At 61.4% G+C, this 57494-nt stretch carries 52 protein-coding genes and 1 tRNA gene (1 of these 53 running past the window's edge); 28 read left to right on the forward strand and 25 right to left on the reverse strand.

Annotation, left to right across the window (positions count from 1 at the left end):
• A partial coding sequence (locus FJW08_RS32695) for a hypothetical protein (protein ID WP_210241201.1) occupies window positions 1-259 on the forward strand: 259 nt, incomplete at its 5' end.
• Here FJW08_RS32695 and FJW08_RS20290 read toward each other — a convergent pair.
• The 4 genes from FJW08_RS20290 to FJW08_RS20305 all read right to left on the reverse strand — a co-directional run bounded on the left by FJW08_RS20290 (window position 234) and on the right by FJW08_RS20305 (window position 4755).
• Window positions 234-1256 (reverse strand): zinc-dependent alcohol dehydrogenase family protein, encoded by a 1023-nt coding sequence (locus tag FJW08_RS20290; protein WP_140812020.1) that lies wholly within the window; start codon window positions 1254-1256, stop codon window positions 234-236. The two genes, FJW08_RS32695 and FJW08_RS20290, sit on opposite strands and share 26 nt — an antisense overlap.
• 19 nt (window positions 1257-1275) lie before the next feature.
• Window positions 1276-3063 carry a TRAP transporter large permease subunit gene (locus tag FJW08_RS20295; protein WP_140812103.1) on the reverse strand — a complete coding sequence of 596 codons (1788 nt, stop codon included), beginning with the start codon at window positions 3061-3063 and terminating at the stop codon, window positions 1276-1278.
• Window positions 3063-3668, reverse strand: coding sequence for a TRAP transporter small permease subunit (locus FJW08_RS20300; RefSeq protein WP_140812021.1), 606 nt, complete (start codon window positions 3666-3668; stop codon window positions 3063-3065). Before FJW08_RS20300 ends, FJW08_RS20295 begins: the two co-directional genes overlap by 1 nt.
• A gap of 181 nt (window positions 3669-3849) precedes the next feature.
• Window positions 3850-4755: a branched-chain amino acid ABC transporter permease gene (locus FJW08_RS20305; RefSeq protein WP_140812104.1), complete on the reverse strand. Its 906-nt coding sequence runs from the start codon at window positions 4753-4755 to the stop codon at window positions 3850-3852.
• A 142-nt stretch (window positions 4756-4897) separates the two neighbouring features.
• On the opposite strand from FJW08_RS20305, the gene FJW08_RS20310 reads away from it, so the two are divergent.
• The 10 genes from FJW08_RS20310 to FJW08_RS20355 all read left to right on the forward strand — a co-directional run bounded on the left by FJW08_RS20310 (window position 4898) and on the right by FJW08_RS20355 (window position 17131).
• Entirely contained in the window at window positions 4898-5506 is a 609-nt protein-coding gene (locus FJW08_RS20310; RefSeq protein ID WP_140812022.1) for a CGNR zinc finger domain-containing protein, read from the forward strand.
• Window positions 5487-6032, forward strand: a complete 546-nt coding sequence (locus FJW08_RS20315; RefSeq protein ID WP_140812023.1) for a hypothetical protein — start codon at window positions 5487-5489, stop codon at window positions 6030-6032. Before FJW08_RS20310 ends, FJW08_RS20315 begins: the two co-directional genes overlap by 20 nt.
• 207 nt (window positions 6033-6239) lie before the next feature.
• Window positions 6240-9734: an indolepyruvate ferredoxin oxidoreductase family protein gene (locus FJW08_RS20320; RefSeq protein ID WP_140812024.1), complete on the forward strand. Its 3495-nt coding sequence runs from the start codon at window positions 6240-6242 to the stop codon at window positions 9732-9734.
• Window positions 9735-9871: 137 nt separating this feature from the next.
• Complete coding sequence (locus FJW08_RS20325) at window positions 9872-12187, forward strand: EAL domain-containing protein (RefSeq protein ID WP_140757091.1); 2316 nt, start codon at window positions 9872-9874, stop codon at window positions 12185-12187.
• 256 nt (window positions 12188-12443) lie between these two features.
• Window positions 12444-13259, forward strand: coding sequence for an acyl-homoserine-lactone synthase (locus tag FJW08_RS20330; RefSeq protein WP_246682451.1), 816 nt, complete (start codon window positions 12444-12446; stop codon window positions 13257-13259).
• 145 nt (window positions 13260-13404) lie between these two features.
• Window positions 13405-13554, forward strand: a complete 150-nt coding sequence (locus FJW08_RS20335) for a DUF3096 domain-containing protein (protein WP_140757087.1) — start codon at window positions 13405-13407, stop codon at window positions 13552-13554.
• Between the two features lie 163 nt (window positions 13555-13717).
• A complete protein-coding gene (locus FJW08_RS20340) occupies window positions 13718-13942 on the forward strand; it encodes an aa3-type cytochrome c oxidase subunit IV (protein ID WP_140812025.1) in 225 nt (74 codons plus the stop codon).
• A gap of 88 nt (window positions 13943-14030) precedes the next feature.
• On the forward strand, window positions 14031-15305 hold the full coding sequence (locus tag FJW08_RS20345) for a Re/Si-specific NAD(P)(+) transhydrogenase subunit alpha (RefSeq protein ID WP_140812026.1): 1275 nt from the start codon (window positions 14031-14033) through the stop codon (window positions 15303-15305).
• On the forward strand, window positions 15302-15727 hold the full coding sequence (locus tag FJW08_RS20350; protein ID WP_181182983.1) for an NAD(P) transhydrogenase subunit alpha: 426 nt from the start codon (window positions 15302-15304) through the stop codon (window positions 15725-15727). Before FJW08_RS20345 ends, FJW08_RS20350 begins: the two co-directional genes overlap by 4 nt.
• Before the next feature lie 6 nt (window positions 15728-15733).
• Entirely contained in the window at window positions 15734-17131 is a 1398-nt protein-coding gene (locus FJW08_RS20355; protein ID WP_140812028.1) for an NAD(P)(+) transhydrogenase (Re/Si-specific) subunit beta, read from the forward strand.
• Window positions 17132-17204: 73 nt separating this feature from the next.
• Here FJW08_RS20355 and FJW08_RS20360 read toward each other — a convergent pair whose 3' ends face one another.
• The 3 genes from FJW08_RS20360 to FJW08_RS20370 all read right to left on the reverse strand — a co-directional run bounded on the left by FJW08_RS20360 (window position 17205) and on the right by FJW08_RS20370 (window position 21694).
• Entirely contained in the window at window positions 17205-18125 is a 921-nt protein-coding gene (locus FJW08_RS20360; RefSeq protein ID WP_140812029.1) for a hypothetical protein, read from the reverse strand.
• Window positions 18126-18339: 214 nt separating this feature from the next.
• Entirely contained in the window at window positions 18340-20811 is a 2472-nt protein-coding gene (gyrB, locus tag FJW08_RS20365; protein WP_140762806.1) for a DNA topoisomerase (ATP-hydrolyzing) subunit B, read from the reverse strand.
• Between the two features lie 313 nt (window positions 20812-21124).
• Window positions 21125-21694 carry an NADPH-dependent FMN reductase gene (locus tag FJW08_RS20370; RefSeq protein WP_140812030.1) on the reverse strand — a complete coding sequence of 190 codons (570 nt, stop codon included), beginning with the start codon at window positions 21692-21694 and terminating at the stop codon, window positions 21125-21127.
• A 211-nt stretch (window positions 21695-21905) separates the two neighbouring features.
• Between FJW08_RS20370 and FJW08_RS20375 the strand changes: the two genes are divergently transcribed.
• A complete protein-coding gene (locus tag FJW08_RS20375) occupies window positions 21906-23273 on the forward strand; it encodes a cytochrome P450 (protein WP_140812031.1) in 1368 nt (455 codons plus the stop codon).
• Between the two features lie 241 nt (window positions 23274-23514).
• On the opposite strand, the gene FJW08_RS20380 is transcribed toward FJW08_RS20375, so the two are convergent.
• The 6 genes from FJW08_RS20380 to FJW08_RS20405 all read right to left on the reverse strand — a co-directional run bounded on the left by FJW08_RS20380 (window position 23515) and on the right by FJW08_RS20405 (window position 29366).
• Complete coding sequence (locus tag FJW08_RS20380; RefSeq protein WP_140762797.1) at window positions 23515-24492, reverse strand: complex I NDUFA9 subunit family protein; 978 nt, start codon at window positions 24490-24492, stop codon at window positions 23515-23517.
• A gap of 422 nt (window positions 24493-24914) precedes the next feature.
• Window positions 24915-25916, reverse strand: a complete 1002-nt coding sequence (locus tag FJW08_RS20385) for an Ldh family oxidoreductase (RefSeq protein WP_140812032.1) — start codon at window positions 25914-25916, stop codon at window positions 24915-24917.
• A 100-nt stretch (window positions 25917-26016) separates the two neighbouring features.
• Complete coding sequence (locus FJW08_RS20390; protein ID WP_140812033.1) at window positions 26017-26826, reverse strand: ABC transporter permease; 810 nt, start codon at window positions 26824-26826, stop codon at window positions 26017-26019.
• Window positions 26826-27491 (reverse strand): ABC transporter permease, encoded by a 666-nt coding sequence (locus FJW08_RS20395; protein ID WP_140506889.1) that lies wholly within the window; start codon window positions 27489-27491, stop codon window positions 26826-26828. Before FJW08_RS20395 ends, FJW08_RS20390 begins: the two co-directional genes overlap by 1 nt.
• A gap of 205 nt (window positions 27492-27696) precedes the next feature.
• Window positions 27697-28494 carry a transporter substrate-binding domain-containing protein gene (locus FJW08_RS20400; protein WP_140812034.1) on the reverse strand — a complete coding sequence of 266 codons (798 nt, stop codon included), beginning with the start codon at window positions 28492-28494 and terminating at the stop codon, window positions 27697-27699.
• A gap of 56 nt (window positions 28495-28550) precedes the next feature.
• On the reverse strand, window positions 28551-29366 hold the full coding sequence (locus FJW08_RS20405; protein ID WP_140812035.1) for an ABC transporter ATP-binding protein: 816 nt from the start codon (window positions 29364-29366) through the stop codon (window positions 28551-28553).
• 214 nt (window positions 29367-29580) lie between these two features.
• Here FJW08_RS20405 and FJW08_RS20410 point away from each other — a divergent pair, with 214 nt between their 5' ends.
• From FJW08_RS20410 to FJW08_RS20425, 4 genes are all read left to right on the forward strand, one after another.
• Complete coding sequence (locus tag FJW08_RS20410; protein ID WP_140812036.1) at window positions 29581-30453, forward strand: dimethylarginine dimethylaminohydrolase family protein; 873 nt, start codon at window positions 29581-29583, stop codon at window positions 30451-30453.
• Window positions 30423-31094 (forward strand): TetR family transcriptional regulator C-terminal domain-containing protein, encoded by a 672-nt coding sequence (locus tag FJW08_RS20415; protein ID WP_140812037.1) that lies wholly within the window; start codon window positions 30423-30425, stop codon window positions 31092-31094. Before FJW08_RS20410 ends, FJW08_RS20415 begins: the two co-directional genes overlap by 31 nt.
• Before the next feature lie 82 nt (window positions 31095-31176).
• The gene (locus FJW08_RS20420) at window positions 31177-32757 is read left to right on the forward strand and encodes a 5-guanidino-2-oxopentanoate decarboxylase (RefSeq protein ID WP_140812038.1); all 1581 of its coding nucleotides are present in this window, start codon (window positions 31177-31179) and stop codon (window positions 32755-32757) included.
• A 238-nt stretch (window positions 32758-32995) separates the two neighbouring features.
• The gene (locus FJW08_RS20425) at window positions 32996-33703 is read left to right on the forward strand and encodes an SDR family NAD(P)-dependent oxidoreductase (RefSeq protein ID WP_140762773.1); all 708 of its coding nucleotides are present in this window, start codon (window positions 32996-32998) and stop codon (window positions 33701-33703) included.
• Between the two features lie 76 nt (window positions 33704-33779).
• Here the strand turns inward: FJW08_RS20425 and rpsA are convergent, their stop codons facing one another.
• From rpsA to aroA, 4 genes are all read right to left on the reverse strand, one after another.
• Window positions 33780-35477, reverse strand: a complete 1698-nt coding sequence (gene rpsA, locus FJW08_RS20430) for a 30S ribosomal protein S1 (protein WP_140762771.1) — start codon at window positions 35475-35477, stop codon at window positions 33780-33782.
• A gap of 205 nt (window positions 35478-35682) precedes the next feature.
• Window positions 35683-36333 (reverse strand): (d)CMP kinase, encoded by a 651-nt coding sequence (gene cmk, locus FJW08_RS20435; protein WP_140812105.1) that lies wholly within the window; start codon window positions 36331-36333, stop codon window positions 35683-35685.
• Between the two features lie 65 nt (window positions 36334-36398).
• Entirely contained in the window at window positions 36399-36752 is a 354-nt protein-coding gene (locus tag FJW08_RS20440) for a hypothetical protein (RefSeq protein WP_140812039.1), read from the reverse strand.
• 86 nt (window positions 36753-36838) lie between these two features.
• A complete protein-coding gene (gene aroA, locus FJW08_RS20445; RefSeq protein WP_140812040.1) occupies window positions 36839-38197 on the reverse strand; it encodes a 3-phosphoshikimate 1-carboxyvinyltransferase in 1359 nt (452 codons plus the stop codon).
• A gap of 206 nt (window positions 38198-38403) precedes the next feature.
• On the opposite strand from aroA, the gene FJW08_RS20450 reads away from it, so the two are divergent.
• The 8 genes from FJW08_RS20450 (at window position 38404) to FJW08_RS20490 (ending at window position 45833) form a co-directional block, all read left to right on the forward strand.
• A complete protein-coding gene (locus FJW08_RS20450; protein ID WP_140762759.1) occupies window positions 38404-38793 on the forward strand; it encodes a TIGR02300 family protein in 390 nt (129 codons plus the stop codon).
• Between the two features lie 172 nt (window positions 38794-38965).
• Window positions 38966-39041 (forward strand) — tRNA-Ala (locus FJW08_RS20455).
• A 93-nt stretch (window positions 39042-39134) separates the two neighbouring features.
• The gene (locus FJW08_RS20460; protein WP_140812041.1) at window positions 39135-40877 is read left to right on the forward strand and encodes a site-specific integrase; all 1743 of its coding nucleotides are present in this window, start codon (window positions 39135-39137) and stop codon (window positions 40875-40877) included.
• A gap of 168 nt (window positions 40878-41045) precedes the next feature.
• Window positions 41046-41222, forward strand: a complete 177-nt coding sequence (locus FJW08_RS32440) for a helix-turn-helix domain-containing protein (protein WP_181182984.1) — start codon at window positions 41046-41048, stop codon at window positions 41220-41222.
• A 318-nt stretch (window positions 41223-41540) separates the two neighbouring features.
• Window positions 41541-42554, forward strand: coding sequence for a hypothetical protein (locus FJW08_RS20475; RefSeq protein WP_140812044.1), 1014 nt, complete (start codon window positions 41541-41543; stop codon window positions 42552-42554).
• Window positions 42555-43134: 580 nt separating this feature from the next.
• Entirely contained in the window at window positions 43135-43635 is a 501-nt protein-coding gene (locus FJW08_RS20480; protein WP_246682453.1) for a hypothetical protein, read from the forward strand.
• 97 nt (window positions 43636-43732) lie between these two features.
• Window positions 43733-44815 carry a hypothetical protein gene (locus FJW08_RS20485; RefSeq protein WP_140812046.1) on the forward strand — a complete coding sequence of 361 codons (1083 nt, stop codon included), beginning with the start codon at window positions 43733-43735 and terminating at the stop codon, window positions 44813-44815.
• Window positions 44808-45833, forward strand: coding sequence for a site-specific integrase (locus FJW08_RS20490; protein ID WP_140812047.1), 1026 nt, complete (start codon window positions 44808-44810; stop codon window positions 45831-45833). The genes FJW08_RS20485 and FJW08_RS20490 overlap by 8 nt, the downstream gene beginning before the upstream one ends.
• Here FJW08_RS20490 and FJW08_RS20495 read toward each other — a convergent pair whose 3' ends face one another.
• The 3 genes from FJW08_RS20495 to FJW08_RS20505 all read right to left on the reverse strand — a co-directional run bounded on the left by FJW08_RS20495 (window position 45834) and on the right by FJW08_RS20505 (window position 47973).
• The gene (locus FJW08_RS20495) at window positions 45834-46565 is read right to left on the reverse strand and encodes a hypothetical protein (protein ID WP_140812048.1); all 732 of its coding nucleotides are present in this window, start codon (window positions 46563-46565) and stop codon (window positions 45834-45836) included.
• Window positions 46566-46699: 134 nt separating this feature from the next.
• On the reverse strand, window positions 46700-47377 hold the full coding sequence (locus tag FJW08_RS20500) for a hypothetical protein (protein WP_140812049.1): 678 nt from the start codon (window positions 47375-47377) through the stop codon (window positions 46700-46702).
• A 233-nt stretch (window positions 47378-47610) separates the two neighbouring features.
• On the reverse strand, window positions 47611-47973 hold the full coding sequence (locus tag FJW08_RS20505; protein ID WP_140812050.1) for a hypothetical protein: 363 nt from the start codon (window positions 47971-47973) through the stop codon (window positions 47611-47613).
• A gap of 512 nt (window positions 47974-48485) precedes the next feature.
• On the opposite strand from FJW08_RS20505, the gene FJW08_RS20510 reads away from it, so the two are divergent.
• Both FJW08_RS20510 and FJW08_RS20515 read left to right on the forward strand, forming a co-directional pair.
• The gene (locus FJW08_RS20510; RefSeq protein ID WP_140812051.1) at window positions 48486-49844 is read left to right on the forward strand and encodes a DNA methyltransferase; all 1359 of its coding nucleotides are present in this window, start codon (window positions 48486-48488) and stop codon (window positions 49842-49844) included.
• Between the two features lie 5 nt (window positions 49845-49849).
• Complete coding sequence (locus tag FJW08_RS20515; protein WP_140812052.1) at window positions 49850-51445, forward strand: hypothetical protein; 1596 nt, start codon at window positions 49850-49852, stop codon at window positions 51443-51445.
• Here the strand turns inward: FJW08_RS20515 and FJW08_RS20520 are convergent.
• Window positions 51439-52662: a phospholipase D family protein gene (locus tag FJW08_RS20520; protein WP_140812053.1), complete on the reverse strand. Its 1224-nt coding sequence runs from the start codon at window positions 52660-52662 to the stop codon at window positions 51439-51441. The two genes, FJW08_RS20515 and FJW08_RS20520, sit on opposite strands and share 7 nt — an antisense overlap.
• 431 nt (window positions 52663-53093) lie before the next feature.
• On the opposite strand from FJW08_RS20520, the gene FJW08_RS20525 reads away from it, so the two are divergent.
• On the forward strand, window positions 53094-53558 hold the full coding sequence (locus FJW08_RS20525) for a hypothetical protein (protein WP_140812054.1): 465 nt from the start codon (window positions 53094-53096) through the stop codon (window positions 53556-53558).
• 119 nt (window positions 53559-53677) lie between these two features.
• On the opposite strand, the gene FJW08_RS20530 is transcribed toward FJW08_RS20525, so the two are convergent.
• The 3 genes from FJW08_RS20530 to FJW08_RS20545 form a co-directional block, all read right to left on the reverse strand.
• Window positions 53678-54454 (reverse strand): hypothetical protein, encoded by a 777-nt coding sequence (locus FJW08_RS20530; RefSeq protein WP_140812055.1) that lies wholly within the window; start codon window positions 54452-54454, stop codon window positions 53678-53680.
• A gap of 859 nt (window positions 54455-55313) precedes the next feature.
• The gene (locus FJW08_RS20540; protein WP_246682455.1) at window positions 55314-55607 is read right to left on the reverse strand and encodes a hypothetical protein; all 294 of its coding nucleotides are present in this window, start codon (window positions 55605-55607) and stop codon (window positions 55314-55316) included.
• Between the two features lie 36 nt (window positions 55608-55643).
• A complete protein-coding gene (locus FJW08_RS20545) occupies window positions 55644-56345 on the reverse strand; it encodes a Crp/Fnr family transcriptional regulator (RefSeq protein WP_140812056.1) in 702 nt (233 codons plus the stop codon).
• Between the two features lie 297 nt (window positions 56346-56642).
• Here FJW08_RS20545 and FJW08_RS20550 point away from each other — a divergent pair, with 297 nt between their 5' ends.
• Entirely contained in the window at window positions 56643-57128 is a 486-nt protein-coding gene (locus tag FJW08_RS20550; protein ID WP_140812057.1) for a hypothetical protein, read from the forward strand.
• 126 nt (window positions 57129-57254) lie between these two features.
• On the opposite strand, the gene FJW08_RS20555 is transcribed toward FJW08_RS20550, so the two are convergent.
• A protein-coding gene (locus FJW08_RS20555; RefSeq protein ID WP_140812058.1) for a TetR/AcrR family transcriptional regulator crosses the window boundary here: on the reverse strand, window positions 57255-57494 show its end. Its footprint extends 420 nt past the window's final position; only the last 240 of its 660 coding nucleotides appear in the window; its start codon lies off the right edge, out of view; the stop codon is at window positions 57255-57257.

Consider the following 57494-nt stretch of genomic DNA (forward strand, 5'->3'; position numbering starts at 1 on the left):
CAACCGCATCTTAGGGGGAGAAAACTGTTACCTATGTATCCGGTTCATTCTGTTACCCATCTATCCGCTGGACACTGGCCGCAACGCCGATGCCTTTCTTGCAAAGAAAGCGATTGGCGAAACCGTCGATGACAGCGCCCCTCTCCCCGTCACTATACGGGGAGAGGATGCCGGCAGGGCAGGTGAGGGGCGGCGCCAACATACGCACGGTTTCGAAGACCAACCGCCTACCTTCACTCCGGCACCACCACCACCTTGACCTCGCCCGGCGCCGGCGGATTGGCGATCACGCCAGGCGCCTCTTCCAGCGACACTTGCCTGGAGATCAGCCGATCGATCTCGATCGCGCCGGACGCGATGAGCGCGGCGGCGCGGCGGTGTGTGTAGGGGTTGAGGAACGAGCCCAGCACTTTCAGCTCCCGGAACAACAAGTCGAAGGGCTCGAATTCCGCCTTCATGCCTTGCGGCGTCACGCCGACGATGACGACGATGCCGCCGGCCCTTGCCAGCCGCATCGACTGCTCGACGGTCTCACGCACACCGGCGCATTCGAACACCACGTCGGCGCCACCGGGCGCCAGGCCGGCCGGACCGGCGATCGCATCGATCACATCGGCGGCTGTGGGATCGACCGTCGCCGTCGCGCCGAGTTCCCTGGCAAGCGCGCGTCGCGAGGCTTGCCTTGTCGACAGGATGATGGTGGTGGCCCCGGCAAGCCGCGCCAGTTGAACGGTGAGCAGGCCGATGACGCCGCCGCCGAGCACGACCACCGAACTGCCTGGCTTGATCCCGGCAAGGTCGACGCCGTGCAGGCAGCAGCCGAGCGGCTCGCAGAAAGCGCCATGCGTCGGTTTCAGATCCGCGGGAAGGACAAAAGCCTGTTTCTGCGGCATCACCAGATAGTCGGCAAAGCCGCCGTCGCGGTGGATGCCGATGGCGGTGAGATTGCTGCACAGATTGACGCGGCCGGCATGGCAATGGCCGCAGCGTCCGCAGGCGATGTTGGGATCGCCAGTGACCCGGTCGCCGACGGCAAAGCCGGAGACGGCGGTGCCGATTGCCTCGACGATGCCGGAGAATTCGTGCCCGGGCGTCACTGGCGGCCTGCAGGGGAACTCGCCGTGGAAAAGATGCCGGTCGGTACCGCAGACACCGCAGGCCTCGATCCGCACCAGGAGCTCGTCCGGGCCGGGAACAGGCTTGGCAACCTCGCGCAGCGCGATGCTGCCCACTTTCTCCAGCCGGACGGCTTTCATGGCGTCTTCCCCTCCGACCTCAGTTGAAATTCGGCGGCTGCGACAGGTCCGGCGCCGGTGCCGCCGGTTTGGCCGGCGGCGCATCGCCGAAATTCGGCGGTTGCGACAGGTCGGGCGTGCCGGGCGCCGCCGGCGCGCCACCGCCATTGGCAGGCGCGCCGCCGCCTTCCGGCGTGCCAAGCGGCGACAGGCTGGGCATTTCCGGCACCTTGTAGTCGATCGTGCCGGAATCGACGACCGCGCCCTTGTAGCGCATCACCATTTGCGGGAAGGCGATGGTCAGGGCGATCATGATCACCTGGATGCAGACGAACGGCACCGCGCCCCAATAGATCTGGCCCGTCGTCACCGGCGCGATCTGCTTGCCGGTCAGGCGGTCGAGGTAGGGCACGCGCGAGGCGACCGAGCGCAGGTAGAACAACGCGAAACCGAACGGCGGATGCATGAAGCTGGTCTGCATGTTGACGCCCAGAAGCACGCCGAACCAGATCAGGTCGATGCCGAGCTTGTCGGCGGCCGGCGCCAGCAGCGGCACGATGATGAAGGCCAGTTCGAAGAAATCGAGGAAAAAGGCGAGGAAGAAGACGAGCAAGTTGACGCCGATCAGGAAGCCGACTTCGCCGCCCGGCAGCGAGGTCAAGAGATGCTCGACCCAGATCTGGCCGTTGACGCCGTAGAAGGTCAGCGAGAACACCCGAGCGCCGATCAGGATGAACAGCACGAAGGATGACAGCCGCGTCGTCGAGGCCAGCGCCTGCTTGATCACGTCCATCGACAGCCGGCCCTTCATCGCCGCCATCGCCAGCGCGCCGACCGCGCCCATGGCGCCGCCCTCGGTTGGCGTGGCGATGCCGAGAAAGATGGTGCCGAGCACCAGGAAGATCAGGGCCAGCGGCGGGATCAGCACGATCACGACCTGCTGCGCCAGCCGCGACATCATGTTGATTTTCAGACCGCGGTCGAGGATCGCGACGACGTAGATGAAAACAACGCCGACGGCCGCGCCGAGAATGTCGGCATTGTCGCCATGAGCGGGCACCAGGTAACGGTAGGCAGCGTAGGCGATCGCCACGGACGCTACCAATGCGATCAGCAGGGACACCACGCCGTGGCCGAGCGTCCGCGCCTCGAGCGGCAGGGCCGGCATCGACTTTGGCCGGACGATCGACATGATCACGATGTAGAGCGTGTATAGGCCTGTCAGCACCAGGCCGGGGATCAGGGCGCCAGCATACATGTCGCCCACCGAGCGGCCGAGCTGGTCGGCGAGAACGATCAGCACCAGCGACGGCGGGATGATCTGGGCAAGCGTGCCCGACGCCGCGATGACGCCCGATGCCACCCGGCGGTCATAGCCATAGCGCAGCATGATCGGCAGCGAGATCAGGCCCATGGCGATGACGGACGCCGCCACCACGCCGGTGGTCGCCGCCAGCAACGCGCCGACGAAGATCACGGCATAGGCGAGGCCGCCGCGGATCGGTCCGAACAACTGGCCGATCGTGTCGAGCAGGTCCTCGGCCATGCCCGATCGCTCGAGCACGATGCCCATGAAGGTGAAGAATGGGATGGCCAGCAGCGTGTCGTTCGACATCACCCGGCTGCCGTAGAAATTGTCCGGCAGCGCATAGAGCAGCGGCCAGGCGAGATTGATCGCGCCGCCCGAATAGGGCGTCAAGAGCACGCCGATGAAGAAGAACATCAGGCCGTTGGCGGCGAGCGAAAAGGCGACGGGATAGCCGATCAGCATGAACAGGATCAGCGAGGCGAACATGATCGGCGCCATGTTCTGGGCGATGAACTCCATCACGAACGCACCTCTTCAGCGAGCGCCTTGGCTTCTTCAGCGAGCGCCTTGGCTTCGAGTTCGGCCTGTTCGTGCACGGAAATGAACGGGTTCGGATCCTCCATGATGCCGCGCATGATGGCGATCTTCTTGATGATCTCGGAAATCCCTTGCAGCGCGAGCAGGAAAAAGCCGACCAGCAGGATGGCCTTGGCCGGCCACACGATCAAGCCGCCGGCGTTGGTCGACATTTCACCGCTGTGGAAGGAAAGCGACACATAGGGCACGAAATAGAACACCATCAGCGTCACGAACGGCATCAGGAAGAAGACGTGGCCGAAGAGATCGATCCAGTGCTGCACGCGGCGTGAAAACAGGCCGTAGACGATATCGATGCGGATATGCTCGTTCTGCTTCAGCGTGTAGGCGGCGGCCAGCATGAAGGCGCCGCCGAACAGGTACCATTGCAGCTCCAGCCACGCGTTGGACGACGTGTCGAACGCCTTTCGGATGACCGCGTTGGCCGCGCTCACCAGGATCGCCAGCAGGATCAGCCAGGATACCGATTTGCCGATGAATTCGTTGGCGCGATCAATGGCCCTGGATAGAGCGAGAAGCCCTGCCATGCATTCCTCCCTGATGCGGTGACGCGCGATCCCCCTTTTTCGTCGCGCCGCCTGGCCCAACCGTATGCAGTGCGTGGTCCGGTTGGTCAACACGAGGAGGAAGAATGCAGGCCATCGGCCCTTGCGGCACGGTGGAAAACCGCAGCCTGACGAAAGGTCATGCAACCAAAGTCTGACGGGTTCAGACGGCCTTGCCGGTGTCGCGGCCGGCGCCGATCAGGATCAGCATGGCCACCAGGAACAGATACATCCACGCATCGCGCCATTCGACCGGGAAATAGCCGGCCCACAGTGATTCGGCCATGCCGAAAGCGGCCGCGCCCAACGCGGCCCGTGATGGCGAGAGATAGCCGCCGACAGCCGTCACGAACAGGATCTTCAGGCCATAGACAAGGCCGGAACCGAAGCTGACATTGCCGTAATAGAGGCTGGCCATGACCCCAGCCAGCGCGGCGCAGGAGCCGCCGAGCAGCACGGCACGCCGGAACACGCCACGCACATCGACGCCGCACAGGGCGGCCGCCCTGGGGTCGTCGGAGACGGCGCGCCAGCACCGGCCGAAGTTTGAGCGGGCAAACACCCACGTAGCGAGTGCGACCGCCGCCACGACCACGGCGCAGTCGAGCACCTGGATCAGCGTCAGCGTCGCCTTGAAGCCGGAGCCTTCGGCGAAGACGATGGGCTCGGCCAGCATTGGCGGCAGCCACAGATCATGCGTCTCGGCCGCGATGCGGCTTGCTTCCGACAGGACGAGCAGGATGCCGAGCGTCGTCACCACGATGGCATTGGGCGAGCGGTCGGCCAGCGGCTCGAAGACGCTGCGCGACAGGACATGGCTGATGAGCGCGGCATAGAGGAACGCCGCGACGACGCCGAACAGCACCGAAGCCAACAGCGTCAGCCACAGCACCTGATAGCCGAAGGCGACGCTCAGGATCATTGCCTGGCCGCAGAAGGCAAACAGCGCGCCATAGGCGAGGTTGGTGCGGTGCAGGATGCCGTTGGTCAGCACGTAGCCGAAGGCGAGCAGCGCATAGAGCGCGCCCGAATGCAGCCCGTTCAGCACCTGCTGGAAGAAGTAAAGCATGCTCGACAACACCAGAAGCATCCCGCCCAGGAGCGATCGGATAGGAAGCGGATCGGACAAAGGCGACCGTATCGTGCGCTTCCGAGGTTTGCATCGCCGAATCTAACTTGTCAAATGCGATTTATCGGTTAGATTTTCAGGAATGACAGTTGCCTGGACCCCACACCGCTTCACCGGCGGCCTGCTCGCGCTCGACACGGCGAACACCGTCGTGCTGCGCGGCGATCCGGAGCGCACGTTCGACCGCTTCGACGATCCGGCCGAGATCGCCCGCTTCGCCGACGCGGCCAGCAGCTTTCGCGCCGCCGAGCTTGGCGACAGGCGGCTGGCGGTGTCCTCGCCGGCCGCAATCGCGCCCGTCGTGCTGTCGATCCGCGAGACGACCGACCGGCTGTTCCGAGGCGCGGTGTCGAAGGGCGCTGTCGCCACCGCCGCCCTGCCCGAATTCCTGCGGGCCTGCGCCGACGGCCTGGCCGCCGGCCGGACCGAGATCGGGACGCCGGGGCGGCCGTTCGGCGATCCGGACACACCGATCGCCTTCGAGGCGGCGCTGGCGGTTTCAGCCCTCTCACTGCTGCGCGGCGACACGGTCGCGAGGCTCAGGATCTGTCCCAACTGCACCTGGCTGTTTGTGGACAGAAGCCGCAATTCGAGCCGCCTTTGGTGCGACATGGCGGTGTGCGGCAACAGGCAGAAGGCAAGCCGTCACTATCGCCGCCGCAGGGCGGTCAATGAGGTCAGGAATGCCTAGAACTCTCTTCCGCTCGATCGTTGTTGGCGCGGCGCTGGTTGCGGCGATGGCACTCGGCGCCTGTCGCGATACCGGCGGCGAAGGCAAGCTGTTCGAGGTCTCCGGCAAGATATTCGTCTTCAACTACCGTCTGGCCCGGGCGACCTATGTCGTAACGCTGCGGCCCTTGCGGCCGATGGGCGAGGGTCAGGTGGCGGTTGCCAGCTTCCAGAACCCCGCCGGTGGTGATCCATTCGTGGTCGAGCAGAAGGTCTGGCCGAAGCTCGACAAGGTGAGCCTGGAAAGCCCGGCGCTGACCTGCGTCGTCAAGAACAAACCCTATGCCATCGCCATCAGCATCAAGGGCGCCGACGGCGCGGTCCTGCAGACCATCGACACCACCCTGATGTCGACGGAAGATCAGTCCATCCTGCCCGACCGGCCGCTGGTCATCGACCAGCTCTACACGGCCAATCCCGACCTCGCCGGCCATCCCGACGGCAAGCTGCCGGGCGAGCCGAAGCCGGACTGCTCGAAAGCCGGCTGACGGCATCGATTTCGACTGGAATTTTCGTGCGCCGTCGCGCTCTCGGCGCACGGTTTCATGCGCCGTCCAGCGCCCGACGGACTGTTTGTTGCGCGTTGGCTGGTCCTTTCGATTTTGTTTGACCTGTCTTGCAAGGGAAGAAAGGATGCGTCATCCGATCCCGACGTTGGCTGCTGTTCCGCGCGGCCTTCGCAGAGGAAATGCCTGATGACGCTGCATGATGTCGCGCTCGACGACAAGTTCGATCTTGGGAAGGAGCGCATCTTCCTGTCCGGCGCGCAGGCGGTCATCCGCATGCTCCTGATGCAGCGCGAGCGCGACCGCCGCGCTGGCCTGAACACGGCAGGCTTCGTCTCCGGCTATCGCGGCTCGCCGCTCGGCGGCCTCGACATGCAGCTGTGGAAGGCGAAGAAGCAGCTCGCTGGGGCTGATATCGTCTTCCAGCCCGGCCTCAACGAAGAGCTTGCCGCCACCGCCTGCTGGGGCTCGCAGCAGACGGAACTGCTGGGCGAGGGCACCCATGACGGTGTTTTTTCGGTGTGGTACGGCAAGGGGCCTGGCGTCGATCGTTCAGGTGATGTGTTCCGCCACGCCAATCTCGCCGGCTCGTCCAGACATGGCGGCGTCCTTGCGCTCATGGGCGACGACCACATGGCCGAATCCTCGACCAACGCGCACGCCACCGAATTCCTCTTCGTCGACACCATGGTGCCGATCCTCAACCCGGCCGGCGTCCAGGAGATCATCGACTACGGCCTGTATGGCTTTGCCATGTCGCGCTTCGCCGGCACCTGGGCGGCGATCAAGTGCGTCAAGGACAACATCGAATCGACAGCCTCGGTCGATGCCTCGCTCGAACGGTTGAACATTGTCGTGCCGGATTTCGACATGCCGCCGGGCGGCCTCAACATCCGCCACGAGATCGACATGCTCGGCCAGGAAGAGCGGCTGCATGAGCACAAGCGTGCCGCGGCCTCCGCCTTCATCCATGCCAATGGGCTGAACAGGATCGTCTATTCGGGCGGCCGCAATCCGAAGCTCGGCATCATCACCCTGGGCAAGAGCTATCTCGACGTCCGCCAGGCGCTGGAGGATATCGGCGTCGACGAGGCGGGAGCCAGCCGCATCGGCGTGCGGCTGTTCAAGGTCGGCTGCCCCTGGCCGCTCGACCTGCTGCACATCGCCGAGTTCGCGCGTGGTCTCGACACCATCGTCGTGGTCGAGGAGAAACGATCGCTGATCGAGGTGCAGTTGCGCGAGAGCCTTTATGGCACCGCTTCGCAGCCGGTCATCGTCGGCAAGAAGGATGAGCGCGGCGACTGGCTGTTCCCGGCCAAGGGCGCGCTGGACCCCAACGAGATCGCCATTGCTCTCGGCGAGAGGATCGTGAAGACCATCGGCCCGTCCGAAGAGATTTCGGCAAGGGTGGCGAAGCTGCGCCAGTTCCAGGCGATGCTGGCGGACGCCACCGACATCGGTTCGCGCACGCCCTTCTTCTGCTCGGGTTGTCCGCACAATTCCTCGACCAAAGTGCCGGACGGCTCGATCGCCGCCGCCGGCATCGGCTGCCACTTCATGGCGCTGTGGATGGACCGCAACACGCTCGGCTTCACCGCCATGGGCGGCGAGGGCGCGCAATGGGTCGGCCAGGCGCCGTTCTCCAGGCGCGACCACATCTTCCAGAATCTCGGCGACGGCACCTACAACCATTCCGGTACGCTGGCGATCCGCTTCGCCCTGTCGAGCGAAGCCAACATCACCTACAAGATCCTCTACAACGACGCCGTCGCCATGACCGGCGGCCAGCCGCATGAGGGCGGGCTGACCGTGGACATGATCGCCAGGCAGGTACGGGCGGAGGGCGTCGACCGCATCGCCATCGTCACCGACGAGCCCGACAAATATGCTGGGAAGGCCGAGTTTCCGGCCGGCGCCACCATTCATCACCGCGACGACCTCGATCTCGTCCAGCGCGAGTTGCGCGACGTCAAGGGCGTGTCGATTCTGCTCTACGACCAGACCTGCGCCGCCGAAAAGCGCCGCCGCCGCAAGCGCGGCACCTTTCCAGATCCCGACAAGCGCGTCTTCATCAACGAACTGGTCTGCGAAGGCTGCGGCGATTGCGGCGTGCAGTCGAACTGCGTCTCGATCCAGCCGGTCGAAACCGAATTCGGCCGCAAGCGCAAGATCGACCAGTCGAGCTGCAACAAGGATTTCTCCTGCGTCAACGGCTTCTGCCCGTCCTTCGTCACGGTGCACGGTGCCAAGATCCGCAAGGCCGAAGGCCTGGCCGGCAAGACCGACCCGCTCGAAGGCGTACCGACACCAGCCGAATTCCCGCTCGGCGTCGAGGGCTGGGCGGCGATCATCGACGGCGTCGGCGGCACCGGCGTCGTCACCGTCGGCGCCGTGCTCGGCATGGCGGCGCATCTGGAGGACAAGGGCTGCGGCATGATCGACATGGCCGGCCTCGCCCAGAAGGGCGGTTCTGTGTTCACCCATGTCCGCATCGCCCGCACGCCGGACGATATCCATGCCATCCGTGTCTCAGCGGGGAAAGCCGACCTCGTGCTGGGCTGCGACCTCGTCGTCTCAGGCGCCAAGAAGGTGCTGACCGCGGTGCGCGAGGGTCATACGATATTCCTCGCCAACACCGCCGAGATCATGCCGGGCGAATTTGCCCGATCGGCCGATTTCTCGCTGCCGGTCGAACGCCTGAAGAAGGCGATCCGGTCAGCCGCCGGCGACGACAAGGCGCATTTCTTCGACGCCACCCGCACCGCCACCGCGCTGTTCGGCAATTCGCTCGGCGCCAACATGTTCATGCTCGGCTTTGCCTTCCAGCACGGTGGTCTGCCGCTCTCGGCCGAGGCGGTTGAAAAGGCTATCGAATTGAACGGCGAAGCAGTGGCGATGAACATCGCCGCTTTCCGCTGGGGCCGTCGCGCCGCCCACCAACCGGATTTCGTGCGCGGTCTCGTCGCCCAGCCGGGTCCAGCCTTCGCCGGCAAGGCCGGGCAGGCCGCGCCGGTCGCCGAGACCCTCGACGAGATCATCGCCCGCCGTGTCGCCTTCCTCGCCGCCTATCAGAACGCTGCTTACGGCAGACGCTACGCCGACAGGATTTCGACGCTGCGAGCGGCGGAAACGAAGGCCATGCCGGGTTCGACCGACGTGACCGGGGCCGCCGCCAAAAGCCTGTTCAAGCTGATGGCGATCAAGGACGAATACGAGGTGGCGCGGCTCTACACCGACGGCTCCTTCGCCGCCGAGCTTGGCAAGCAGTTCCAGAGCTACGAGAAACTCGAATTCCATCTCGCGCCGCCGATCATGGGGCGCCGCGGCAATGACGGCAAGCCGAGGAAATCGAGCTTCGGCCCTTGGATGATGAAGGGCTTTCGCCTGCTGGCGGCGATGAAAGGCCTGCGCGGCACGGCTTTCGACCTGTTCGGCTACGCCGCCGAGCGGCGCATGGAGCGGCAATTGCTGGCGCAGTACGAAGCCGATCTACAGCTCGTGGCCAGCTCGCTGGCGCCGGGCAAGATCGAGGCCGCGGTAGCCCTGGTCTCGGTCCCGGCGCTGATCCGCGGCTATGGCCATGTCCGGCAGGCAAGCGCCGAAAAGGCGGCGGGCGAGCGCTCCAGACTGCTCCAGCGGCTGACCCAAACGATGCCGATACCGGTTCTCAGTGCCGCTGAGTGATTCCCCCACCAAAGCCTTTTTCGGGCTGTAAGGCCCTCTCGCCTTGGCAGGCGGACCGAAGCCGTTGCTTAACCCACTGTTCTAAGCCTTTCTTAAGGCGGTTGTGGCATGACAAGGCCTAGCGTTGGGCCGACCATATGGGCAAAACAAAGACCGAAAGCATCCCCGCGGATGTTTATATCCAATTTGTGCGGTCGTTGTTCGACAACGCGCACATGTTGGTGATTGGTGGCGCGTGCTACTGGATCCTCGGGTTCATGATTTATCTGCGCACGCAAAATCCGTTGTTTCTGGCCTTTTCATTTATTCTACTGCCGATCAGCCTTCTCCGCTATTTCGGTATCCGCAGCTTCCTGAAGACGGGCGGCGTGATTGCCGATGTCGAACACGCACACCGATTGGAGCGCAGCTACATCTTCAAGGGCTGCTTACAGGGCCTCGGTTTGGGTGCGCTGTGCTTCGTGTCGATCTATGTGTATCCCGACCCATTCGCCGAACTGGCGGCGATGTCGCTGACGTTGGCAACCCTGGTCACGGTTGTCGCCCGCAACTACGGTTCTCCGCGCATGGTGCGGATTTTTTCGGTAACCTTCATCGGTCCGATGGCACTTGCGCTCCTGCTGCGTCAGGATGCGCCGTCTGTCGTCCTCGGTCTGATGATCTTCCCGATGACGTTCATTACCATCAATAGCGCCGACCATGTTCGCAATGTGCTGTTTTCCGCGGTCATCGGCCACCAGCAGGCGAAAAGCATAACGCGCAGGTTCGACCGCGCGCTCAACACCATGTCGCACGGCCTAGTCATGCTCGGCCCTGACGGGCGCGTCGCGGTCGCCAACGCCGAGGCCGCTCACCTGATGTCGCTGAAATCGGCCGACGCGCTGCTCGGGCGCTCCATCCACGGCCTTCTGATGCGCGGCGTCGCCGGCGGCATGCTGGCGTCGAAGGACTGCCGCTACGTCGAGGCGCAGCTGACGCGCGCCCTGCGCGAGGGCAGGGACCGCAAGGTGCTTGTCTCGCTCGCCAACGGTCAACATTACGAATTCTCCGCGCGCGAAGGCAGCCTGGAACTCGGCGTGATCACCTTCGAGGATGTCACGGCGCGCGTCGAAGCGGAGGAAAAGATCCGGTTCATGGCGCGCTACGACAATCTCACCGGCCTTCCCAACCGCGCCTATTTTCACGAACTGGTGGGCGAGCTGATGGTCTCCGGCGACCGCGATCGCCTGTGCGGCCTCGCGGTGATCGACCTCGACGATTTCAAGAGCGTCAACGACACGCTCGGTCATCCTGTCGGCGACGGCCTGATCTACGCCGTGGCCGAGCGGCTGGCGGCCATCGCCGGGCAAGGCCTTACCGTCAGCCGCTTCGGCGGCGACGAGTTCATGCTGTTCTTCGATCGCATCGATGACGACAGCCACCTGGCGAGCCTGCTCGACGGGATTTTCGCCGAGCTGCAGGGAGAGGTCGACGTCGCGGGCCATGGGTTGCGGATCCAGGCCAGCGCCGGCGCGGTGCTGTCCAAGGTCGGCGAAAGCGATGTCGACGGCATGATCGTCAAGGCGGACCTGGCACTCTACAAGGCCAAGGAGCTCGGCAAGAACGGTTGGCGGCTGTTCGAGGCGGCGATGGACGCCGCGTTCCGCAACCGCCAGCTGATGAAGGCGGATCTGCGCAGCGCCGTGGAAAGCAAGGGCCTGCGGGTCGTCTACCAGCCGATCGTGGCGATGAACACCATGCGCATCGCCAGCTGCGAGGCGCTTTGCCGCTGGGACCATCCCGATATTGGGCCGATCTCGCCCGGCATCTTCATTCCGCTGGCCGAGGAGATGGGAATCATCTCCGAGATCAGCACCTTCGTGCTCCATGCGGCTTGCACCGAATGCGCCAAATGGCCTGACCAGACCAGCGTCTCGGTCAACCTTTCGGCCAGGGATTTCCGCAACCGCGACGTCATCCAGAAGGTCCGCGATGCGTTGGCGAACTCCGGCCTCGCCGCCGACCGCCTCGAGATCGAAGTCACCGAAACCGCGCTGCTCGACGACAAATCCTTGACGCGCCAATATATCGAGGAGCTGAAGCAGCTTGGCGTTCGCATCGCCCTCGACGATTTCGGCACCGGCTATTCAAGCCTGAGCTATCTCCACAAGCTGCCCCTCGACAAGATCAAGATCGACCGGTCGTTCGTGATCGACGTCACCCAGAATCCGCGTTCGCTCGAGCTGTTGAAGGGCGTCGTCGACCTGACCCGCATCCTTGGACTCACCGTCACCATCGAAGGCGTGGAGACGTTCGAGCAGCTCAAGATCCTCATGCAGTCGGTGAAGCCGGATCTTGTCCAAGGCTTCCTGTTCGGCGCAGCGCTCAGCGCGTCGGGTATCGAGACGATGTCGAACGTCACCTGGCCATTTGCCGCGGATCTGCGTGTCGTCACCAAGCGCACAGCCGGCTAGCTTTCGCCGCAAATTCCCGCCCATCGGAGTCAATAATGTGCGTTGCTTGGATCGTGCGGCGGGCTCGTACGAACCAGCATATTTGAGCACATTTGGTAGCGACTTGGAACAAATCCAAGCAAAGCGCTCAGTAGCTTTCACGCGGACTTGGATATGGACGCCAAAACTGCTCCTTTAGCTAGCACCACTCTGCCGCCAGAATCTCCGGTTGTTAAGGTTAACAAGTGGTAAATCGGCAGGGTCGAATTTTCGGCTTGTGTCTCATTTCAACTCGAATAGCCTGTTCAGAGGCGGATACGAGGACTTGAGAATGGATGCTGCGAGAAACGATGCGCGGGCTGGCGCCGGCGCAAATGCTGGGTCGGCGCTGAACCATTCGATCATGCAATTGCTGGAGCATGTCGACTATCGTCTCATCACTGGAGGCGAGGATCTGGAGGCGATCTACCGCCTTCGCTATCAATCCTACCTGCAATCGGGCATGTGCGGCCCGATCGCCAGCGGGATGTTCGAGGATCGCTGGGACAATCTGCCGAATTCCTATCGGTTCGGCGTCTACTTCGATGGGCACCTGGTCAGCACACTACGGCTCCACTACCTTTCCCGAGAGCACCCTCATTCGCCGTCCGTCGACGCCTATCCGGAAATATTGGCCGAGCGGCTTGCCCGCGGAGAGACGTTCATCGACGGGACTCGCTTCGCAACCGATGCCGACAGTGCGCCCGCGCCCGGAGTCCTGCCTTTTCTGACGCTCAGACTAGGCATGGTGGCCGCAAGTTACTTTAACCTCACGGCAGTGCTTACGCCGATCAAGATCGAGCATTCCGCTTACTATGCTCGCATCTTCCATGCCATTCAGAGGACAGAGGGCAAGGTGTTCCCGGGTGTTCTTGCGCCGATCGCTCTGTTCGAAATCCCCTGCGGCGAAAACTTGCGCCAGACACTCGAACGGTTCCCGTTCTTTAAGTCGACGGCGGTGGAGCAGCGGATGATGTTCGCCAATCCGGCCATCAACCGGCTGACGCCGCTGTCCATCGTACCGACGGCGAAATACTATCGCGACGCTGCCTGAACGGGTGCCTTCCTGGCATCATGAACCTTTCCCGCGGATTCGCCGTTATGAGTAGCGGCATCGCCATCGAGTATCGCCGCAATTCTGCCCAACGGGCGTTTCGCCCCGGGCTCATGTCGCATTGTTCGTGGGAAGGAATACGGTCATGACCATCCACTCGCTCGCGCTCACGCCGCTGATCTCGCTGATCGCCGGCGTGCTGATTCTGATCATGCCGCGGCTGTTGAACTACATCGTCGCGCTCTATCTGATTGTCGTTGGACTGCTGGGCTTGTTCCCGCATCTGGCCAGCTGAGACAGCCGGGCAAGCGTGCCGCAAAACCGCGGATTGCCCGCATCGGCTGCCAGTTTCAATTTTCCCTTGAGGCAGTTGTCGGCTGCGATGCGGCAATAGCGCCATTGCTCTCCGGCCGGCTTTTCGCTATGTGCCTGAAAGATGTCTTCGAAGGGGTATTCCTATGGCTGAGCACACGCCGAGCGGTCCTGTAGAACTGGGCGCGAAGATGGACTATGCCGAGCATGACCGCACCTATGCGGGCTTCCTGGCCCTGGCCAAATACGGTTCGCTCTTCTGCGGCGCGCTCCTTCTGGCGATGGCTTTCGGCTTCTTCGCGGGCGGCTTCTTCTCTGCGCTGATCCTGTTCGTTCTGATCATGGCCGTCGGCGCCTTCATTCTGCGATAGACCTTCCAAAGCCCTCTTGCGGTTGACGTAGCCGGATATCCCGGTCGACACCTTCGCGCAGACAGGTTCCAGCCGAAAGGATCATGCGGTGGGACAGACGGTTTTCATCCCTCGTGAGCTCGACGCGAACGAGCCGCGTGTCGCGGCATCGCCCGATACGGTGAAGCGGCTGGCGGGCCTGGGTTTCGACGTGATCGTCGAAGCCGGTGCCGGCACCCGCTCGCGTATCCCCGACGAGGAGTTTGCCAAGGCAGGCGCTGCCATCGGCAAGGCCTCGGATGCCGGCAAGGCCGATGTCGTGCTGAAGGTCCGCCGGCCGACGGACGCCGAGCTGAAGGGCTACAAAGCCGGTGCTGCGGTGATCGCCATCATGGACCCCTACGGCAACGATGCTGAAGTCGCTGCCCTTGCCAAAGCCGGCGTCACCGCGTTCTCGATGGAGTTCATGCCGCGCATCACCCGCGCGCAATCGATGGACGTGCTGTCCAGCCAGGCCAATCTTGCCGGCTACCAGGCGGTGATCGACGGCGCCGCCGAATATGACCGGGCGCTGCCGATGATGATGACGGCCGCGGGCACTGTGCCGGCGGCGAAGGTCTTCATCATGGGTGTCGGCGTCGCCGGCCTGCAGGCGATCGCCACTGCGCGCCGCCTCGGCGCGGTGGTCACCGCCACCGATGTTCGCCCCGCCGCCAAGGAACAGGTCGCCTCGCTTGGCGCGAAGTTCCTCGCCGTCGAGGACGAGGAGTTCAAGGCCGCCGAGACCGCCGGCGGCTACGCCAAGGAAATGTCGAAGGAATACCAGGCCAAGCAGGCGGCGCTCACCGCCGAGCACATCGCCAAGCAGGACATCGTCATCACCACGGCGCTGATCCCCGGCCGGCCGGCGCCGAAGCTTGTCTCGGCGGCCATGGTTGCCTCGATGAAGCCGGGCTCTGTGATCGTCGATCTGGCCGTCGAGCGTGGCGGCAATGTCGAGGGCGCCGAGGTCGGCAAGATCGTCACCACCGCCAACAATGTGAAGATCGTCGGCCATCTCAACGTGCCAGGCCGCATCGCGGCATCGGCCTCGCTGCTCTATGCCCGGAACCTGTTCGCCTTCCTCGAGACGCTGGTCGACAAGACCACCAAGACGCTGGCCATCAACCGTGATGACGACCTGGTCAAGGCGACGATGCTGACCGACGGCGGCAAGGTCGTTCATCCGGCCTTCGCCAAGGCCGACCAGCAGCCTTATATCGAGCCGCCCGCGATCCCGGCCACGACCATGGTCACCGATGCTTCGGCTGCGCCGAAGAAGTCCGCGCCCCGGAAGACCGCCGCATCCAAGTCACCCTCGCCGAAGCCGAAAGGGACCGCGTGATGGACCAGACCTTGCAGAAAGCCCTGGACCAGCTCGACCAGGCGAGTGCCGCCGTCAGGCTCGCGGTTCAGAACCTGGCCAATGCCCCGGGCACTGAGGCCGCCGGTAACGCCGCGCACGCGCTGTCAGGCGGTGCCATTGACCCCTTCGTCTTCCGTTTCGCCATCTTCATTCTGGCGATCTTCGTCGGCTACTACGTCGTCTGGTCGGTGACCCCCGCACTGCATACGCCGCTTATGGCGGTCACCAACGCCATTTCCTCGGTTATCGTCGTCGGCGCGCTGCTCGCCGTCGGCATCGCGGCTTCCGGCGTCGCCGCCGGCTTCGGCTTCGTCGCGCTGATGCTGGTCTCGGTCAACATCTTCGGCGGCTTCCTCGTCACCCAGCGCATGCTGGCGATGTACAAGAAGAAGGACAAGTAGAGCGCCATGAACGCCAACTTCGCGTCCTTCCTCTATCTGGTTTCCGGCGTCCTGTTCATCATGGCGCTGCGCGGCTTGTCGCACCCGACGACCAGCCGCCAGGGCAATCTCTACGGCATGATCGGCATGGGCATCGCCATTGCCACCACGTTGGCGCTGGCAACCCCGTCCGCTGGCCGCTTCGGCCTGATCGTGCTTGGCCTCGCCATCGGCGGCGGCGTCGGCGCCGTTACCGCGCGGCGCATCGCCATGACCTCGATGCCGCAACTGGTCGCCGCGTTCCACAGCCTGGTCGGCCTTGCCGCCGTCATGGTGGCGGCCGCGGCCATCTATGCGCCGGAGAGCTTCGGCATCGGCACGGCGGGCGACATCCACGCCCAGGCCCTGATCGAGATGAGCCTGGGCGTCGCCATCGGCGCCATCACCTTCACCGGCTCGGTCATCGCCTTCCTGAAGCTCGACGGCCGCATGTCCGGCAAGCCGATCATGATCGGCGGCCGCCATTTCATCAACGCAGCGCTGGGTATCGCCCTGATCGTGCTGATCGTGCTTTTGATCACCACCGAGGCCAAGCTGGTGTTCTGGCTGATCGTCGCCGCCTCACTGGTGCTCGGCATCCTCTTGATCATCCCGATCGGCGGCGCCGACATGCCGGTCGTCGTCTCGATGCTGAATTCTTACTCGGGCTGGGCAGCGGCCGCACTCGGCTTCACGCTCGGCAACCTGGCGCTGATCATCACCGGCGCGCTGGTCGGCTCGTCGGGCGCGATCCTGTCCTACATCATGTGCAAGGGCATGAACCGAAGCTTCATCTCGGTCATCCTCGGCGGCTTCGGCGGCGAAACGGCGGCAGCAGTCGATGATGGCATCGAGCGCACCGTCAAGCAGGGCTCGGCCGATGACGCCGCCTACCTGATGATGAACGCGCAGAAGGTCATCATCGTGCCGGGTTACGGCATGGCGGTCGCCCAGGCGCAGCACGCGTTGCGCGAAATGGCCGACAAGCTCAAGGCCAATGGCGTCGACGTCAAATACGCCATCCACCCGGTCGCCGGCCGCATGCCTGGCCACATGAACGTGCTGCTCGCCGAAGCCAACGTGCCTTACGACGAGGTGTTCGAGCTCGAGGACATCAACTCGGAGTTTGCACAGGCCGACGTCGCCTATGTCATCGGCGCCAACGACGTCACCAACCCGTCCGCGCGTGATGACAAGAGCAGTCCGATCTACGGTATGCCGATCCTCGACGTCGACAAGGCGCGCACCTGCCTGTTCGTCAAGCGCTCGCTCGGCTCCGGCTATGCCGGCATCGACAACACGCTGTTCTACAAGGACGGCACCATGATGCTGCTCGGCGACGCCAAGAAGATGACCGAAGAAATCGTCAAGGCGATGGACCACTGATCCGGCCGATCTGGCCGTTGAATCATGGAGCCCGGTCGATGCCGGGCTCTATGATTCTGGCGTGATGCTGCCTTCAACCGTTGCTTAGGAAGACCGCTTCTTCTTCATCGCGCTGCCTGCCGCCGAGCGCAGCGGCCGCACTGGCGATGAAGGCGCCGATGACCAGCGACAGGGCACCAAGAAGCGCAAAGGTGGCGCTTGCCTTCCTCGCCGTGTCGGCCGCCTGCTTCGCCTTGACTTTCGCGTCCTGCGCCTTTGCCAGTACAGTGTCGACACGCGTCTTGGCATCGGCCTCGGAAAGGCCGGTGCGCGCGGCGACCAATTGCGCAAGATAGGTCTTGTCTTCCGCGGAGACCTCGCCGGCGACGGCACTGGCGATGAGGATGCGCGAGGCCTGCCCGGCCGCAGCGGCTTCGTCGGCCGGATTGGCAGTCGCAAGCTTGGCCGGATCGGCCGGGCGGAACAGCGAATCCACCAAATAGGACGTCGCGTTATCGGTCGATGCCCCGCTGGCATTGGCCGAGGCCCTGGCCGACGCACCCATGGCGGCTCCCGAGGCCACGGTGGACGCGGCCTGCACGCCTGAACCAATAGCGGCGGAAAGCGCAGAGCCAAGTACGCCTACAACGAGAAGCGTGGCCAATGCCCAGGCGAGGAAGCCGTGGGCGGTGTCACGGAAATAGACCTCGTCGGTGTGGACGCCGACCCATTTGGTGCGCAGCCGGCCCGCGAGGTAGCCGCCGACGCCGGACGACAGCCATTGCACGACGATAAGCCAGATGGCGGTCGATACCGCGAAAGTGGTGGCCGATGCACCGGAACCGGACCATGGCGAAACCATGCTGAGCCCAAGGCCCGAGCCGAGCAGCATGAGGATGAAGGTCAGTGTCGAGGCCGCGAAGGCGCCGGCAATGATCGGTCCCCAGCTGACGGCGGTGGAAGACGATTCCGTCGAAGCCGATACGTCGACAGCCGATAAGGTGGCGGACTGCATAGCGGCCCCCTATCGCATGAAAAGCATGAGAAGAATGATGATCGGAATCGGAACTCCGAGCAACCAGAGTAGAATGCCGCGTCCCATGAAGGCCTCCTGCAAGAAATTGTGATCGACACTGTCACAATGTCTTTGAAGGCCTTCTGTTCCGGCGGACGCTCCTTATTGGCGCGCGCCCGAGCCACGCCAATGTTCAAAAAAACTGGACGAAACCTCAAATATCCAGATTGGCGACCGATAGCGCGTTGTCCTGGATGAATTCGCGCCGTGGTTCCACCTCGTCGCCCATCAGGCGCGAGAACAAGCTGTCGGCATCGGTCGCGTCGTTGACCTTGACCTGCAGCAGCGAGCGCACATTCGGGTCGAGCGTGGTCTCCCAGAGCTGCTCGGCATTCATCTCGCCGAGACCCTTGTAGCGTTGCATGGTCAGTCCCTTGCGCCCGGTCGCAAAGACCGCGTTGAGCAGCGCCAGAGGTCCCGAGACGGTTTCGGACACATCCTTGCGGCGCAGCACCGGCGGCGTCCCGTAGACCTCGCTGAGGCGCTGTGCGTACCGGTCGAGCTGGCGTGCGTCGGCGGAATTGATCAGCGCCATGTCGAGATGGGCGTATTCCTTGACGCTGCGCACGGTGCGTTCGAAGACATAGCCGCCGATACCCTCGTTCGAGGTCGACATGCGGCCGGTCCAGCCGCGCTCGGTGTCCTCGGCGATGATGTCGAGGCGTTGCGCGATCCGCTCGGCCATCGCGTTGGCGCGACCAAGATCGGCGAAGACATCGGGATTGAGGCCGCCGGCGATCGCCGCCTGCTCGACGACGTCGCGGTTGTAGCGCGTGTGCAAGCCGTTGATGAGCTGGCGCACGGCAAGCGCATCGGCAACGGCGCCGTGCAGATCCTGTCCGGTCCGCACCTCCCCTGAGCCAAGCGTGAGCGACGCTTCCTCCAACCCTGAATCGATCAGGAATTCCTCGAAGGCGCTCTCATTCTTGATGTATTGCGAGCTCTTGCCGCGTGTCACCTTATAGAGCGGCGGCTGGGCGATGTAGAGATGGCCGCGCTCGATCAGCTCCGGCATCTGCCGGAAGAAGAAGGTGAGCAGCAAGGTCCTGATATGGGCGCCGTCGACGTCGGCGTCGGTCATCAGGATGATCTTGTGGTAACGCAGCTTGTCGGCGTTGAATTCGTCCTTGCCGATCGAGGTGCCGAGCGCGGTGATCAGTGTGCCGATCATGTCGGAACTGAGCATGCGGTCGAAGCGGGCCCGCTCGACATTGAGGATCTTGCCGCGCAGCGGAAGGATCGCCTGGTTCTGGCGCGAACGGCCGCCCTTGGCGGAGCCACCGGCCGAGTCGCCCTCGACGATGAAGATTTCGGACTTCGCCGGGTCGCGTTCCTGGCAGTCGGCCAGCTTGCCGGGCAGCGAGGTGACGCCGAGCGAGGTCTTGCGGGTGATGTCGCGTGCCTTGCGCGCGGCCTCGCGCGCCGCAGCGGCCTGGATCACCTTGTCGACGACCACCTTGCCCTCGGTCGGATGCTCTTCGAGCCACGTGCCGAGCGCTTCGTTGACCAGCCCTTCGACCACGGGACGGACTTCCGACGAGACCAGCTTGTCCTTGGTCTGCGACGAGAATTTCGGGTCGGGAACCTTGACCGACAGCACCGCTGTCAGGCCCTCGCGGCAATCGTCGCCGATCAGCGAGACCTTTTCCTTCTTGGTCAGGCCCGAGGATTCGCCGTAGCCGGTGATCTGGCGGGTCAGCGCGCCGCGAAAACCAGCCAGATGGGTGCCGCCATCGCGCTGCGGGATGTTGTTGGTGAAGGCCAGCACATTCTCGTGGTAGCTGTCGTTCCACCACATCGCCACTTCGACGGTGATGCCGTCGCGTTCGGCCCTAATGGCGATCGGCTTGTCGATCAGCGGTTTCTTGACGCGGTCGAGATATTTGACGAACTCTTCCAGGCCCCCGTCATAATGCAGTTCATGCCTCACGACGTCGGCATGACGGGCATCTGTCAGCACGATGCGCACGCCGGAGTTCAAGAAGGCGAGTTCGCGCAGCCGGTGCTCCAGCGTGCCGAAGTCGAACTCCACCATGGTAAAGGTTTCGGCGGATGGAAAGAAGGTGATCTCGCTGCCGCTGCGACCCTCATTGGTGCCCGGGCGCTTGTCCTGCTCGTAGCTGCCGGTCGCCTTCAGCGGCGCGTCGGCATCGCCGTGGGTAAAGCTCATTTCGAAGATCTGGCCGTTGCGGCGGATCTTGAGCTTCAACCAGGCCGACAGCGCGTTGACCACCGAGACGCCGACGCCATGCAGACCGCCAGACACCTTGTAGGAGTTCTGGTCGAACTTTCCGCCTGCGTGCAGCTGCGTCATGATCACTTCGGCCGCCGATATGCCCTCGCTGGGGTGAATGTCGGTCGGAATGCCACGGCCATTGTCGATAACCGTCACCGAGCCATCGGGATTGAGCGTCACCGAAACCAGGTCGGCATGGCCCGCCAGCGCCTCGTCGATGGCGTTGTCGACCACCTCGTAGACCATGTGATGCAGGCCCGAGCCGTCATCGGTGTCGCCGATATACATGCCCGGCCGCTTGCGGACAGCATCCAACCCCTTCAAAACCTTGATGGAATCGGCGCCGTATTCGGCTTCAGCGCCGTTGGCATTCTCGGTCTGGTCGCTCATGAAAACCTGTTGTCTAGATGCCGCTATTATAGCGCGAAAAATCGGCCCCGAATCGCGCTTCTGATATCGATTAGATATAGGCGCTAAAGGCGGTTTTTCCAAGGTTTGCAGGCATTTCCCGGGAGATTGAGCCGGCTGTCCACATAGGCCTCTCGCCGCGCTCTATTCGCCTTGGGCAACGCGGTCCCTGAGAGACTTGATCACCAACTTTAGCCGCAGCGACAGCCCGCCCGCTCCGGTCAAGTTCCAGCGTCATGTCGAGCGCCTGGGAAAGCACCGCCGGCGCGAGCAAGCCGGGTTGAGAGCGGCTCTTTCAGGCTGCGCGCATTGGCTTCAACGCCTCGCTCCAGCGCAACAGTTCGTCCAGCATGGTCTTGGTCCCGCCCCGCACCTGCTCGCTGGCATCGAAGGCGCCATTCTCATCGAGCAGTTTCTGGTACAATGGCAGCGCGACGCCTTCCGGGATCGGCATGATCCCGACCGAGGTCAGCAGCGGCTTCAGCGCCTGCGCCGCGCGCAGGCCGCCGGAGACACCGCCATAGCTGAAGATGGCGGCGGGCTTGTATTTCCATTCGCGGGCGAGATAGTCGATCGCGTTGACGATTGCCGGTGCCGCGAAATAATTGTATTCCGGCGCCACGAAGACAAAGGCGTCTGCGGCGTCGACCGCCTTCGACCAGGCCTTGGTGTGGTCGTTCTGATAGTTGCCGAACCTTGGATGGTGCGGCTCGTCCAGCACCGGCAGGCTGAACGCGGCGATGTCGGTCAGCACCGGCTCGAATTTTCCATGCTCGCGCACGAACGTCTCCAGCCACTCGGCAAAAACCGGGCCGGCGCGGCCGGGCCGTGTGCTGCCGATGATGATGTTCAACTGCTGCTTCAAGACAGGCTCCTTTGTCGGGCGGTATCCGTTGGTGACTGTCACTACGGCAGAGCGTTCCAGCGGACAAGGTCGGAGCCCTGACGGAACGGTCACGATCGGATGAACGGACTGCATGCCCTGGCGTTCCTTCCGCCATGGTCCGCCCTGCCGTTCGGCCACATGGACGCCCGCTGTGCCAGCCACTACATTGATGGGAATAGCGGAGCACTTCATGGATACTCAGCCCGCCCCCTTTGTTCCTCCCGCTCCGAAGCCGCGCACATCGCCGCCTTCGACGCTGGAGATGATCCGCATCGTCTATCGCAATCCGCTCGAACTCTGGGGCGAGCCCACCTACAACGAACCCTGGATTTCGGCCAAGGGGGCCGGCGGACCGCTGGTCATCGCCAATGATCCCGGCCTAATTCGCCATGTGCTGGTCGACAACGCCAAGAACTACAAGATGGCGACGGTGCGCCAGAAGATCCTGCGGCCGATCCTGCGTGATGGCCTGCTGACCGCCGAGGGCGAGGTGTGGAAGCGGTCGCGCAAGGCGATGGCGCCGGTGTTCACGCCGCGCCACATTTTCGGCTTCGCACAGCCAATGCTGAAGCGGACGCTGGAGTTCGTGACCCGTTACGAGGCGGGCGGCACGTCCGATATCGCCCATGACATGACGCTGCTCACCTACGACATCCTGGCCGAGACGCTGTTTTCCGGCGAGATCGCAGGCGAGCCGGGCAGTTTCGAAAACGAGATCGACCGCCTGTTCGAGACCATGGGCCGCGTCGATCCGCTCGACCTGTTGCGCGCGCCCGACTGGCTGCCGCGGCTGACCCGCATCCGCGGCCGCAAGACGATGGCCTATTTCCGCAAGATCGTGACCGACACGGTCAAGATGCGCGAAGAGAAGTTCAGGCGCCACCCCGACGCCGTGCCTCAGGATTTCCTGACGCTGCTGCTCGAGGCCGAAGGCCCCGACGGACTGACGCGCCCGGAAGTCGAGGACAACATCATCACCTTCATCGGCGCCGGCCACGAGACCACGGCGCGCGCGCTCGGCTGGACGCTTTATTGCCTGGCCGAATCGCCCTGGGAGCGCGACCGCGTCGAACAGGAGATCGACCAGGTGCTGGCGCGCGAGCCCGATCCGACGAAGTGGCTCGACGCCATGCCGCTGACACGCGCCGCCTTCGACGAGGCGCTTCGGCTCTACCCGCCGGCGCCGTCGATCAACCGCGAGCCGATCGTGCCGGAAATGTGGAAGGATCTCTATATCCCCAAACACGCGGCCGTGCTGGTGATGCCGTGGGTCGTCCACCGCCACAGGAAGCTGTGGGATCGGCCCGACGCCTTCCTGCCCGAACGCTTCCACCCGGGAAACCGTGAAAAGATCGACCGCTTCCAGTATCTGCCCTTCGGCGCGGGCCCGCGTGTGTGCATCGGCGCCAGCTTCGCCATGCAGGAGGCGATCATCGCGCTCGCCATCCTTTTGTCACGCTTCCGCTTCGATGCGACCGCTGAGACAAAACCCTGGCCGGTGCAGAAATTGACCACGCAGCCGCAAGGCGGTCTGCCAATGCGGATCACGCCTCGCTAGGCATGCCGATATTCAGGTGATGCCGGCCTGCGAACGACGGCTTCCTGTGCTTCCCCGTTCTACTGCGTCGCAGTAGAACTGTGCTCACGTACTTTAAGTACGGTCCGCTCCGGCCTTCGCCGGCCGAAGCCCTCATAAGTGTCTCCGCTCTATGAAGGCTACGGTCGGCGTAGGCCGGTTCTCGGAAGCCACCACTCGGCCTGACCTGAATCTCAGCACGCCTTGCGGCTGTTGCGCCCGCTCACACCGCGGGCTTGCGCTGCTGGAACTGGCCGGCGGCGCGGAAGCGCCAGAGGTAGCTGGGCAGGATCGTCGCGATCGATTGCGGCTGAATGCCGAGCCCCGCCAGTGTCCGGTTGGCCTTGGCGGCTTCGTCCGAAACGATGTTGTGCTCACGCAGCAGCATCACCTGGTCCTTGGTCAGCATCGGGTTGGGCAGCAGGCCGAGGATCGAGGCCTGGATGTTGGCCACCCACCACGGCACCGGTACCAGCAGGCGCTTGCGCTCGACCACGGTGAGCATTTCCTGCATGCACTCCTTGAAGCTGAGCACGTTGGGGCCGCCAAGCTCGTAGACCTGGCCGCCATCGACCTTATCGTCGACCGAACGCGCAACAGCTTCAGCAACGTCGCCGACATAGACCGGCTGGAACTTGGTCTGGCCGCCGCCGATCAGCGGCAGCACCGGCGAATAACGCGCCATGTTGGCGAAGCGGTTGAAGAACGCGTCCTCCGGCCCGAAATTGATCGATGGCCGGAAAATGACGGCGTCCGCGATCGTCTCCAGAACGGCCTTCTCGCCCAGCGCCTTGGTGCGCGCATAATCCGATTTGGAGTCCAGATCGGCGCCGAGCGCCGAAATATGGGTGAGGCCGGCACCGACCGCGCGCGCGGCCTCGGCGATGGCGCGAGCACCGAATTCGTGCACGGCGGAGAATTTCTGCCTGCCGCTCTCATGCAGCACGGCGACGAGATTGACGACGTGGTCGGCGCCCTGCACGGCGCGGTCGACCGACCAGCGTACGCGCACATTGGCCTGCACCGGCTGGATCTGACCGACATTGCCGAGCGGCTGCAAATGGCCGGCAAGATCGGGCCGCCGGCAGGCGACCCTGATGCGATAGCCGCGCTTGGCAAGCGCCCGCACGACATGACGGCCGACAAAGCCCGACCCGCCAAAAACGACGACGAGCTTTGGGGTCTGCAGGATTTCGGTCATGGCGGGCTCCGGCGCGCGTTGCAGATGGCTTGGCTGAGCCGTTTCATAGTCCGTTTTGCGCCAAAGGCAAAGGGTGACGCGTCGTCGCCTCATCCTTGTTTTTTGAGCAATTCCAGGAAAAGTGTGAAGCGGTTTTTTCGCGAGAAGCGCATGGCGCTTTCATCATTGTTTGGCGTCATGAATGACAAACGCAGAAAACCCCGCCGAAGCGGGGTTTCCCGGGTGAAGCTCGTGTCGAAACCAGGGTCCGACGAGGCGGCCTGACCTGAGACGGTATCAGCGTGGCGTGAAGCAAGTACGCCCGCCCCAGCCCTGAACGCATCCGACAGAAGACACCGACCGGGCAACCCGACCCGGACAGCCATGTGTCGTAGGGACGCGCGGAAAGGTTCACCGACGCGCGGAAGACTTGGTCGAGCTCTTCAGGCCGAATAGCGCTCGGCGAATTCGGAGATGCGCTGGATCACCGCCTTGGGCGCGGTGATGCCGCGCGCCTGCGCCTTCTCGACCGCTTCGGCCCGGGCGCGGCCGGGCACATGCACGCCATAGCGCCGGCGCAGCCGGTCGAGCTGGTCTTTCATGCGCTGCTCGAAATCCGGATCGAGCAGCTTGGGCTCGACCGCGAGCACGAACAGGCCGGTTCCCGGACTGTCGGGACCGCCGCTGAACCACGGCGCGTCGAGCGACCAGTTGGCGCCCGACAGGCCGGCCGCCAGCACTTCGACCATCAGCGCGATGTTGGCGCCGCGCTGGCCGCCAAAGGCAAGCATGGCGCCCTTCATGGCGGCGGCCGGGTCGGTTGTCGAATTGCCGCTCGCGTCCAGCGCCCAGCCTTCGGGGATTTTCTTGCCGTCTTCCGCGGCCTTGCGGATGTTGACGAAGGCGGTCGCGCTCGACGACTGGTCGATGACCAGCGGCGGGCCATCGGCGGCGGGCGCGGCGAACGACATCGGATTGGTGCAATAGACCGGCTTGACTGAGCCCGAACCGGCCAGGACGGCTGGACCGTTGGTGGCGGCGAAGGACACCAGCCCCTGCGCGGCCAGCCGGCCGGTGAAGTAGCCGAGCGCCCCGCACGTATAGGCGTTCTTCTGCGAGAAGATGGCGACGCCGAACAGTCTCGCCGCCTTGGCTAGGTCGTCGATGGTGCGGTCGAAGCCGGTATGCGCCAGCCCACGGCGCGCGTCCGAGAGATAGATGGCCAGCGCCGGCCGCGTAATCACCGGATCGGCATTGCCGTCGATGCGGCCGGCCTCGAGCGCTTCGAGGTAATCGATGAAATGCGACAGCCCGACGGCGGCAAGTCCTTCTGCCTCGGCCGCGATGATCGAGGCGGTGAGCGATTGCGCCGCTTCCTCATTGGCGCCGGCGCCAAGTGCCGCCATCCGGCACAGTCCTGTTGCCTGGTCGAGAGTGAGTTGCATTGTGCATGCCTTCAGTGTGTGGTCGTTAGTGAGCAGTGCGTAGCGAGTAGTGAAAGGGCTGGCCAGCCGGTCACCACTCGCTACTCACTGCTCACTGAACTTACCCGATCTTGACCGGGATCCGCGCCTCGATCCGGCTGAAGGCGAAGACCAGAATGCCGGTGATCGCCATATAGATCAACGCCAGGAGCAGCAAGGGCTCGTAGGTGAGATAGGTGTCCTGCCGCACCTTGGACGAGACGGCGAAGATGTCGATGACGCTGATGGTCGCCACCAGCGGCGTCGATTTCAGCTGCAGTACGGTCTCGCCGGTCAGTGTCGGCAGCGCCCGGTAGAAGGCCTGCGGCAGCCAGATGCGGCGGAAGATCTTCCAGCGGCTCATGCCGAAGGCGCGGGCGGCTTCCAACTGCCCCTTGGGCACGCCAGCGAAGGCGCCGCGCATCACTTCGCCCTCGTAACCGGCGAAGGACAAGGTCAGCGCCAGTACGCCGTATGGCCACGCCTGCCTGAGATAGGGCCACATCCACGATTCGCGAATCCACGGATATTGCGGGAACAGCGAACCCAGCCCGTAATAGAGCAGCCATAGCTGCAGCAGCAGCGGCGTACCGCGGATGATGGTGCAGAAGACTTTCGCCGGCGCCGCGACCCAGATCGAGCCGGCCGCCTGCGCCAGCCCGACCGGCACGGCGATCGTGAAGCCGAGCGCGCAGGTGACGGCCAGGATCCACAGGGCACGCCAGATGCCCATCAGGCCCATTTCCCAATATTGCGGCAGCCAGTCCCAGCGCATGAAGTAGGCGGCCGACGCCACCAGCCCCAGCGCGATTAGGATCAGCACGATGCGATGCGGCTGCAGCCAGAGCGAAGCGCGCGCCGCCGTGTCGATGACGGCTGTTTCGCTGGTCATCAGCGTGCCTCCTTGATGGAAGGCATGCCGCGCCGCGCCCATTTCTCGGCTCGGCCAAGCAGGAAGTTCGAAACCAGCGTCACGCAGAGATAGAGCACGCCGGCGGCGAGGAAGAAAACCAGATAGGCCTTGGTGACGCCTGCCGCCTGTCGTGTCGCCAGCGTCAGTTCGAAGAAGCCGACGACGGCCAGCAGCGCGGTGTCCTTGGTGGCGATCAGCCACAGATTGGCGAGACCCGGAATGGCGAAAGGCAGCATCGCCGGCAGAGTGATACGCCGCAACAGAAGGCCGGGAGACATGCCGAAGGCGCGGGCGGCTTCGATCTGGCCCTGCGGAATGGCGAGGATCGCGCCGCGGATGACTTCCGTCGAATAGGCGCCCTGGACGAAGCCGAGCACGGCAATGCCTGCCACCAGGCCGCTTATGTCGACACGCTGGTAACCCATCGCGGCCAGCACCTGGTTTATCAGGTCGGTGCCGGCATAGTAGAGCAGCAGGATCAGCACCAGTTCCGGCACGGCGCGCACCACCGTGGTGTAGACCGCGAAGAGGTCGCGTACCACGGGCCCGCCGTAAAGCTTGCCATAGGCACCCCAGGTTCCAATCAGCAAACCGACTATGGTGGCGCCGACGGCGATCTCGAGCGAATGCAAGAGCCCGAGCAAAAGCGTCCCGCCCCAGCCGACGGGCGCCGGCGAGAGAAGTTCGACGATGCCGGCCGCGGAGGCCGGGAGAAAGGATTCGATCAGCGTCGCCCCCGGATTGCGGGCTCGATCCGCCGACACAAGCGGCCGGCGGCAAGCGTGCGTGGACTGGCTAGCTGGAGGACGGGGGCGTCAGCGCCCCGTCCTCCAGCCCATGCGAGGGTCGTCAGTTCGACTGCGGGGCGCCGCCGTAAATGTCGAAATCGAAGTATTTCTTCGAGATTTCGTCATATTTGCCGTTCGCGCGGATCGCCTTGATGCCGGCGTTGATCTTCTCTTTCAGATCGGTGTCTTCCTTGCGCACGCCGGCGCCGACGCCCGGTCCGAGCACTTCGTCGTCAGGGGCCACCATGCCCTTGAGATCGCAGCAGGCCTTGCCCTGGTCGGTCTTGAGGAACTCCTTGAGCGCGATGGAATCGGCCTGCACCGCGTCGAGGCGGCCGGCGGCAAGGTCGTTGTTGGCTTCGTCCTGCGTCTGGTATTCCTTGATTTCGGAGGCTGTGCTGCCAAAATGCTTCTTGGCGTAGACGGCATGCACGGTCGACACCTGGACGCCGACAACCTTGCCCTTGAGGTCCTCCGGCGTGGCGCCGAACTTCTGGTCCTTCGGGCCGATGATCGCGGTCGGCGTGTTGTAGTACTTGTCGGAGAAGTCGATGGTCTTCTTGCGTTCGTTGGTGATCGACATCGACGAGACGATGAGGTCGATCTTCTTGGTCGTCAGCGCCGGGATGATGCCGTCCCAGGCGACAGGGGTGATGACGCAGTCGAGCTTTTCCTCGGCGCAAACGGCGTCGATGAAGTCGATCTCCCAGCCGACCCACTTGCCCGAAGCATCGGGCGAGGTGAAGGGCGCGTAGGGTTCGGCGGCAACGCCGATCTTGACCGGATCGGCCTTGGCCACGCCCATGGCGGCGGCGCCGAGCAGCAGCGCCGCGGCGAATGTCTTCAGAACAGTCTTCATTTTCAGAACTCCCAGTTTGTTGTTGGTTCCCGTTTTTCTTCCGTCCCGGCCGTTCCCTAGCCGATGTTGCGGATGAACTGCTTGAGCCTTTCGGATTTGGGCGCGCCGAAGATCTCCTCCGGCGGGCCTTCCTCCTCGACCAGCCCGTTGTAGAGGTAGACGACGTGGGTCGCGACCTCGCGGGCGAATTTCATTTCGTGGGTGACCAGCACCATGGTGCGGCCTTCGCGTGCCAGATCGCCGATCACCTTCAGCACTTCGCCGACCAGTTCGGGATCGAGGGCCGAGGTCGGTTCGTCGAACAGCATGACGCGCGGATTGATGGCGAGCGCGCGAGCGATCGCGGCGCGCTGCTGCTGCCCACCGGAGAGATAGGCCGGATAGACATCGCGCTTCTCGGCGAGCCCGACGCGTGCCAGCAGCTTTTCGGCCTGGGCGACAGCCTCGTCGCGCTTGACGCCCAGCACGTGCACGGGAACCTCGATGACGTTTTCGATCAGCGTCATATGGCTCCACAGGTTGAAGTTCTGGAACACCATGCCGAGCTTGGAGCGGATGCGTTCGATCTGCCTGCGGTCGGCCGGAATGGTGTGGCCGTGGCTGTCCGCCTTGAGCTTGATCTCCTCGCCATTGACCCGGATGATGCCGCTGGTCGGGTTTTCCAGGCAGTTGATGCAGCGCAGCAGCGTTGATTTGCCCGAGCCCGAGCCGCCGATGATGGCGATGACCTCGCCGTCACGCGCCGACAGCGATACGCCCTTCAGCACATGCAGTTGACCGAATTTCTTGTGCAGGTTCTCGACATGGATGGCTTCTGCGGCGCCGTCCTGCGCCTCGCCGGATGGGACTTTGGCAGCTACCACAGCGCTCACCAAATGGCCTCCATGGGACCGACGGCAGTTCGTCGAACGTCTATCCGGCTAATCAACATAACACTGTACTGCCCCGCTCCAGACTTCAAGCATGGACCCAACAGAGCGAGCCCGTCAATCCCGCTCATTACGGCACTTGCGGGCTTGTTGTGCAAGTGTATAAATAGCCTTTCATGAAATTTTCTGGATTTTTTTCAGCTTAAAAAGGGCATCGATGAGCGTTTTCGGATCACAGTCCATGGCGGCGCCGCTGCGGCGCGTGCTGATGCGGTCGGCGGCCAACGCCATGCGTGACGCCGACCGGGCCGCCTGGCACTATGGCTCGGGATTCAACCCGGCGAAAGCAGCCTCGCAGCACGCGGTCCTTGCTGAACTGGTTGCCGCTTCCGGCGCCGAGATCGAATGGATCGAGGACAAGGCCGACGGACTTTCGGATTCGGTGTTCACGCACGACCCCTCGCTGATGACCGACCGCGGCGCGCTGATCCTGTCCATGGGTAAGCCGTTGCGCGCCAGCGAGCCCTCGCTGCATGAGGAAACCTACAGAAGACTGGGCATTCCGATCCTTGGCCGCGTCGAGGCTCCTGGCCAGGTCGAAGGCGGTGACTGTGTATGGGTGGATGCCCGCACGCTGGCGATCGGGCGCGGTGTCCGCTCCAACCAGGAAGGCATCCAGCAGGTCTCCAATCTGCTAACGCCGCTGGGCATCTCCGTCTACGGCTTTGATCTGCCGCTGTGGCAGGGCGAAGAGGCGTGCCTGCATCTGATGTCTGTGATCAGCCCGCTGGCCGACGACCTAGCGCTGGTCTATTCGCCGCTTTTACCGGCGCCGTTCTATCAGACGCTGAAGGCGCGCGGCATCCGGCTGGTCGAAGGCGACGCCGAAGAATTCGCCGCTTCCAACGGCCTCAGCCTGAACGTGTTGCCGACCAGCCCGCTCAACGTCATTGCCGTCGCGGGCTTTCCCAGGACCAAGGCCGCCATGGAAGCCGCCGGCTGCACGGTCGAAATCTTCGAGGCGGATGCACTCTGCATCGCCTGCGAAGGCGGGCCGACATGTCTGACGCGACCGATCCTGCGCCAATGAATGCGCGCCGTAAGTTCCGTCGCGAGGGCGAGGAGCGGCGGCGGCAGGATCTGATCGAAGCGACTCTCGACAGTGTGGCGGAACATGGCCTGCAAGGCGCCAGCCTGCGCACCATCGCATTGCGTGCCGGCGTCACCGCCGGGCTGATCCGGCACTATTTCCCGGGCAAGGAAGAATTGCTGCAGGAAGCCTATACGGCGTTGGTCGGCCGCATGACCGAGCAGGCGAAAGCGGCGTTGGTCATGGATGATGCCTCGCCGCGCCAGCGACTTGCGGCTTTCGTCACCGCCAATCTCAACGCGCCGATCATCGACGCGCGGGTGTTTTCGCTCTGGGCAACCTTCATCGGCCGCGCCGGTGCGGATCCTGCCCTGGCCCGTGCCCACCGCGAAGGCTACCTTGGCTTTCGCAACGAGGTGGAAGCGGTTGTGGCCGAAGTGCTCGCCGCCGAACAGCACAAGCCGGACGCAAACGAGCTGCGCCACCATGCCATCGCGATCAATGCGATCATCGACGGGCTCTGGATCGAAGGCTGCCTGGCCGGCGAGATGTTCTCGCCCGGCGAACTGGCGGCGATTGGCATCAAGGCTGTCGAGGCCGAGCTCGGCCTCGCGCCGCTGGAGCAATTCCAGGAAAAATGAGAAGCGGTTTTCCCGGGAATAGCGCGTTGCGCTTTCCCTTGGGAATTGCGTAAGCAACAAAGAGACAGAGGGGAGAAAACCAATGACCACCATCGGCGAAGCGTTGATTTCGCTACTCGAGGCCCATGGCGTCGACATCGTCTTCGGCATCCCCGGCGTCCACACGGTCGAGCTCTATCGCGGCCTGGCGAGATCGAAGATCCGCCACGTCACGCCGCGCCACGAACAGGGCGCCGGCTTTATGGCTGACGGCTATGCCCGCGCCAGCGGCAGGCCGGGCGTCGCCTTCGTCATCACCGGGCCGGGGCTGACCAACACCATCACCGCCATGGGCCAGGCACGCGCCGATTCAGTGCCGATGCTGGTGATCTCCGGCGTCAATGCCACCGACACGCTCGGCAAGGGGCTCGGCTTCCTGCATGAATTGCCCGATCAGCGCGGCATGATGGAGAAGGTGGCGCTGTTGTCGGAGCGCATCACCGAGGCTGCAGAACTGCCGGGCGCGCTCGCCCGTGCCTTCGCGTTGTTTTCTTCCGCGCGTCCAGGACCGGTGCACATCGAAATTCCGACCGACGTCATGGTGAAGCCTGCCGACGGTCTTGCGGCTGCGCTGAGCAATGCCGCCCCGCCTGCTCCGGAAGCTGGGGCAATTGCCGAGGCGGCAAAGCTGATCAAGGTAGCGCGCCGTCCGTTGATCCTTGCCGGTGGCGGCGCCAGGAAGGCGGAAGCCCCGCTGCGGCGCCTCGCCGAAAGGCTGGGCGCTCCGGTCGTCGAGACCACCAACGCACGCGGTTTGCTGCACCGCCATCCGCTCTGCGTACCGGCAAGTCCGAGCCTGAAGGCGGTCCGCGCGCTGATGGCCGAGGCCGATCTGGTGATCGCCGCCGGCACCGAATTCGGCCCAACCGACTATGACGGCTATGGCGACGGCGGCTTCGTGCTGCCTTCGAACCTGATCCGTATCGACATCGGCGCCGACCAGCTTGCGCGGCGCCCGGTGACGGTCGCCATCCAGGCCGATTGCGCCGACGCGATCGAGGCCCTGCTTGCGGCGATCGATCCTGGCTACAGCGCCGGAGAAGACGGCCATGGCCGCGCCGCGGCGGGGCGAAAGGCCGCCTTTGCCGAGTTGAGCCCGGCCTATGCGGCGCAGGTGCATGCCGTGGAAATAATCCGCGATGCATTGCCCGGCGCCATCATCGTCGGCGACTCGACCCAGCCGATTTACGCCGCCAACCTCTATTACGACCACGACCGGCCTGGCGGCTGGTTCAATGCGGCGACCGGCTTCGGCGCGCTGGGCTATGGTCCTCCGGCGGCGATCGGCGCGGCACTCGCCATGCCCGATGCACCGGTTGTCTGCCTGACCGGCGACGGCGGCTTCCAGTTCACCTTGCCGGAGATAGCCGTAGCGCTGGATTCCGAGGCGCCCGTAATCTTCGTCGTCTGGAACAACAGGGGCTATCGCGAGATCGAGACCTCGATGCTCGATGTCGGCGTGGAACCTGTCGGCGTGTCGCCGGCGCCGCCTGATTTCTGTAAGCTGGCCGAAGCCTATGGCATTGGCGCCGAAAGACTGGCCGACATCGGCGCCTTGCCACAGGCGCTGAAGCACGCCCGGGCAACGGGCCTGCCGCGCGTCATCGAAATCACGATCGTTTGAATCGTCCGAGCCAGCCTCGGTCCCTCGTCCGGAAGCGGACCATTCGCCGGCTTGGTTTTTGCAAAGACATGAGCCGCTTCCGGGTGGTTTCGCTATTCGACGGCGTCCTGACGCATGCAAAGACGTGACGGCTGCCATGTCGAGATATCGGTTGAGTGATCGACCGAAAGGCGCGACGCTTCGCGTCGGCGCGGCAAATCAACGACAAAAGTCATAAAGATGACAGGAACGGTCCAGGATGACGGAAACACTTGAAGGCAGGCATATCGTGGTGACCGGTGGAACCGGCGCGCTCGGTGGGGCGGTGGTCGGCAGACTGCTGGAGCAGGGCGCGATCTGCCATGTGCCGAACGCGCACGCCGCCGCACCTTCACACTTTCCCTTCACCACGCATGATAATGTCAAACTGGCGCACAATGTCGACCTGTCGGACTCCGCCAAGGTCGAAGCCTTCTATTCTCTGGTTCCTGCCTTGTGGGGATCGATCCATCTGGCGGGCGGCTTTGCCATGGCGCCGGTGGAAAAGATCGAATCGGCGTCCTTTGCCGAGATGATGGATACCAACGCCCGCACCGCCTTCCTGTGCAGCCGCGCGGCTATCCGCTCGATGCTGGCGTCGGGCTCTGCCGGCCGCATCGTCAATGTCACCGCGCGCGCCGGGCTCGACCCCAGGCGCGGCGCCGGGATGGTCGCCTACACCGCCAGCAAGGCGGCGGTGGCCGCCATGACGGTGGCAATGGCGGAAGAGCTCAAGGCCAACGGCATCCTGGTCAATGCCGTGGCCCCCTCGACGCTCGACACGCCGGCCAACCGCGCCGATATGCCGGATGCCGATTTCACCAAGTGGGTCAGCCTCGAAGCGGCGGCCGAGGCCATCGCCTATCTCGCCTCGCCCACCAACCGGGCAATGAGCGGAACGCTGGTGCCGCTCTACGGCAGGGCCTGAGCTTCAAGAGCATTCGCCAAAGAAAAACCCCGCCGGAGCGATCCGGCGGGGTTTGTTTTTGAGCTATATGAGGGGCTTAGCTGCCCTGCTTCTTCAGCGCGGCACCCAGGATATCGCCCAGCGAAGCGCCGGAGTCGGTCGAGCCGTACTGGGCGACCGCTTCCTTCTCTTCGGCGATTTCCAGCGCCTTGATCGAGACCTGCAGCTTGCGGGTCTTCTTGTCGAAGGCGATGACGCGGGCGTCGACCTTCTGGCCGACGGTGAAGCGCTCGGGGCGCTGCTCGTCGCGATCGCGGCTGAGGTCGGAGCGCTTGATGAAGGTCTCGATGCCGCTGTCGACCAGCCGCACTTCCAGACCGCCATCCTTGACGCCGATGACTTCGCAGGTGACGACCGCGTTCTTGCGCAGTTCGCCTGACGTCGCGGCTTCACCGACCGTATCCTTGGCCAGCTGCTTGATGCCGAGCGAGATGCGCTCCTTGTCGATGTCGACGTCGAGCACCTGCGCCTTGACCATGTCGCCGCGATTGTACTCTTCGATGACCTGCTCGCCCGGACGGGTCCAGTCGAGGTCGGAGAGGTGGACCATGCCGTCCACGTCGCCTTCGAGGCCGATGAACAGGCCGAACTCGGTCTTGTTCTTGACCTCGCCCTCGACCTGGCTGCCGACCGGATGGCTCATGGCGAAAGCCTGCCAAGGATTCTCGAGCGTCTGCTTGAGGCCGAGCGAAATGCGGCGCTTGGCCGGATCGACCTCGAGTACCACCACGTCGACTTCCTGCGTCGTCGACAGGATCTTGCCGGGATGCACGTTCTTCTTCGTCCACGACATTTCCGAAACGTGGATGAGACCCTCGATGCCCGGCTCCAGCTCGACGAACGCGCCGTAGTCGGTGATGTTGGTGACGGTGCCCTTGATCTTCTTGCCGATCGGGAACTTGGTGCCGATCTCGGACCACGGATCGCTCTCGAGCTGCTTCATGCCGAGCGAGATGCGGTGGGTTTCCTGGTTGATGCGGATGATCTGCACCTTGACCGTCTGACCGATGTTGAGGATTTCGGTCGGATGGTTGACGCGGCGCCATGCCATGTCGGTGACATGCAGCAGGCCGTCGATACCGCCGAGGTCGACGAACGCACCGTAATCGGTGATGTTCTTGACGACGCCTTCGACAACCTGGCCTTCTTCGAGGTTCTGCACGATTTCCGAACGCTGTTCGGCGCGGCTCTCCTCGAGCACGGTACGGCGCGACACCACGATGTTGCCGCGGCGGCGATCCATCTTGAGGATCTCGAAGGGCTGCGGGTTGTGCATCAGCGGGGAAACGTCGCGGATCGGGCGAATATCGACCTGGCTGCGCGGCAGGAAGGCCACGGCGCCGTCGAGGTCGACGGTGAAGCCGCCCTTGACCTGGTTGAAGATGACGCCTTCGACGCGCTCACCCTTGGTGAACTTCTCTTCGAGACGGACCCAGCTCTCTTCGCGGCGGGCCTTCTCGCGCGAAAGCATCGCTTCGCCAAGCGCGTTCTCGATGCGCTCGACATAGACTTCGACGGTATCACCGACCTTGAGGGTGGTGTCCTTGCCCTTGACGCCGAATTCCTTCAGCGGCACGCGGCCTTCGACCTTGAGGCCGACGTCGATGATGGCCATGTCCTTTTCGATCGCGGTGATCGTGCCCTTGACGACCTGACCTTCGCCAGAGTGGCCGGTGGTGAATGATTCTTCGAGCAGGCTCGCGAAATCATCGCGAGTGGGATTTGCAGCTGACATTGTTTCTCCTGGAGTGCCCCGCATCTCGAGCGGGACGGGCGCCGTGGGTTAGCGTTGCGTTGGCCTGCCGGCGTTCCGGGCTAAAAAGCCCTGGGCCGCTCTTAAGCGGCAATTCCGGCGCATGAAGAATGCTGGCAGGCTGGTTCGTGCCCGATATGGGTATTTTCTTCGCCTCCGGCAATCGGAAGCAGCATGAAAACCCGGATCAGGCCTTGTTTCTCTTGGCCAGCACGTCGTCGATGACAGACATGGCCGCGAGAAACGCGGCTTCTATAGCCATTTCGCTGGTATCAAGCAAGTGCGCGTCGGCGGCCGGCTTCAACGGCGAGTCCGCCCGGCCCATGTCGCGCTCGTCGCGGCGTTGGATGTCGGCGAGGATTTCGGCGAAATCGGCGGTGCCGCCGATGCTTTCGATCTCGGCCAGCCGGCGCTTCGCACGCACCTCGGCGCTTGCCGTCACATAGAGTTTTATGTCGGCGTCGGGGCAGACGACGGTGCCGATGTCGCGGCCGTCAAGCACCGCGCCCGGCGGCGTCCTGGCGAAGTCGCGCTGCTTTTCGACCAGGATGCGCCGCACGGTCGGGAAAACCGCGACCTTCGAAGCCGCTTCGCCGACCGCATGCGCCGACAGCACGGTACGGTCGAGCTTTGCCAGGTCGACTTGGCGCGCCGCGGTCTCGGCCGCCGAGACGTTGTCGAGCGGCAAGCCAAGCCGCAACAATGCGTGGGCGACGGCGCGATAGGTGAGGCCGGTGTCGAGCAGGTTCAGCCGGTAATGGTCGGCAAGGCGCCGGGCCAGGGTGCCCTTGCCGGCACCGGCGGGTCCGTCGATGGCGATGGTGAAGGACTGGGTCATGAACGACAACAAGCCGAGAACCGGCGTCAATGCAATATGCCACCAGCGGTTCGAACGAGTCAGCGCTACTGCTGAGCAGGCTGCGAATTTGTTCTAAAAACAGAAAATACCAAGCCCAATATATGCCCGAAAAAATACACGCTGAGGATCGCGTAGCCACCCATCACCAGCAATAAGGCGCTTGAGTCAAGATAGGCTCGGACTGGCTCAAGTATCCAGCCGAAATGCAGGCCATATGAACAACCAATGGCTCCGCACGAAGAAGCCATGCTTGGTATGGTCAGTCCGATCCATAGGGCTGAGGTCAAACCAAGGCGCACCCATGAATAATTTCGATCTTTCATAGCCTTGGCAACGGACATCGCCTTCGCAATCGTCAAGACCGCACCGGCTATTATCATCGAGACCAGAATAGTCATGGCTATCTCCAATACTCGTTTGAGCTTGAAGGGCCAACCCTTAAAGAACGATTGAGTTGATAGCCAAATTTGACGGCACTGTGAGTTTAGGAAATCTCCGCGCCAAGCCCCTTCATCAGCCCCATGAACTCCGGAAAGCTCGTCGCGATCATCGCCTGGTCATCGATCGTCACCGGCTTTTCCGTCGCCAGTCCCATCACCAGAAAGCTCATGGCGATGCGGTGGTCGAGATGCGTCTGCACGGTCGTATCCAGGCCGTTGGGATGGCCTCCCAGGCCCTTGCCGCCGGGTTTGCCGCGCACGGCGAGCGAAGCTTCGCCCTCGGTGCAGTCGACGCCGTTGAGCTTCAGCCCGTTGGCCACCGCCGACAGCCGGTCGGATTCCTTCACCCGCAGCTCTTCCAGCCCTTGCATCAGCGTCTCGCCCTCGGCGAAGCTCGCGGCAACGGCCAGCACCGGATACTCGTCGATCATCGACGGCGCCCGCTCCGGCGGCACGGTGACGCCTTTCAGCTCGGAGTAACGCACGCGTAGGTCGGCGACATCCTCGCCGCCGGCATTGCGCGGATTCAAGACGTCGATCTGGCCGCCCATCTCCTGCAGCGTGAGAAGCAGGCCGGTGCGGGTCGGGTTCATCAGCACGTTCTCGATCGTGATGTCCGAGCCCGGCACGATCAGCGCCGCCACCAGCGGAAAACCGGCCGAGGAAGGGTCACCCGGCACCGCGATGGTCTGGCCGGTGAGCTTGCCCTGGCCTTCGATGAAGATGTGGCGCACGCCGCGTTCGTCGGTTTCGACCGACAGATTGGCGCCAAAGCCTTTCAGCATCTTTTCGGTATGGTCGCGCGTCATGACAGGCTCGATCACCGTGGTGATGCCCGGCGTGTTGAGGCCGGCCAGCAGTACCGCCGACTTCACCTGCGCCGACGCCATCGGCACGCGGTAGGTGATCGGGGCGGCGTGCTTCGGGCCATGCAGCGTGATCGGCATGCGGTCGCCGGGCGTGGCCTTCAGCACCTGCACGCCCATCTGGCGCAAGGGTTCCAGCACGCGGCCCATCGGCCGGCCGGACAGCGAAGCATCGCCGATGAAGGTCGTTTCCATGTCGTAAGTGCCGACGAGGCCCATGGTCAGCCGCGAGCCGGTGCCGGCATTGCCGAAGTCGAGCGGGCCTTCCGGCTGCAGCAGCGCGCCGTTGCCGGTGCCGCGGATCACCCATTCGGCGCCGTGCTTCTCTATATGCGCGCCCATCGCCTTCATGGCCGCGCCCGTGCGCATCACGTCCTCGCCCTCGAGCAGGCCGGTGATGCGGGTTTCGCCGGAGGCGAGCCCCCCGAACATGAAGGAGCGGTGCGAGATCGACTTGTCGCCCGGCACGCGGGCGGTGCCGGAAAGGGCTGGTGACTTGCGGGCGGTGGCCGGCTTGGCAGCGGCGGCGTGAGACATGGAATTTCCCTGGACGGAATGCCGGCTGACCGGCGCTTTTCATTTGTTGCGGCGGTCTCGTATCACGGCGAGGCGAAATGGTCATCCCCATGCTCGTCACTTGGCGCGAGGCCTTTCAGTGCTTGGTTTTGTGACGCCGGCTTTTCGCTTTGACAGCGCTGCAAACTGTGGTTAAGGGGACCACTCTTTTATCGACGAGGCTTGCCGTGGCAAAAACCGAACTTGGCACAAAACGCATCGACCCGGAAACGGGCCGGAAATTCTACGACCTGAACAAAGACCCGATCGTCTCGCCCTATACGGGCAAGACCTATCCGCGCTCCTATTTCGAGGAAGGCAAGATCGCCGCCGTCGAGGAGGAGGAGGAAGTGGCCGAGAAGGAAGTGGACGCCGAGGACGAAGAGGGCGTCGAGGTCGTCTCGCTCGAAGAGGCGGAAGACGATACCAAGAGCGACGATCTTCCCGATCTCGGTGATGACGAGGATGATGTCGATCTCGGCGACGACGAGGACGATACGTTCCTTGCCGACGAAGAGGAAGAAGAAGACGACGTTTCCGACATGATCGGCGTCGGCGACGACGACGACGAGGTCTGACAAGGTCTCGAACGCAAGCGTTTGCCGGCTTTCACGGCCTGTGAAGAAAAAGCCGGCGATGAAGGCTTGATATCTGGGAAAGGCGGGGTTAGAAGCCGCCTGCACTAACGGCGCGGTCTTCCAACCCGCGCCGATCTCTCGCCGGAAACGGCGCCGGCTGACTGCCGGGAGTGGGGCCATAGCTCAGTTGGGAGAGCGCTTGAATGGCATTCAAGAGGTCGTCGGTTCGATTCCGATTGGCTCCACCAAACAGTCTTCTAAGCCCATGTAACGCTTAGATATTAGCAAATTCAACGCCTTACACCTCCCGTGTGCATCACTTTAGTGATACAACTCGGAGCATGAAAGACGTGGCCGATACCCATCTGCAATGCCGCAAAGGCACTTGGTACTACCGACGCGCAGTACCGAAGCACCTCGTGCAGGCGATGGGTCGATCCATGATTTTCCACTCGCTGCACACGACGGAGAAAAAGAAAGCCAAGAAGCTTCGCGAAGTCGAGGACGTGACATGGAGCGCGAAATTCGCGTCCCTCGAAACCGGGGAACCGCAACCCATCATCCAGCTGTCGGAGGCGGCCCTCGGAGACCAGGAACTGCTTGAACTCGTTCGAGCCTACGTCGCAAGCAATTCACGGCAATTCGAGGAGCGAGAGACCACGATCCCATCCACCACTGCAGAACGGAAAGATGCGGTCGAAAACATCGAACGGGATATCTCGATCTTGTGCGACCCTGACGATTTTCGTGCCGATGAGTGGATCGGTGCGATTGGTGGAAAGGTGCTCACTGAGGCCGGACAAGACCCAAAGTCGGTGTCGACCGCAACCAACGCTCGCCTTTCGGAGGTGGTACGGCGCGGACTGCTCGAACTCAGCCGCCGCAGGTTGGCGCGCTACCAGAACGACTTCGGCGAGAATTTTTTCGACAACGCGTTTGATCCTGCCCGCCCCAAGCCAGTTCGTTTCGCAAAGTTGGCTGATCAATATCAGACGATGCAGATCGAAGAGGCGGAGGCCAACGGCATGTCGACCAAATGGGTGGACAAGATTAAAGCACAGGTCACGCTCGTGCGTGAGCTGATTGGCGACGACACTCTCGTGTCCAGCATTGACTACGATCTGTGCTTACGCGCCCGAAGCCTTTTAGCGAGAACGCCCAGCAACCGGACGAAGCATTACCCAGGACTTGGACTTGAAGCAGCCATCAAGAAGGGAGGGGACGAGGGCAAACCCATGCTATCTCCTATTACGCAAGCGACGTATTTGGACACGCTGCGAGGCATCCTGCGGTTGGCTGAGCTGAAGCGGCTTTTGCCGCATAATCCTGCCGAGACCTTGCGCCCGCTCAAGCGCGATGCCGAGCGGGCGGAAGACAAGCGACCACCATTCACACTCGACCAGATCAAGGCATTTTTCGGCAGTTCCTTTTATATGAGCTGCGCCCCGGACGCTCCGGTGCCCTATGCCAAGCCGGACCGCGAATGGCGCTATTGGCTGCCGTTGCTCAGCTTGTTCATGGGCATGCGCCCGAACGAAATATGTCAAATGCTCCCATCCGACGTGAAATGTTCGATTAAGGGCGCGTGGTATGTCGACGTGATCGCGTCGGCAGATGACGATGACGCCGGACTGGACCAGCCCGCAAAGACCCTAAAAACAGCGGCAAGCCGAAGGAAAATACCAATTCATCCCGAGCTGATAGCGCTGGGCTTTGTCGATCTTGCCAAAGCCAAGCAGAAAGCTAAGGCAGAGCGTTTATTCAGCGGCCTGAAAAAGGACGTGTACGGTAATTGGGCGTCCTATTCGCTGAAGCGTTTCCGCGACACCTTCCTAAAGGGAGCGATTAGCGTTGGCCCGAAACAGACATTTTACAGCTTTAGGCACAGTTTTCGCGATGCCTTGCGCCGAAGCGAAGCTGGGCCCGACACCTTGAAGGCTCTCGGGGGATGGAGCCAAGGCACGGTGACAAGCGACAACTACGGCGACAAATCCGATCCAGATCTTCATGTCGACGCGATGGCCAAGGTTTCATATCCGGGCCTGGATTTGACCTATCTGCGCCCCGCGAAGCTGATTGTCTAGCAAAGTCAGCCAGTTATGTAGCCTGTTAAACTAGCGCGTGTCGAAGACCTGGTTGCAAACTCCGACCGGCTCATGACAGCGCTATTGCTGAGCCTAAGGATCGCGTCTTACGGTGCCGGAAACTACCGCAAGCCACCAGGACGATCAATGGAAACGCAACCTCAAATCATGAGGACGAACGAAGCCGCGCGCTATGTCGGCATTTCGCCCTCGACACTTTCCAAAATGAGATTGCGCGGCGAGGGTCCTCCGCACGCCAAGATCGGGAAGCGCATTGTCGTCTACGATAAGGACGACCTCGCCGAATGGCTGGGCTCAATGCGCCGCCTATCGACGGTCCGCTAATTACACAACTGTGACAGCGTTAGCGATGAATTAGGCAAGAAAAAGCGATGAGCGGACATTCGACGCCACTCGGAGATAACAGTCGGGCACCGGTTCCTGTCTTTCCCACAAACCTGGTTTCCATTGAGGAATTGGCAGCAATGCTTGGCGTCTCGGTTCGCACGATCCGGCGATATCAGGCAGCTGGATTGACCCCGTCCCGGATCCGGCGCAGTCGCCAATTGCTGTACAAGCACGCTGATGCAGAAGCATGGGTCGTTTCGACGGCGGCTCACCGGAAGATCAGCAGAACCGCTCCTCCCACTGGTGGGTGCGCAAATGACTAATCCGAAGACGAAATATGCGTTGGACGAGCCGGGCGCGTTTAAGTTCTGGGCGCTGCAGGAAAAGGACGCCATGACGCTCCTGAAGGAAATCCGCTTCCGCTGGCGGGGATCGTCCGCCCGCGTCCCCGGCAAGTCCGGTAAGTGGGTGGCATATCCTCATCGCACGTGGCGCATATGGATGGGCAACATCTCTGAGAGCAAACTGGAGCGCTCGCTCAAAAAACTGGTGGAGGCCGGGCTGATCGAACGGGAACGCCATCGGCTTGCAGGAACCACAGTCTGCGCGTTCCTACGGCCCACAGCCCTCGCCCTGGGATTTGTCGGCACCGCTGCCGATCTGACACGCCTTCAAGGCGCGCAAACAACCGGTCAAAAATTGGGAAATGACGGAACCGTTGATGGAACGGCTGCGGGAACGATTGGTGGAAAGGTTGACGGAGCGCCTGACGGAATTGGTGACGGAACCGATCACACTTCCCTTCCTTCCACTCCTACCAAGTCATCTACTTCTACCTTTCTTCAGGCAACAAAAGGGAAGGGAAAGGCCGGGAAGACAATTCAAAAAGGGAAAACTCTGAAGGGGAAAGGCCTGCTCGATGCCACAGCCGCAAAGACGCCCGAACCTCAAGGCTCATCGGTGGCCACTGAGAACGTTGAAATGGACGAACTGGTAGCTGCACATAAGGCAAAACAGTTCGATAATTCCTTGGCAAAATTTCCCAAGAAATCGGGACCGCATCAGAAATGCGTCAGGCATCCGTCGGAGATGTATCCCGGATGGCCATCTTGGTCATTGCAGAAGAAGATCGAGAAGCACGCTCTGTACGAACTCTACGTCGCTAACTGGTACAATGGGAAAAGTGGCAAATCGAAAAGCGCCGACTGGAGCGACGAGGATGCGGCAGCGTGGGATGTCACTGCCAAAGCGCTTTCTTTGTCGCTTGAGGATGGGACTGACGATCCGCCTTTGCCCAAAAATATCTTTTTCAAGAAAGCCAAGTATTAGACCGGCGTAGGTTGTAGTCTTCGTGCCGCAAATCGTCACTTGGGACAGGCCCCGGGACACGAGCAGTTAGGCCTAGCCAAGGGGGTTGGGGAAGCGCCTTTGAAGCGAATACCTTGCGATTTTCAATAGCTTAGGGAAGCGGCTTTCCTCGGTGGGGTTGTCGCGCGTGGGTGTGAAAGATTGCGTGGTGCGCAACGAATGCCCTTTCAACCATAGGCTCTTGTCGCAGGCTTTCTTGTGGGAGACATTTTCTTGTCTCTGCCATCCTCGAAGGCAGTAATTTTACACTAGGAGTAACGTGGGCTACGCTGCGAAGGAGGATCTCCGGGGGGAGGCAGTGGCTCTAGAACTTGTTCCGTGTCCGGCCTGCGACAAACCTCTTTCACCCAAAGCGGTGGCTTGTCCAAACTGCGGCCATCCGCTGTTGGCAGCAAGGGACCAGGCTCGACAGTTGGCGACAGAGATCGGGCCATTTGTCCATGGCACCAAAAAAAATAGCCGTGGATTGCCAACACCTTCTGGGCTCCGCGCAAATCGCATTAATCCTCGCGCCACCGAGCCTAGAAGAGGCTGGCCGAGGTTGGCCAAAACTTCCCTGCTACTGTCCTGTCTCGTAGTTGTCTTTTTTGCAGCGTTTGCGGCAACGCACTTATTTATCAATTGGCGGAACGGGAAGAGCGTAAGCGGTCAGGTTGAAATGGATACGTTGGATAGGGTTCAAGAACCAAACCCTCTGAACTCACCGCAAAAGCCCGCGAGTGTTCCACAACTCTCGGAAGGCAAAGTGCAAGTAGGTGGTGACTGGGCGATTATCTGCCCCCACTCAACAGAAGACATCAATCTCACATTGCTACTAGCCAGCGACGGGAAGGCGCAACAAGCGCGGAAGTTCGATTGTTGGAAGGTGGACCACGGCGAGACCTTGATAATTCTTGATGTAGCTGGAGAATACGCATACGTCGCGACAACTAAGTTTTTAATTTCCAAAGGGTGGACATTGTCGAAATGGCTTGGCCCAACAGACCCGGTCACTGATCTATATGACCTAATGAACCAGCAAAAAGCTCTTCAAAGCAGGTGATCGGCGTTATAACATTGTTTTGCGATGTTAAGGATCTATAATATTTAGTGGGACGCAAGTTCTCAGGTCTCCCCTTGAACCCTCAAGGAGGAAGACAATGAACGGTCCCGATATCCTTGCCAGCCTACGAGACGAGCTTACACAGCAGCTGCTTCACCACGAACCGCCAGGCCCCGATCCTCTCGACGGCATTTCGCCCTGGGTGGCCATGGCGCTGCTTCAAAAAGCGATACGGCGCGGGCATCGACAATTCGCATTGCAGGCCGCCGCCACGCTGCTTCGGCAGTCTCATGATGGGTTCTGGCGGCGTTGTGCTGTCACCGCGTTCGAAGATGTCGGCGTCGCGGACCTGGACACTATCAGTCTCGTAGTCGCCGCTCTCGCGGGGAAAACCTTCCGAGCCAAGGTCGGTGGAGACTGGGCCGTCGGCAGCTTTATCGTAGAGCGGTTGGTAGACGCGCGGAAATGCCGGAGCGCTGACGATCTGCTCATGCTTTCCGAGCGGCACCCCGCATATGAACATCTTCGGTTAGGGCTTACGTATAGGACGATCTCCGAACTGCTCGGGATCGTCAGGAGCGACGCTCCGTTGCCCAAGCGTGCACTGGCCCTGTGGTATGGTCTGGGAACGGATCGTTGCCGGTCGCCTCACCTGCGGTCGCGCAAGGGCTCGCCCCAAATTGTCTTCGATGATCTTTGCGAAGCAGGTCATCCCCACACCTTGGTCGAGATTGCGCGGGAGGGTTTTCGCAGAACTGGGCAGGTCTTGTGCTCGCTGGTCGTTCTGCTGGCGTCACTGAAGCCCGAGCAGCCGACGGTGATTGAGGATGACGATTTTCCTCCCGAAATCATGTGCGGTCCGCTGCCGAGTTGGGCGCTGGACGTTTATTCCCGCGAAGGGCAGCGTGCGCTGAAACAGTTTCTTGGGCGCGACTGTGACACGGCACACTGGGTTCGAAGTCATGTCCCGCCTGCGCAGCGCATCAAGTTTATCGGCGATATCCTGTTTGCAGTCGAGGGCGAGCGATTGCGGAACCACTATCGGTGGCCCGTGGCGGACGAACTACGGCGATCTTGGGAGATCGAATGTCAGGGTCCGTATTGTCCAAACGCCACCGAAATCATCTCACTGCTTCGCGCCGATATCTCGCTCCTGAACGAGGAGCGCCAACATGTCTAAGAACCGTCTAACTCGTGATAATCTCCTCTTATCGCGATCTAAAACTGACGAACTTGATCTCAACGACAGCCAACCGCCGGGAGGGCAAAAGCGTCCCGGACCTTGTGAAATTAACTTCACACAGAAGTTGTCGGAAAAGGTCGCCGGATACGTCGAGCGGGGACTGGCAGTAAATACCAAGCGCGCCTACGCAGCCGATCTAGCTGATTTCGAGGCCTGGGGCGCGACCATTCCGGCTAATGACCTCACAGTTGCTAGTTATCTGGCCGAACATGCTGAGACATTGAGCGTGGCAACTCTGGTTCGCAGGCTCGCAACCATATCCAAGGCGCATGCGGCGAAGGGCCTACCTAGCCCGACCGCGTCAGAGCTGGTCCGCGCTACGATCCGAGGCATCAAACGCACTCGTGGCACCGCGCAAGCCGAGGCAAAGCCATTGCTGCGCGATGACCTTTTTCTAGTTCTTGAGCGAATGGGCGATGAGCCAAAGAGCATAAGGGACCGGGCTTTATTGTTGATCGGCTTTGCTGGCGGCTTTCGGCGATCCGAGTTGGTCGGCCTTGATGTTAAAGATATCGAACGAGCGCGGCAGGGATTGATTGTCCATCTTCGTCGCTCGAAAACTGATCAGCTGGCTGAGGGTAGAAAGATAGGCATTCCCTTCGGTCGAACTCGCTGGTGTCCAGTTGGTGCGCTAGATCAGTGGCTATCGTTAACTTCCGCTGAGGCCGGTCCGCTTTTCCGGTGCATCAATCGACACGGGCGCATCAGCGACCAACGCCTTTCCGGTGAGGCCGTCGCGCTGGTCCTAAAGGAAGGGTTGGTTGCAGCGGGGATCGATCCCGCTGGTTATTCCGGCCACAGCCTTCGCGCGGGCTTTGTGACCAGCGCGGCGATGGCGGGGGCATCAACATGGAAGATCAGGGCTCAGACGGGCCACGCTTCCGACGCGATGCTCGCCCGATACGTGCGCGATAGCGACATGTTCACAAGCAATGCGGCAGGAGCCATCCTCTAGCTAGGTGAAGTGGGAGGCTTCTGAGCTCAAATCCACCCGATGACATTCAAACCGTTCTGTTTCGCTTGCTTGCGCCGGGTCGGGGTGCAAGACAAGACAGTCGATCATGACATGTCGGCTCAGTTCACGTTGAATATCGCAGAACTGAGCCCACCTAGAAGCGCGGCGACCAACGGTCCACTTGGCCCAAAACTGCAATGGGGCAACTATGAAGTTGCGGGTGGTAGCAAGAGCGTGCGTGCATCGCCCTTTCGCCATTGCCTCACTGCTGATAGCCTCAAGATTGTCACGAACGACAGCCGCGTAGGCGAGCAATTCTATAAGTGCGATGACAGGGCTCTCGTTGCTGCGCCCGACCTTCAGCTCGACCAGACCGAAGGCCCCGTCGCATATCCCGATGAGATCTATCTTCCCAATTCCAGCATCTGAACGCTCGGCCTTCAGGGGGAATTGGTAGTCAATGAGCTGTAGCAGGTTCCCGTCAGGAAGGTGCAACTCCCCCTGTTGGCAGAGCCGTCTCGCGAGCCACTCTTCCGCCCGGTTTGATGCGTCCTGAGTTCGGGCTATGCCGGAGTGAGAAACAAAATATGGCCGCTTTCGGAAAGGCCCCCGCTGCAAGTCGTAGGCGCTCTTGAGCTGGGCCGCGTTCAAGCCTTCGGCAATGTCACTCGATCCGCGCGCTAGGCGGAGGTGATCAAGCAGCGTGGTAGGAATTTCTTCTACATCGGTCATAGGGCGTCCGCCGTGGACAATTTCTGGGACCATAGCATGACAGCTCGGTGCTGACCTCCTTCCGACTGGAGGAGTGTCCTGTAGACGGAATCTTGCGTTCAGTGCAGAAGCTTGTGATCATCGAACTAAGAGGGTCAGCGTGACTTCTCTAGATTGGTCAAGTGATTGAGCAATTCCGCTACAGTTGGCGGCTTGTCCTTTCGCCGCTCCTTAACCCACCGGACAACGTCTTCAAAGGACTGACCCCAAAGTTCGTATCCATACTTCCTCCTGCATGTAAGGGGTGCTTTGGCCGGATCGAGGCACTCGTCCAAGAAGCGCATTATTTCGTCCCCCGTCAGGCACCAACGTTTGGTGTCATCGACTGAAAGCGAAGGACAACACAACAGTGGCCGCACCCGAACACCGCCCTCTGTCACTCCCTCTCGCCCGACGTCATATCTCGCATCGTCTTCTAGAAGCGGCAGGAATTGACGTGTCACGGTAGCAACTTGGTCATCAGAAAAAACGCCCGCCCAGTGCAGCGCATCCTCTACGCTTTCAGGCTTTCGAGTGGACTTATTGAAGCCCCTGTTGCTACTTTTAACCTCGCATAAGATGACATCGGTCAGGCCATGCTTCAGTCCTAGGAACTCAGGCGCTGCGACGCCACGGGCCTCTTGGGCATGAAACGGATGCCGGACTGCGAGCCAATCGATCTCACCCTTGTTTTGACCCTTCCTTTCCGAATGTAGGATGAGGCCGGTGACGAAATATCCACCAAGCCGTAAATAGAGCGCCGCGAGCGCTTCATAGACTTCGTCGTACTGCATGGCCCCTGGCCTAGCCATGCTCACGGCTCACCGATTGAAATTTCATCTTTGCACCCGCCACGTTATTGAGCAGTCAGTCCGGAAGGCATCGTTGCATCCCCGTCGCAGACTTCCTTTTTGACGGCATCACGTGCTGCCGCTGTGCCTTGGTGATGCGCATGGCCTGGTATTAACACAGGCAATCGAGGGAGCGGCAAGTTGGTGCACCACGACGGCGCGCCTCGCCGAGGACCTTACTCGTTGTTTGAATCCCCAGTCCCGCCGGTAGCGGAAGAAACGCCGGTTGTGTTTGCCGCCGCAGAAATCTCAGCCTTGCGGTTGGCGGACCTTTCTCTTAGTCCGGCCTCTTTAGCAGGTGGAAGATCGAGTCTCACAGATATCTCCACTGTATCGGTCAAGCCGAAAACCGTGCTGGCCTCTGCGCGGCTCCCGCTGTGCCCCCTGGACTGACGGGGCGTGCCGTTCTTCCAAAGCGTCATGTCGCCACCGTTGTAGATCGTGACCGAGACAAGATCTCCGGTCGCATGCTCGATCCCCCAGACGTTGGATTTGATCAGACCCTTCCATTCTTTCGAACCAATTTTTGGCTGCTTCATTCTTTCCCCCAAGGGCATCGACCGAGGCCGATCAAAAAGCAGCAAAGCCAGGTCGCCGCAAGACCTTACGAATCTATATCCCACGCACTCCATCCACGGCGCTGTCGCCATCGAGCGCTTACGACATCGGAAGATGGGCGTACCCACCAACCAATCATGGACGATAGTCCTGACCAGTTCCGAGGACTATCGCTTGGACGACTACGTCCGGACTCGAGCACCCGGCGCGCCCATCGTCCAGTGACCAAAAACTACATTGCAGGCCGCGGATGAAAAAGGATCGCACCAAGAACCTCCCGTACTTCATGGTTCCATTCCTCGCGAGCCGAAATGGAACCTACGCCTGACCTAGCAGGATGGGCAACGGTTGTCACTTCACAGCGGGCCATAGCGGATGCGCCCGCAACCAACCAGCTGTTGATGGCCCTAAGTGGATTGCCCAGACCTATTGACCCAAGAGCCACCGCGTGATTCACATGGCGCGCCTATAGGTGCATATAGTCGGAGGGGTGATGCTGTCCACGGCTGAGGTAGCTGCGAGAGCCGGCGTCCATCGCGACACTCTGCTTAGATGGCTGCGAGAAAACAAGGTCGCCGAACCGCAACGGGACCGCCATGGATGGCGAGCCTTTACGGAGAGTGAGGCTGCAAATATTGCAGCGTATGCAGGCAATCAATCCGACACGTCACCAGAGGAACTGAGGTCGCTCCCAGGCCTCGAGCGCTTGGATTGGGATTTTGTCGGCGCTCGAACTGCATACCTGACCCATGGCCTCCACCCCTACCCCGCCAAATTCATTCCCCAAATCCCGAATGCCTTGATCCAAGAGCTGTCGTCTGTCGGAGAGACAGTGGCCGACATATTCTGCGGAAGCGGGACTACCCTGCTTGAGGCCCTGCAACTCAAGCGCAACGCCGTTGGTGTCGACGCCAACCCCCTGGCAGTCCTTATCAGCAAGGCTAAAACGACTGCGCTCAACCTTGAAGAGATGACAGAGGTGTCCCGACACCGGGCTGCTTGTGCGCGCTTGCATGAGGCGATAACGCCCGACGCTAGTGATCTTTTTTACAACGGCTTGCCCTTCCGCTCCGCCGGCTGGCGACCAGACCCAGAAATGTGTGAGTTCTGGTTTTACCCGCATGTTGTCGAGGAGCTTGCCGAGTTGAGCAACATGATCTCCGCCTTGCACGGGGACGCGTTGCGGACGCTTTGTCAGGTCTGCCTCTCGGCAATCATAGTGTCGGTCTCTCTGCAAGATTCGGACACCCGGTATGTTCGGAGGGAGAAGGCCATCGAACCAGGAGATACCGTCCGGCGCTACGTTGCGCAGTTGGACAATGCACTGGTTGCTGTAGGCGAGCTAGGCGACATTTTAGAAAGTCGTTTTTCTTGCTCGTTGTTCGAAGGGGACATCCTTAGCTCGCCTTCAACGGAGCAGTTCGACCTTGTCGTTACATCTCCACCGTATCCCAACGCTTTCAGCTATCACCTGTATCATCGTACGCGGCTGCTTTGGCTGCAACATGATCAACAGGCGTTCAAGCGGGTCGAAATTGGAAGCCATAGAAAATATAGCTCCAAGGGCGCAGACCGAGCGACGGAGGCCACGTTCAAATCGGAGTTCGAACGGATTTTTGTATGGCTCAGGGCGAGGCTGAAAGATCGCAAGTTCGCCTGCTTTGTAATTGGCAACTCAACACTCGACGGTCGCCTGATAGACAACGCTGACCTCATCTCTGACGCTGGAGCTTCCGTTGGATTCCGAGAGGTGAAGCGGATCCAACGGACGATTGCAGCCACTCGAAAAGCGTTCAATCCTAAGATTGGGAAGATCAAAACGGAAAACGTATTGATCCTCCAGAAAGTGTAGCGCCAATGACCTTGTCGTGTCGGATCAAGGGCCACATCCAGCCGTTCGAGAGGGTGCTTGCCCTGGAGGAACTTAAGGTCCTATCGGAAGGCAGTATCCACCCCCTGAATGGAGATGAAGCGACGGCAACGCTCTTCTCCGTTTCCGGACGCACGAGCGCCGGACTGCTAAGGGACAGCCTCGCATACTGGCACGCCGTAGGCGATCAGGACAAAGACCTCACCAGCCAGCTTCGATTTGAAGCGACTTCTGTCGTCGCACGCAACGGATTGGCGATCCATGACATGCCCGCCCGGGTCCGCGAATTGGTCCCCCAGAAGATTCCAAGCAAGCGCACCCTAAGATACGCAACTCACGGGCTTCACGAGTATCGAGGGAAATTCTTTCCGCAGTTGGTCCGCTCACTTATCAACATAGCCCGTGTACCGACAGATGGCATTTTAGTTGATCCGATGTGCGGTAGCGGAACGACCCTGGTTGAAGGAAGAATCTCAGGACGTGCCAGCTTTGGGTTGGACATGAACCCGCTGTCCGCATTCATTTCGAAGGTCAAATGCAAGACCTTAGAGTTCGCCCCGACAGCCTTGATTGCCGCCTACGACAAACTCCACCAAGCGCTTACAACCGGGACGTCTCAAGCCAAATGGGGCCATTCTGACTCGCTGCCCGCGAAGGATCAGGCATACCTGGAAAGATGGTTTTCGCCCGTCGTTCTCGGTGAACTGGATCGGATTCATGGCGCTATCGGTACGCTCGATAGACTGGACATTCGTGAATTTTTCCTACTGAGCCTCAGCAACATCATCAGGAGAGTATCCTGGCAGAAAACGGACGATCTAAGGGTTCGTCGCGAAATAAAGGAGTTCGAGCAGGGAGAGGTGACCGCCGAATTTCTTGGAGAAATTCTGGCCAGCACAAAGCTTGTTGTTGGGTTCCTGGTCGAACGTGGTTCTTCGCAGTTGGGCAATTTTGATGTAAGGGAATCGGACGCGCGGAATGCCAGCCGTCAGTTCCCAGACCTGGTCGGTCGTGTCGATGCCATAATCACCTCGCCTCCATATGCGACGGCGCTGCCCTACTTGGATACCGACCGGTTAAGCCTTATTTACCTTGGCCTCCTGCCGCGTGATAAGCATCGTGGCCTTGATACCCGTATGATAGGGAATCGAGAGATCTCAGAGGCTATTAGGCAACGTTACCTTGCGGCTTACGAAAGTGGCGGCGGCAGCCTTCCCTCTCAGACCCGCGAGTTGGTCGACCGTGTCGCCCAATTGAACGAAAGCTCGAACGTTGGTTTCCGCCGTCGAAATATGGCGGCCCTTCTCTCCAAGTACTTTTTCGATATGAAGGCGGTCCTGGAGCAATCGCATTCGATGCTACGCCCGAACGGCACTATGTTCTTGGTGGTGGGTAACAATCAGACCACAGCCGGGGGCGAACTGGTGGAGATTCAGACTGCCGGCCATTTGCAGGCGATTGCAACTGAGGTTGGATTCAAGGCTCTGCCGCCCATAGGCATGGAAATGCTCGCATCGCGAGACATTTTCCGACGGAACGCGATGCCCTCCGAGCAGATTGTGAGACTTACAAAAGGTCAGTAGTAGCCAAAAAGCTTTGGCGAGTTTGGTGGCCTCTGAGTGCAGCGTGCAATGGTCGCGGGATATTGTGGAGTACCCTGCTGTACAATGGAGACATCGTAGTCGTATGACGAACCTGCAGCAGCCTTCTGCATTAGCAAGATGTCGTCGATGCTACCGGCGCTCCGAATAATTTCGCTCCTGATCCGGATGTCTTTCTTGTCAGGATTATACCAAATAGTCACAGGCGTGGTTGCGCCATTCATGCGAAGCCTCACGTGCCGGTCCATCTTCCCTCTGCCGTTTCTATCCAGTTTCCCCGCCCAATTTGGATCAGGCGTAAATCCCCGGGGCCAGTCCCAAAAGCTTGGATTGGCATCGCGAGCTGCGAGAGGAATAAAGATTTCGGGTGAACGACGCTGAGTTCCGCGTGTCGTCTGCCCGACCCCCACGTCAGTGTTCTTAAGCGTCATCACGAAGGTCTGGCCGAGACTTACAGGCTGCTGACTCGGCTGCGCACCTGAGCCGGTAGATGTTTGCGATCCAGCCTGGGCCGTGGCAGCTCCAGATAGGTTCGGAACCTGTGGTGCGCCCGGCGAGACGACAGCCCCGAAAATCGATGCGATTTCGTCCGTGGCCCCAGAACTCGGCGTACCAGAGGCTCCATTATTATTCGCTGCAGCAACGGCTTCCGGGATGACCAAGCCGAGATCGACCAGTCGTTCGAGCAGCGCGCTATCCAAGACCTTCGTCACTCCCGAGCGCTCGTCAGCCCAGGCGTCTAGCGCCGCCTCAATTGATCCCAGAATAGCGGCATCAGCGGTGACGGAGCGATCAAGGCTAAGCTTGATACCCGCCTCATAATTGGTGAAGAGCCCACCCTCCGTTAGGTTTCCAGACCCGACCACCGCCTCCGCTCTTGTGGCTGACTTGAAGAGATACACCTTTGGATGGAAGGTGAATCGGAGGCGGTTGTGCACGACAAGCACGCGCCCCGGGAAAGCCGTCGCATCGAGCAGCTCGCGCAGCCCTTCAGTGGTGGTTCCCTTGTGATCGATGCCCACAATCAGCTCAGCGCTGGACCTCGCACTGAAAGCGGCTAAGCCTGTTCTGATATGACGGGTTCCGGATCTTTTGACAAAAGCTACGGCACCCCGGAAGTGGGTCCAATCGCGGGCAAAGTTATCGATGAGAAAATTTCCAAGGCGAAACGCCGCTGTCGGCTGAGATATGAATTCCATGGGCAAATCATTTCGATGTGAGAATCAGCAGAGCGTAATTATAAACGCTTTCCTTCGGTTGAAACCACCTCGCCACCCGCCAGCAAAGGCTCGGCAACAGCAGCTTTTTGTCAGTATCCAATCCATCAGCCCATCTTGACCAAGGTCGGCCAGGGCGAAATCACCTCGCCTGTATGCGAACTTTGGGCGATTGGTTAATTTGACGGGCGACATACCGGCGCGCCAGGCTTCCGGCAATTAAACTGACTGTCTAGCTATCAGCGGCGATCCTACGCATACAAAACATAGAGGTGCCCTCGCGACGACATGTCCCCTCTGATATGCTCTGCGACTGGATTTGGGCCCGTCCAGCCTAGAGGCTGGCTCCAACAGCCTTAATTGAAAAATGATTTCAGGGGGAAGCATTGGGCAGGCGGTCGGAGATTGTCCTCGTGTGGTCAGCAGTAGCCACCGTGGTCCTGCTCGGAACCATGGTTTATCTTTTCGCGACTATGAACGAGCGCGAAGACGCTCGAAAAGGGAAGCAAGCCACCGAGTATTTTGAGCAGCAACGTGCCGAAGCGGAGGCGAAGGATGCCGCCGAGTTCGCGCAAGAGAATGCTCGGATCAGCTACGACACCGTCTATGCGGCAGAACGGTGCGGCTTTTCCAGGCCAGGAAAAATCTTCCCTGCAGCGCCCGAACCGTCGGGCTGTCAGGAATTTCGCGATAGCCCTCGTGGTAAGGAAGCCTTTCAGAAGAAAATCGAGAAAGAGACCCAGGATTTGGAGCGATCTCGGAACGAAGAGGCCAAGAGGAAAGCTCTTCTGGATCGGATCCAAAGTGGGACCTGCACAAGAGAGGACTGGAAAGCGTTTTGGGGAGTAGAACCAGCGCCCAATTGGAAGTGCGGATGACCAAGGAGAATACCTGTTAGATTGCCGGATGCTTGGGCCGAACATTGCGTCGGATCGTTGGACCCTGGTTCACGAGGCAACCAGCGGCCATGCGTAAGGAAAAAATCGACCGCACGCCGTCAGCATTTCCAGAACCGAACCGGGTTCTGGACGTGTCTGAGCTTAGGATTGGTCACCCGCTTCCCGCGTTCGCCGACATATAGCGACCAGATGTCATTGGGGGCTTCCTCCCCAACAAAGCCGATACGGTGGCTCTCTGAGCCATCGGCATATGGGATGTCGGGGAAGTTTTCGGGGGTCGCCTGCATCCATTTGTGCGGACGAAACGCGCCAACGACGACGCCCCGGACAACGGCCAGAACGTAGTCCGCCCTCTTCGCATGCTTTTCCGATATCCGCCAGCAGTAGCAGACTTGATTGTAGATGGCCCTTCGATCTGATCGGTCATCGAGCTTATTAACGTTGATCAGCATGAGCGCATGATCGGGGTCGGTAGGAAATTCGGGCAGCGCGTATTTGTCGATGAGCTCGATGTGGTTCATGGGGCCGCGATCACTGCTCGCATGACCGCCCTGGACGTTCGTTAGGCCCGCATAAGCGTCAATGATAGCGGCCTCGACTTCAAAGACTGCGTCGTTAGGGATCTCATGCCTATGGATCACATGAACCACCGAGAGGCCGGCATTCTTGATCGCTAGAATGCGATCCATTTTTGCACCAAGCGTCTGCTCGGTCTCGCTGGCCACGTCGAGAAGGCCCTCCGCATGGTCGAAGACGCGGTTGTTCCGACCCTTTCCGACATAGAAGGTTTCGCCATTACGGGGATCGATAAGCCTATAAACGTAGTTGCCAATCTTCTGGCAGACTTCCTCCGGAAAACGCTGATGCTGTGTCATGATCCCTCCAACACCTTGGTGTGTGACAGGGCTTCAGCCGTCGCGCAATAATAGCGAGCTATTCTGCTGACAGCCATCGTCAGCAGCTGTCGCGAATTAGTCTTCCCATTTCCGTTGGGACCCGTTCATTTCCGAAATAAAGGGGCGCGCGGCGCCTTGCACTCGATTTGCCCACAATTCATCCTAGAAAGCGGAACGCGGCTGTATGGCCGCCAAAATGGCCACAAAGATCTTGGCTGAATTTCGGGCCCAGTTCGAAATTGGCGGAGGACAAAGGAGCTCTATCGACTGAAAATTGGTGGGAATTTTGATGGCGGCCTCGTGCCGAGGAAGGCCAGATTTTCCACTGGATCATGGTACATTTCGGTGCTACAACTCCTGCACTTGGGAGATGACTAAGACATTGATACTGCTTATTTTTTGGTGAGGTTTGTTATTTTCCGATTGGCTCCACCAAACAGTCTCTGGGAGTTTTACGGAACCCCTTTGATTTCAAGGCTTTACTCTACAAATGTACCTCATCTGGCGTGACGTCTCCGGCTCGCGGTGACGTCGATTGCTTCGGTTGCGCATCTGGGATGCAACCCTCAATCAACAATTGGGGGGACGACCGCGTTCCTACGGTCACGGAACGTCGGCGTCGAACTCGATAGCAAATCCCGCATCGATCGCGCTTCGCGCTATGTGGTCGCCAAGTTCCCAATCCGTGAGCTCGCAAAGCGGAAATATCTTTCTCACGGCGCCGATAACCTCGGACAGCGAAACGCTGGGGCTGTCGACATTGTCGATCAGGTAGCGGACAATCGCCTGGCGAACGTCCGCGGGAGCAGTCCTTTGCGCAAGCGCGGGCATCTCCGGCCTATGAATGGAGCCGCGATGGTGAGCCATCCGGCCTGGCCGCGTCGAAAGCGACGGGCACCATGTGAGCGATGCAGGCCGCCGCCAGCATTTCCTCCAACTCGTGGTCGGTGGCGTTGCATGCCGGCATAAGTGTCCGGATGGCGCGGATTGCTTGTGCAATCGAGAGAAAGCGGGCCTTTCCCCTGGAAAGGACGTAGGCTTCGGCCGCTCCTTCCACCGTGATGGTGTGAAACGTGTTGGTCATCAAGAATGCCTCCCTGAAATCCAAGCCGATACTACTTTCGACCAACATGTGGAGGCCTTCAAGGCTATGTCCGATTCCGGACATTCAGCCGGAGGCGATGCCGAAGTGACGCTGTTCCTCCTCGCCATAGGCACCGTCCGTGAGTTTTATCATTCCGGTGCGGTCGACGATGGTGATCTCGCCGCGCCTGGCGTGGACCAGCCCTCGATATTCGAGCATCTGGAGAGCCGTGGTAACGCCGGGCCGTCGGGAACCAAGCATGGTCGCCAGAAATTCATGCGTCAGATAGATGATATCTCCATCAGCGCGATCGTTGACCATGAGCAACCAGCGGGCCAGCCGTTCCTCGATTTTCGAATGGCCATTGACCAGCGCCGTTCGCGACGACTGGATCAGGAATTCGTGGGCGTAGCGAAGCAGTGACGGGCGAAGGGTCTGGCTCCCGGCAATCGCGATGCGAAGAGGTTCAACCGGCAGGGACCAGCCGTCGCTGGCGACCTGGATATAGGTTTCATTGGGAGACCTGTCCTGGCCGAGGACGACCGCAATGCCCGTCATGCCGTCATAGCCGATCAGGCCGACTTCGCTTTGCCGCCCTCCGGTCATGGCGGCGACCACCGATGCGATACCCGTCTCGGGAAAATATACGTGCTCGATCGGCTGGTACGCGATCTCCAGCCGGGCTTTGATGGCCAGTTCGACGTGATGCATCGACGGCCGTAAACGCGCGAAATCCTCAGGTGTGAGGGTTTTCAAAACATGGTTGCGAAAGGTGGATTGAGGCATGGCTCTTCTCCCTATCGGGCAAGAGCACGTACCTCTCACTGTCGGCTGCATCCGGATTAAAGGGCGGCCGATGCTTGAGTCTACGCTCCACAGGCGGGCTTGGCAAACGATTGCGCCCGCGTCGGGCGACGCCACATGTGGCGAAGGCAGCCGACAAGACGGTCGAGCATCAGGGCACCGCCGGCCGGGACGCGCGCTGTCGATCCGACCATCGGTTATCCCCGGTGAAAGCTTACCCACAATTTACGACCATCGGTTACATCACTTCCTGTCTGATTCGCCCGGGACAGGAACACCATGAGCAAAGCCCTCACATCCTTCGCACTGGTCGCGGTGCTGACCGCCTTGCTCATGGCGCTGAGCCTGGCGGTGGCAAGGCACGGTTATCCCTATGGCGCGATCGGTGTGAGGCGGCTTGACGGTATCGCCGATGCCGGCACGTTCATTCCACTTGCCGCGGTCTATTTCTTCAGCGCCTTGCTGATGATGATCCTGCCGATCAGGGCAGCCAGCATTGTCTTGACGCACATCGCGGACGCTCTTTTCTGGACCGCGATCGTGCTGTTGGCGGCCATCATAGGTTTCCTCATCGCCAGATGGGCCTTTGGTCAGTGGGAGGTCTTGCGGGCAGTGCTGAACTGGCGCTTCCTGTTTGCGGCCGCGATCATCGGCTGCCATTTCGTCATGAACGTGCTGCGCCGCAACGTGCTGCTGCGCAGCCTGTTCTTCGTGATCTTTGCCGCCGCGACGCTGGCCTGCCTGTTTTGGTCATTTACGCTCTGAGCATGGTCACGGCCGGCGACTTCGATGATCAGGCAGCGATGTTGCCGGCAGCCATTTCCAACCACGTCCAGAAATAGGCAGCAAGACCGCGATCGACATGGATGCGCAGCTTGCTTTCACGGATGGCTACCGGCTGCGGGGAAGGGTTTTCTCGACGTAACGCGAGAAATCCTCGATATCCTGGGGCGAGGGCTCCCGGCCGGTGAAGCTGCGCAGATAGGCGGCAACATGCGTCAGGCGGCTGCTCATCGGCTCGTTGAGTTCGAGCGAATAGTAACCGATCTGCATGAAATAGAGCACCCGGGCGCGCACGAACGCGTCTTCCTCCTCATAGCCATGACGCATGAACATGCCGCGTATGGCATC

Source organism: Mesorhizobium sp. B3-2-1 (assembly GCF_006439515.1).
Classification (GTDB): domain Bacteria; phylum Pseudomonadota; class Alphaproteobacteria; order Rhizobiales; family Rhizobiaceae; genus Mesorhizobium.

Excerpts from the sequence above, each read along its gene's own strand:
- FJW08_RS20540 (WP_246682455.1), bottom strand. The coding sequence starts at position 55,607 with ATGTTGGTCGAAAGTAGTATCGGCTTGGATTTCAGGGAGGCATTCTTG.
- FJW08_RS20315 (WP_140812023.1), top strand. The coding sequence starts at position 5,487 with ATGAGGTCAGGAATGCCTAGAACTCTCTTCCGCTCGATCGTTGTTGGC.
- FJW08_RS20300 (WP_140812021.1), bottom strand. The coding sequence starts at position 3,668 with ATGGCAGGGCTTCTCGCTCTATCCAGGGCCATTGATCGCGCCAACGAA.
- FJW08_RS20510 (WP_140812051.1), top strand. The coding sequence starts at position 48,486 with ATGCTGTCCACGGCTGAGGTAGCTGCGAGAGCCGGCGTCCATCGCGAC.
- FJW08_RS20530 (WP_140812055.1), bottom strand. The coding sequence starts at position 54,454 with ATGACACAGCATCAGCGTTTTCCGGAGGAAGTCTGCCAGAAGATTGGC.
- FJW08_RS20295 (WP_140812103.1), bottom strand. The coding sequence starts at position 3,063 with ATGGAGTTCATCGCCCAGAACATGGCGCCGATCATGTTCGCCTCGCTG.
- FJW08_RS20420 (WP_140812038.1), top strand. The coding sequence starts at position 31,177 with ATGACCACCATCGGCGAAGCGTTGATTTCGCTACTCGAGGCCCATGGC.
- FJW08_RS20500 (WP_140812049.1), bottom strand. The coding sequence starts at position 47,377 with ATGCAGTACGACGAAGTCTATGAAGCGCTCGCGGCGCTCTATTTACGG.
- FJW08_RS20490 (WP_140812047.1), top strand. The coding sequence starts at position 44,808 with ATGTCTAAGAACCGTCTAACTCGTGATAATCTCCTCTTATCGCGATCT.
- FJW08_RS20495 (WP_140812048.1), bottom strand. The coding sequence starts at position 46,565 with ATGACCGATGTAGAAGAAATTCCTACCACGCTGCTTGATCACCTCCGC.
- FJW08_RS20485 (WP_140812046.1), top strand. The coding sequence starts at position 43,733 with ATGAACGGTCCCGATATCCTTGCCAGCCTACGAGACGAGCTTACACAG.
- rpsA (WP_140762771.1), bottom strand. The coding sequence starts at position 35,477 with ATGTCAGCTGCAAATCCCACTCGCGATGATTTCGCGAGCCTGCTCGAA.
- FJW08_RS20410 (WP_140812036.1), top strand. The coding sequence starts at position 29,581 with ATGAGCGTTTTCGGATCACAGTCCATGGCGGCGCCGCTGCGGCGCGTG.
- FJW08_RS20515 (WP_140812052.1), top strand. The coding sequence starts at position 49,850 with ATGACCTTGTCGTGTCGGATCAAGGGCCACATCCAGCCGTTCGAGAGG.
- FJW08_RS20505 (WP_140812050.1), bottom strand. The coding sequence starts at position 47,973 with ATGAAGCAGCCAAAAATTGGTTCGAAAGAATGGAAGGGTCTGATCAAA.
- FJW08_RS20425 (WP_140762773.1), top strand. The coding sequence starts at position 32,996 with ATGACGGAAACACTTGAAGGCAGGCATATCGTGGTGACCGGTGGAACC.
- FJW08_RS20375 (WP_140812031.1), top strand. The coding sequence starts at position 21,906 with ATGGATACTCAGCCCGCCCCCTTTGTTCCTCCCGCTCCGAAGCCGCGC.
- FJW08_RS20290 (WP_140812020.1), bottom strand. The coding sequence starts at position 1,256 with ATGAAAGCCGTCCGGCTGGAGAAAGTGGGCAGCATCGCGCTGCGCGAG.
- FJW08_RS20440 (WP_140812039.1), bottom strand. The coding sequence starts at position 36,752 with ATGACTATTCTGGTCTCGATGATAATAGCCGGTGCGGTCTTGACGATT.
- FJW08_RS20320 (WP_140812024.1), top strand. The coding sequence starts at position 6,240 with ATGACGCTGCATGATGTCGCGCTCGACGACAAGTTCGATCTTGGGAAG.
- FJW08_RS20355 (WP_140812028.1), top strand. The coding sequence starts at position 15,734 with ATGAACGCCAACTTCGCGTCCTTCCTCTATCTGGTTTCCGGCGTCCTG.
- FJW08_RS20550 (WP_140812057.1), top strand. The coding sequence starts at position 56,643 with ATGAGCAAAGCCCTCACATCCTTCGCACTGGTCGCGGTGCTGACCGCC.
- FJW08_RS20360 (WP_140812029.1), bottom strand. The coding sequence starts at position 18,125 with ATGCAGTCCGCCACCTTATCGGCTGTCGACGTATCGGCTTCGACGGAA.
- FJW08_RS20460 (WP_140812041.1), top strand. The coding sequence starts at position 39,135 with ATGAAAGACGTGGCCGATACCCATCTGCAATGCCGCAAAGGCACTTGG.
- FJW08_RS20415 (WP_140812037.1), top strand. The coding sequence starts at position 30,423 with ATGTCTGACGCGACCGATCCTGCGCCAATGAATGCGCGCCGTAAGTTC.
- FJW08_RS32440 (WP_181182984.1), top strand. The coding sequence starts at position 41,046 with ATGAGGACGAACGAAGCCGCGCGCTATGTCGGCATTTCGCCCTCGACA.
- gyrB (WP_140762806.1), bottom strand. The coding sequence starts at position 20,811 with ATGAGCGACCAGACCGAGAATGCCAACGGCGCTGAAGCCGAATACGGC.
- aroA (WP_140812040.1), bottom strand. The coding sequence starts at position 38,197 with ATGTCTCACGCCGCCGCTGCCAAGCCGGCCACCGCCCGCAAGTCACCA.
- FJW08_RS20340 (WP_140812025.1), top strand. The coding sequence starts at position 13,718 with ATGGCTGAGCACACGCCGAGCGGTCCTGTAGAACTGGGCGCGAAGATG.
- FJW08_RS20310 (WP_140812022.1), top strand. The coding sequence starts at position 4,898 with ATGACAGTTGCCTGGACCCCACACCGCTTCACCGGCGGCCTGCTCGCG.
- FJW08_RS20390 (WP_140812033.1), bottom strand. The coding sequence starts at position 26,826 with ATGACCAGCGAAACAGCCGTCATCGACACGGCGGCGCGCGCTTCGCTC.
- FJW08_RS20475 (WP_140812044.1), top strand. The coding sequence starts at position 41,541 with ATGACTAATCCGAAGACGAAATATGCGTTGGACGAGCCGGGCGCGTTT.
- cmk (WP_140812105.1), bottom strand. The coding sequence starts at position 36,333 with ATGACCCAGTCCTTCACCATCGCCATCGACGGACCCGCCGGTGCCGGC.
- FJW08_RS20380 (WP_140762797.1), bottom strand. The coding sequence starts at position 24,492 with ATGACCGAAATCCTGCAGACCCCAAAGCTCGTCGTCGTTTTTGGCGGG.
- FJW08_RS20520 (WP_140812053.1), bottom strand. The coding sequence starts at position 52,662 with ATGGAATTCATATCTCAGCCGACAGCGGCGTTTCGCCTTGGAAATTTT.
- FJW08_RS20545 (WP_140812056.1), bottom strand. The coding sequence starts at position 56,345 with ATGCCTCAATCCACCTTTCGCAACCATGTTTTGAAAACCCTCACACCT.
- FJW08_RS20305 (WP_140812104.1), bottom strand. The coding sequence starts at position 4,755 with ATGCTTTACTTCTTCCAGCAGGTGCTGAACGGGCTGCATTCGGGCGCG.
- FJW08_RS20335 (WP_140757087.1), top strand. The coding sequence starts at position 13,405 with ATGACCATCCACTCGCTCGCGCTCACGCCGCTGATCTCGCTGATCGCC.
- FJW08_RS20325 (WP_140757091.1), top strand. The coding sequence starts at position 9,872 with ATGGGCAAAACAAAGACCGAAAGCATCCCCGCGGATGTTTATATCCAA.
- FJW08_RS20385 (WP_140812032.1), bottom strand. The coding sequence starts at position 25,916 with ATGCAACTCACTCTCGACCAGGCAACAGGACTGTGCCGGATGGCGGCA.
- FJW08_RS20400 (WP_140812034.1), bottom strand. The coding sequence starts at position 28,494 with ATGAAGACTGTTCTGAAGACATTCGCCGCGGCGCTGCTGCTCGGCGCC.